Annotated in this window: 42 protein-coding genes (1 of these 42 cut by a window edge); 35 read left to right on the forward strand and 7 right to left on the reverse strand. The window is 73.3% G+C overall.

The window, feature by feature from the left end:
* Nucleotides 1-1,105, reverse strand: partial view of a hypothetical protein gene (locus ACFZBU_RS04585; protein ID WP_391581998.1) — the 5' portion only. Its footprint begins 782 nt before the window's first position; 1,105 of the gene's 1,887 nt are visible here — the first part of the coding sequence; its start codon is at nucleotides 1,103-1,105; the stop codon falls past the left edge of the window.
* 81 nt (nucleotides 1,106-1,186) lie between these two features.
* Between ACFZBU_RS04585 and ACFZBU_RS04590 the strand changes: the two genes are divergently transcribed.
* The gene (locus ACFZBU_RS04590; RefSeq protein ID WP_391581999.1) at nucleotides 1,187-1,861 is read left to right on the forward strand and encodes an SDR family oxidoreductase; all 675 of its coding nucleotides are present in this window, start codon (nucleotides 1,187-1,189) and stop codon (nucleotides 1,859-1,861) included.
* A gap of 40 nt (nucleotides 1,862-1,901) precedes the next feature.
* On the opposite strand, the gene ACFZBU_RS04595 is transcribed toward ACFZBU_RS04590, so the two are convergent.
* Nucleotides 1,902-3,758, reverse strand: a complete 1,857-nt coding sequence (locus tag ACFZBU_RS04595; protein ID WP_391582000.1) for a hypothetical protein — start codon at nucleotides 3,756-3,758, stop codon at nucleotides 1,902-1,904.
* 88 nt (nucleotides 3,759-3,846) lie between these two features.
* A complete protein-coding gene (locus ACFZBU_RS04600; protein WP_391582001.1) occupies nucleotides 3,847-5,724 on the reverse strand; it encodes a hypothetical protein in 1,878 nt (625 codons plus the stop codon).
* Nucleotides 5,725-5,981: 257 nt separating this feature from the next.
* On the opposite strand from ACFZBU_RS04600, the gene argC reads away from it, so the two are divergent.
* From argC to ACFZBU_RS04715, 23 genes are all read left to right on the forward strand, one after another.
* Nucleotides 5,982-7,010 carry an N-acetyl-gamma-glutamyl-phosphate reductase gene (argC, locus tag ACFZBU_RS04605; RefSeq protein ID WP_391582002.1) on the forward strand — a complete coding sequence of 343 codons (1,029 nt, stop codon included), beginning with the start codon at nucleotides 5,982-5,984 and terminating at the stop codon, nucleotides 7,008-7,010.
* A complete protein-coding gene (gene argJ, locus ACFZBU_RS04610; RefSeq protein WP_391582003.1) occupies nucleotides 7,007-8,161 on the forward strand; it encodes a bifunctional glutamate N-acetyltransferase/amino-acid acetyltransferase ArgJ in 1,155 nt (384 codons plus the stop codon). Before argC ends, argJ begins: the two co-directional genes overlap by 4 nt.
* A 32-nt stretch (nucleotides 8,162-8,193) precedes the next feature.
* Nucleotides 8,194-9,147 carry an acetylglutamate kinase gene (gene argB, locus ACFZBU_RS04615; protein ID WP_391582004.1) on the forward strand — a complete coding sequence of 318 codons (954 nt, stop codon included), beginning with the start codon at nucleotides 8,194-8,196 and terminating at the stop codon, nucleotides 9,145-9,147.
* A complete protein-coding gene (locus tag ACFZBU_RS04620) occupies nucleotides 9,144-10,352 on the forward strand; it encodes an acetylornithine transaminase (RefSeq protein WP_391582005.1) in 1,209 nt (402 codons plus the stop codon). Before argB ends, ACFZBU_RS04620 begins: the two co-directional genes overlap by 4 nt.
* A 42-nt stretch (nucleotides 10,353-10,394) precedes the next feature.
* On the forward strand, nucleotides 10,395-10,943 hold the full coding sequence (locus ACFZBU_RS04625) for an arginine repressor (protein ID WP_391582006.1): 549 nt from the start codon (nucleotides 10,395-10,397) through the stop codon (nucleotides 10,941-10,943).
* Nucleotides 10,944-11,048: 105 nt separating this feature from the next.
* Entirely contained in the window at nucleotides 11,049-12,248 is a 1,200-nt protein-coding gene (locus tag ACFZBU_RS04630; protein ID WP_391582007.1) for an argininosuccinate synthase, read from the forward strand.
* Nucleotides 12,245-13,663 (forward strand): argininosuccinate lyase, encoded by a 1,419-nt coding sequence (gene argH, locus ACFZBU_RS04635; protein ID WP_391582008.1) that lies wholly within the window; start codon nucleotides 12,245-12,247, stop codon nucleotides 13,661-13,663. Before ACFZBU_RS04630 ends, argH begins: the two co-directional genes overlap by 4 nt.
* A gap of 257 nt (nucleotides 13,664-13,920) precedes the next feature.
* Complete coding sequence (locus tag ACFZBU_RS04640) at nucleotides 13,921-15,159, forward strand: alpha/beta hydrolase family protein (RefSeq protein WP_391582009.1); 1,239 nt, start codon at nucleotides 13,921-13,923, stop codon at nucleotides 15,157-15,159.
* A complete protein-coding gene (locus tag ACFZBU_RS04645; RefSeq protein WP_391582010.1) occupies nucleotides 15,156-16,970 on the forward strand; it encodes a wax ester/triacylglycerol synthase family O-acyltransferase in 1,815 nt (604 codons plus the stop codon). The genes ACFZBU_RS04640 and ACFZBU_RS04645 overlap by 4 nt, the downstream gene beginning before the upstream one ends.
* Nucleotides 16,967-17,797 carry an SDR family NAD(P)-dependent oxidoreductase gene (locus ACFZBU_RS04650; protein ID WP_391582011.1) on the forward strand — a complete coding sequence of 277 codons (831 nt, stop codon included), beginning with the start codon at nucleotides 16,967-16,969 and terminating at the stop codon, nucleotides 17,795-17,797. The genes ACFZBU_RS04645 and ACFZBU_RS04650 overlap by 4 nt, the downstream gene beginning before the upstream one ends.
* Nucleotides 17,798-18,047: 250 nt before the next feature.
* Nucleotides 18,048-18,524, forward strand: a complete 477-nt coding sequence (locus ACFZBU_RS04655) for a GNAT family N-acetyltransferase (RefSeq protein ID WP_391582012.1) — start codon at nucleotides 18,048-18,050, stop codon at nucleotides 18,522-18,524.
* A 390-nt stretch (nucleotides 18,525-18,914) separates the two neighbouring features.
* Nucleotides 18,915-19,976: a methionine ABC transporter ATP-binding protein gene (locus ACFZBU_RS04660; RefSeq protein WP_391582013.1), complete on the forward strand. Its 1,062-nt coding sequence runs from the start codon at nucleotides 18,915-18,917 to the stop codon at nucleotides 19,974-19,976.
* Between the two features lie 2 nt (nucleotides 19,977-19,978).
* Entirely contained in the window at nucleotides 19,979-20,635 is a 657-nt protein-coding gene (locus ACFZBU_RS04665) for a methionine ABC transporter permease (protein WP_391582014.1), read from the forward strand.
* A gap of 77 nt (nucleotides 20,636-20,712) precedes the next feature.
* Nucleotides 20,713-21,534 (forward strand): MetQ/NlpA family ABC transporter substrate-binding protein, encoded by an 822-nt coding sequence (locus tag ACFZBU_RS04670; RefSeq protein ID WP_391582015.1) that lies wholly within the window; start codon nucleotides 20,713-20,715, stop codon nucleotides 21,532-21,534.
* A 409-nt stretch (nucleotides 21,535-21,943) separates the two neighbouring features.
* Nucleotides 21,944-24,025, forward strand: coding sequence for a putative cobaltochelatase (locus ACFZBU_RS04675; protein ID WP_391582016.1), 2,082 nt, complete (start codon nucleotides 21,944-21,946; stop codon nucleotides 24,023-24,025).
* A 188-nt stretch (nucleotides 24,026-24,213) separates the two neighbouring features.
* Nucleotides 24,214-24,828, forward strand: coding sequence for a cob(I)yrinic acid a,c-diamide adenosyltransferase (gene cobO, locus ACFZBU_RS04680; protein ID WP_391582017.1), 615 nt, complete (start codon nucleotides 24,214-24,216; stop codon nucleotides 24,826-24,828).
* A complete protein-coding gene (locus ACFZBU_RS04685) occupies nucleotides 24,825-26,297 on the forward strand; it encodes a cobyrinate a,c-diamide synthase (RefSeq protein WP_391582018.1) in 1,473 nt (490 codons plus the stop codon). The genes cobO and ACFZBU_RS04685 overlap by 4 nt, the downstream gene beginning before the upstream one ends.
* Before the next feature lie 120 nt (nucleotides 26,298-26,417).
* Nucleotides 26,418-27,632: a precorrin-6y C5,15-methyltransferase (decarboxylating) subunit CbiE gene (gene cbiE / locus ACFZBU_RS04690; protein WP_391582019.1), complete on the forward strand. Its 1,215-nt coding sequence runs from the start codon at nucleotides 26,418-26,420 to the stop codon at nucleotides 27,630-27,632.
* Complete coding sequence (locus ACFZBU_RS04695) at nucleotides 27,629-28,240, forward strand: cobalamin biosynthesis protein (protein ID WP_391582020.1); 612 nt, start codon at nucleotides 27,629-27,631, stop codon at nucleotides 28,238-28,240. The genes cbiE and ACFZBU_RS04695 overlap by 4 nt, the downstream gene beginning before the upstream one ends.
* Before the next feature lie 185 nt (nucleotides 28,241-28,425).
* Nucleotides 28,426-29,529, forward strand: coding sequence for an Rv2231c family pyridoxal phosphate-dependent protein CobC (cobC, locus tag ACFZBU_RS04700; protein WP_391582021.1), 1,104 nt, complete (start codon nucleotides 28,426-28,428; stop codon nucleotides 29,527-29,529).
* Entirely contained in the window at nucleotides 29,526-34,673 is a 5,148-nt protein-coding gene (cobT, locus tag ACFZBU_RS04705; protein WP_391582022.1) for a nicotinate-nucleotide--dimethylbenzimidazole phosphoribosyltransferase, read from the forward strand. The genes cobC and cobT overlap by 4 nt, the downstream gene beginning before the upstream one ends.
* 221 nt (nucleotides 34,674-34,894) lie before the next feature.
* Entirely contained in the window at nucleotides 34,895-36,118 is a 1,224-nt protein-coding gene (gene cobA, locus ACFZBU_RS04710; RefSeq protein WP_391582023.1) for a uroporphyrinogen-III C-methyltransferase, read from the forward strand.
* Nucleotides 36,119-36,324: 206 nt separating this feature from the next.
* Nucleotides 36,325-37,128, forward strand: coding sequence for a TrmH family RNA methyltransferase (locus ACFZBU_RS04715; RefSeq protein ID WP_391582024.1), 804 nt, complete (start codon nucleotides 36,325-36,327; stop codon nucleotides 37,126-37,128).
* A 42-nt stretch (nucleotides 37,129-37,170) separates the two neighbouring features.
* On the opposite strand, the gene ACFZBU_RS04720 is transcribed toward ACFZBU_RS04715, so the two are convergent.
* Nucleotides 37,171-38,064: a hypothetical protein gene (locus ACFZBU_RS04720; protein ID WP_391582025.1), complete on the reverse strand. Its 894-nt coding sequence runs from the start codon at nucleotides 38,062-38,064 to the stop codon at nucleotides 37,171-37,173.
* A gap of 412 nt (nucleotides 38,065-38,476) precedes the next feature.
* Here ACFZBU_RS04720 and ACFZBU_RS04725 point away from each other — a divergent pair, with 412 nt between their 5' ends.
* Complete coding sequence (locus ACFZBU_RS04725; RefSeq protein WP_391582026.1) at nucleotides 38,477-39,598, forward strand: DUF2637 domain-containing protein; 1,122 nt, start codon at nucleotides 38,477-38,479, stop codon at nucleotides 39,596-39,598.
* Between the two features lie 230 nt (nucleotides 39,599-39,828).
* Here ACFZBU_RS04725 and ACFZBU_RS04730 read toward each other — a convergent pair whose 3' ends face one another.
* Entirely contained in the window at nucleotides 39,829-41,916 is a 2,088-nt protein-coding gene (locus ACFZBU_RS04730; RefSeq protein WP_391582027.1) for a protein kinase, read from the reverse strand.
* A gap of 199 nt (nucleotides 41,917-42,115) precedes the next feature.
* Between ACFZBU_RS04730 and ACFZBU_RS04735 the strand changes: the two genes are divergently transcribed.
* A complete protein-coding gene (locus ACFZBU_RS04735; RefSeq protein WP_020548744.1) occupies nucleotides 42,116-42,343 on the forward strand; it encodes a hypothetical protein in 228 nt (75 codons plus the stop codon).
* A gap of 131 nt (nucleotides 42,344-42,474) precedes the next feature.
* Nucleotides 42,475-43,050: a phosphoribosyltransferase family protein gene (locus tag ACFZBU_RS04740; protein WP_391582028.1), complete on the forward strand. Its 576-nt coding sequence runs from the start codon at nucleotides 42,475-42,477 to the stop codon at nucleotides 43,048-43,050.
* A gap of 47 nt (nucleotides 43,051-43,097) precedes the next feature.
* Here the strand turns inward: ACFZBU_RS04740 and ACFZBU_RS04745 are convergent, their stop codons facing one another.
* Entirely contained in the window at nucleotides 43,098-43,472 is a 375-nt protein-coding gene (locus ACFZBU_RS04745; protein ID WP_391582029.1) for a WhiB family transcriptional regulator, read from the reverse strand.
* Nucleotides 43,473-43,735: 263 nt separating this feature from the next.
* On the opposite strand from ACFZBU_RS04745, the gene ACFZBU_RS04750 reads away from it, so the two are divergent.
* From ACFZBU_RS04750 to ACFZBU_RS04780, 7 genes are all read left to right on the forward strand, one after another.
* Nucleotides 43,736-45,625 carry a penicillin-binding transpeptidase domain-containing protein gene (locus tag ACFZBU_RS04750; RefSeq protein ID WP_391582030.1) on the forward strand — a complete coding sequence of 630 codons (1,890 nt, stop codon included), beginning with the start codon at nucleotides 43,736-43,738 and terminating at the stop codon, nucleotides 45,623-45,625.
* Between the two features lie 270 nt (nucleotides 45,626-45,895).
* Nucleotides 45,896-46,126 carry a hypothetical protein gene (locus tag ACFZBU_RS04755; RefSeq protein WP_391582031.1) on the forward strand — a complete coding sequence of 77 codons (231 nt, stop codon included), beginning with the start codon at nucleotides 45,896-45,898 and terminating at the stop codon, nucleotides 46,124-46,126.
* A 118-nt stretch (nucleotides 46,127-46,244) separates the two neighbouring features.
* Nucleotides 46,245-46,649: a hypothetical protein gene (locus tag ACFZBU_RS04760; protein ID WP_391582032.1), complete on the forward strand. Its 405-nt coding sequence runs from the start codon at nucleotides 46,245-46,247 to the stop codon at nucleotides 46,647-46,649.
* A 221-nt stretch (nucleotides 46,650-46,870) separates the two neighbouring features.
* Complete coding sequence (locus ACFZBU_RS04765) at nucleotides 46,871-48,283, forward strand: HEAT repeat domain-containing protein (RefSeq protein ID WP_391582033.1); 1,413 nt, start codon at nucleotides 46,871-46,873, stop codon at nucleotides 48,281-48,283.
* 90 nt (nucleotides 48,284-48,373) lie between these two features.
* The gene (locus tag ACFZBU_RS04770) at nucleotides 48,374-49,921 is read left to right on the forward strand and encodes a hypothetical protein (protein WP_391582034.1); all 1,548 of its coding nucleotides are present in this window, start codon (nucleotides 48,374-48,376) and stop codon (nucleotides 49,919-49,921) included.
* Nucleotides 49,918-50,769, forward strand: a complete 852-nt coding sequence (locus tag ACFZBU_RS04775; protein WP_391582035.1) for a hypothetical protein — start codon at nucleotides 49,918-49,920, stop codon at nucleotides 50,767-50,769. Before ACFZBU_RS04770 ends, ACFZBU_RS04775 begins: the two co-directional genes overlap by 4 nt.
* Nucleotides 50,770-50,967: 198 nt before the next feature.
* Nucleotides 50,968-55,518: a hypothetical protein gene (locus tag ACFZBU_RS04780; protein ID WP_391582036.1), complete on the forward strand. Its 4,551-nt coding sequence runs from the start codon at nucleotides 50,968-50,970 to the stop codon at nucleotides 55,516-55,518.
* Nucleotides 55,519-55,705: 187 nt separating this feature from the next.
* On the opposite strand, the gene ACFZBU_RS04785 is transcribed toward ACFZBU_RS04780, so the two are convergent.
* Nucleotides 55,706-56,275 (reverse strand): nuclear transport factor 2 family protein, encoded by a 570-nt coding sequence (locus ACFZBU_RS04785; protein ID WP_391582037.1) that lies wholly within the window; start codon nucleotides 56,273-56,275, stop codon nucleotides 55,706-55,708.
* 98 nt (nucleotides 56,276-56,373) lie between these two features.
* Here ACFZBU_RS04785 and ACFZBU_RS04790 point away from each other — a divergent pair, with 98 nt between their 5' ends.
* Nucleotides 56,374-57,501, forward strand: coding sequence for a serpin family protein (locus ACFZBU_RS04790; RefSeq protein ID WP_391582038.1), 1,128 nt, complete (start codon nucleotides 56,374-56,376; stop codon nucleotides 57,499-57,501).
* Nucleotides 57,502-57,671: the final 170 nt, after the last annotated feature.

Consider the following 57,671-nt stretch of genomic DNA (forward strand, 5'->3'; position numbering starts at 1 on the left):
GCCGGCTCGCCGGGACCAGCAGGATCGGCAGGAGCAGCAGGAACAGGCCGGGCAGCAACATTCGGGCGTGCATGAAGTCGCCGCCGACGCGGACCACGTAGAGCAGCATCACCAGGCCGGACAGCACCGGCGTGGCGTACAGGACGCGTCGGCTTCGGACGGCGGCCGCGGGTCGGTCGGGTCCGGCCGGGCGCAGTCGGCCGGCCGCGGCGCCCACGGCCGCCGTGGCCGCCACCAGGAGCGGCAGCCACAGGTGGTACGCGTCGGTCAGGTCGCGGGCGTAGGCCCAGCCCCGGGCCCAGTCGGCGGCGGAGGCCTCCTTGGTGATCGCGGGGAGCGGGAGCAACACGCCGTAGTAGCCCATCCGGAAGATCTCGTAGGCCAGCGGGAGGGCGCCGGCGGTGCCGAGCAGGGCGAGCGCGCGGCCCGGGCGGGGGCGGTGCGTCAGGGCCAGGGCGATCAGGAAGCCGAGGGCGGCGACGGCCAGGTCGGGGCGGACCAGCGGGCCCAGGCCGGCGAGCAGGGCCAGGGCGTACGCGGTGCGGGCGCGCGGGGTGTGCGGGAGGCGGACCAGCAGCCACCAGCAGCCGGCGGTCCACAGCGTGGTCAGGCCGGTTTCCAGGCCGGAGGTGGCGAAGTCCCACACCGGCGGCAGCGCGAGCAGGACCAGTGCGCCGCACGGGAGCAGGAACGCGCTGCCGGACCTGGTCACGTGCAGCCTGCGGCAGGCGTCGGCGGCCAGGAACCAGCCGATCACGCTGCACAGCAGGCCCAGGCGTACGGCCAGCGGCGCGGGGTCCTGGCCGGTGAGCCGGGTGCCGGCGACCAGCAGCCACTGCCACAGCGTGCTGGTCGCCGCCTCGGCGCGCTCGCCGGGGTTGAACACGGGGCCGCGGCCGGCCAGGATCTGCCGGACCGGTCGGATGAAGATCAGGCCGTCGTCGCAGAGCCAGCTGCGCCGGCCGCCCAGGACGGCGACGAACACGGCGGGCAGCAGCACCATCGCGACGTTCCAGCGCGCGGCCGGGCGTGGTGGCTCGGGGGGTGGGTCGGCCGGATCGGTGGGCGGGGGGCCCTGTCCGGGCAGCGTGGTGGTCGAGGTCATCGTCAGCGGGCTCCAGTCGGGCCGGGCGCGGCCGCACGAGATCGCCGGTCTCGGTGCTCGCGCACCTCGTAGGGTGGCGGGATGAGTACTTACGTGATCACCGGTGCGGGCAGCGGTATCGGTGCGGAGATTGCCCGCCGGCTGCGGGAGAGCGGCCACGACCTGGTCGCGATCGTGCGGTCGGAGCGGCGGGCCGCGGAGTTGACCGGGCCCGGGGTGCGGACCGTGGTGGCGGACCTGGAGCGTCCCGAGACGATCGCGGACGCGTTGGCGCCGCTTGCCGAGGAGACGTTCGCGGGCCTGGTGCACAGTGCGGGCATCGCGGAACTGGGCACGGTGGCGGAGACGGTCGAGGTGGTGTGGTCGCGCACACTGACCGTCAACGTGGTTGCGGTCGCGGAGGTTACGCGCGTGCTGTTGCCGGCGTTGCGGCGCGGCCGGGCCGACGTGGTCCTGCTCAACAGTGGGGCGGGGCTGCGGACCAATGCGGGCTGGACGGCGTACGCGGCGAGCAAGCACGCGCTGAAGGCGCTGGCCGACGGGCTGCGGGAGGAGGAGCCGGCGCTGCGGGTGACCAGCGTGTATCCGGGGCGCACGGCCACGGCGATGCAGCGTGGGGTGCGGGAGCAGGAGGGCGGGGAGTTCGAGCCCGAGCGCTACAGCGATCCCGCGACGGTGGCGGGGGTCGTGGTGTCGACGCTCACGCTGCCGGGCGATTCGCGGATCGATGACGTGACGGTGCGCTCACGGGGGTGATGCCGGGGGCGTGGGCGTGGCGAGTGGGCCGGGGTGGGGGTCAGCGGTTGGGGTTGTCCTCGGGGAGGACGCCTTTGGCGAGGACGTCGACGCCGCAGATCTCCTTGGCGGCGGTGACCGGGTCGACCGGGAAACGGAACGAGGTGCGCTCGAAGGCGCCGGTGAAGTTCTTCTTGAAGCGGCTCCAGGACATCGGTTCGTGGACCGAGTCCTGGAGCTCCTTGAGCTTGCCCCGGTTGGCGTCGCCGCAGGTGAGGGCGTAGCGGGCGGCCTTGACCCGGACCGGGTCGATGCCCGGCGGCAGGACGGCGTCGGGGGAGGCGTACTGGGCGAAGACCCAGGCGATGTCGATCGCCTTCTCGTGGCCGGGGCGACCGCGGGTGGTGAGTTCGACGTGGGCGGCGAGCGGATAGGCCAGGCCCAGGATGTCGACGGAGACGCCGTCGAGCGGGGTGTTGGCGCCGTTCATGCCCAGGTTGCTCCAGACGGTGGCGACCGGGGCGGGCAGGTCGGGGTCGAGCGCGGTGACGTAGAAGCCGTCGTACCAGGGGTAGACGATCACGTGCGTGTGGTCGGCGCGGGCGGCTTTCGCGGCGGCGGGGAAGCGTGGGTAGTTGGCCACGTAGGAGTACGCGGTGACCGGGTTGGCGACCTTGAGCGCGCCGATGTAGAAGGCGCGTTCGTCGGCGATGCCGCGCGGGCCGATGCCCTCGTAGGGCACCCGGAAGCTGATCGCGCAGACCGCGGCCCAGCCGATCAGGATCGTGGCCGCCGGGATCACGAGCCGGTTCGCGGGGACCAGCAGGATCGGCAGGAGCAGCATGAACAGCCCCGGCAGCAACATTCGGGCGTGCATGAAGTCGCCGCCGACGCGGATCACGTAGAGCAGCATCGCCAGGCCGCACAGGGCGGGCACCGCGAACACGGTGATCCGGGCCCGGCCGGCCCGGTCGATCGCGCGCAGGCGCGCACCCGCGCCGGCGGGGTCGCGCAGACGGGGTGCGGACAGGCCGATCAGGACGGCCAGGAGCACGACGAACGGGATCCACAGGTGGTACGGGTCGGTCAGGTCGCGGACGTAGTTCCAGCCTCGGGACCAGTCGGCGGCGGAGGCTTCCTTGGTGACGGCCGGCAGCGGGAGCAGGACGCCGTAGTAGCCCATCCGGAAGATCTCGTACAGCAGCGGCACGGTGAACGCGGTGCCGAGCAGGGCCAGGGCGTGCGGTAGGCGCGGACGGCGGATGAGCGCGAGCGCGATCAGGAAGCCGAGCGTGGCGATGGCCAGGTCGGGCCGCACCATCGGGCCCAGGCCCGCCAGGAAGGCCAGGCCGTAGGTGACCCGGGCGCGCGGGTCGTGCGGGAGGCGGACCAGCAGCCACCAGCAGCCGGCGGTCCACAGCGTGGTCAGGCCGGTTTCCAGGCCGGAGGTGGCGAAGTCCCACACCGGCGGCAGCGCGAGCATGGCGATCACGCCGAGGGGCACCAGCCGGATCGTTGTGGTGCTGCGGGTGTACAGCCGGCGGGTGGTGTGCAGGGCCAGCGCGTAGCCGGCCGTGGTGCACAGCAGGCCGAGGTGGACCGCGAGCCGGCCCACGTCCATCTGGGTGATCCACGAGGCCGGCACCAGGATCCACTGCCACAGTGTGCTCGTGGACGCCTCGGCGCGTTCGCCGACGTTGAACACCGGGCCGTGGCCGGCCAGGATCTGGCGCACCGTGCGGGTGAAGATCAGGCCGTCGTCGCTGATCCAGCGTCGATGCCAGCCCAGGACCAGCAGAATCAGCGTGGGCACCAGCACCATCGCGGTGTTCCAGCGGGTGATGCCGCGGGGCTGCGGGCCGTCCGTGCAGGGATGGGCCCGCCGCCCGGAGCGCGAGCGCCCGGAAAGCACACTCACGAGGCTCATGGTTCGTTGACTCCAGACGGGGCGGGCGGGCCGACCACACCATAACCACTGATGATCGCCTGCCGGGCCGATGGCGGGCTCAGGAGGGGGTGCAGAATTTCTTCTCGGCCTCGATCGGGTTGGCCGGGATCCGCAGGTCGGTGCGGCCCGCGGCGCCGGTCAGGTTCTTCCAAAAGCGTGACGCGGACATCGGCTCGGTGACCGAGTCGACGAGTTCCTTGAGGTCGCCGCACCGCAGCGCGGCCCGGGCGGCCCGGATCTCCGCGGCGGGCGCGGCGTCCTCGGGCACCAGTGCGTCGCCGGCCGGGTCCACGTACAGCGCGACGTTCCAGGCGAAGGGCAGCAGTTTCTTGTGGCCCGCCGCGGTGTGCTGGGTCTCGGTGATGTGCGCGCCGACCGTGTTGGACAGGCCCCACACGTCGACCACGATGCCGCCGGGCGGGGTGATCGAGCCGCCCACGCCCAGGCGGCCGATGACCAGGCCCTTGTCGAAGGGCAGATCACGGCGCAGCGGCAGCGGTGGGAGCTTCATGTAGTTCGGGTCCACGAACAACAAACGCTCGCCGGTGGCCTTTTCGTTGCGGAAAGCCTCTTTTATCGTCGGCAGCGTCCGGATGTGCGCTTCCTCGGTGGTGGGGTTGTCGGTCCGGGTCCAGGCGGCGTAGGTGTCGCGTTCGTTCCAGACCTGGTTGCCGTGGCCGTCGGGGGCGGGCGTGGTGATCACGCCGGAGCGCAGTGTGGTGCCGCAGACGACGGCCCAGACGGCGACGAGCACGATCGCCGGGGTGACCAGCCGGTCCAGCGGCGCGAGCAGGAGCGGGAGCAGTACCAGGAGCAGGATCGGCAGCCACATCCGGCCGTGCATGAAGTCGCCGCCGACCTTGAGCACGTAGACGGTCTGGCCCAGGGCGGCGACCAGGGGGGTGGCGATGACGATCCAGGTGCGTCGGTCGGCCGGGCGGCGCCGGGTGAGGGCGACCGCGGCGGCGACCAGGATCAGGATCATCGGGATCCACAGGTGGTACGGCCGCATGTAGTCGGTCAGGTAGTCCCAGCCGCGACCCCACAACGAGCCCGATGCCTCCTTGGTGAGCGCGGGCATCGGGAAGATCAGGCCGTAGTAGCCCATTCGGAAGATCTCGTACGCGGCGGGCAGGAAGCCGGCGCAGGCCAGCATCGCCAGGGCCTTGGGCCAGCGCGCGCGGATCAGCAGGAACTGGGCGACGAGCAGGACCACCATGGTCAGGCCCAGGTCGGGGCGGACCAGCGGGCCCAGGCCGAACCACAGGGAGAGCGCGAGGGTGCGGCGGGTGGTGTGGGTGTCGACCGGGCGCAGCCAGGTGCCGATCAGCAACCACCAGGACAGGCCGATCCAGAACAGGATCAGGCCGGTCTCCATGCCGGCGGTGGCGAAGTCCCACACCGAGGGGACGGCGATGAACACGAGCACGCCGGCGGGCAGCAGCAGTCGGGTGACGGCCATGCCGCGGAAGAGTCGGCGGGTGCCGTCCAGGGACAGCCACAGCCCGACCACGGCCAGGATCAGGCCGGTGTAGACGGCCGTGGGCGCGTAGTCGAACGGGGTGATCCACCCGAGCAGCGCGAGCAGCCACTGCCACAGCGTGCTGGTGGACGTCTCGACCCGTTCGCCGGAGCTGTACACCGGGCCGTTGCCGGCCAGGATCTCGCGGACCGCGCGGGTGAAGATCAGGCCGTCGTCGGTGATCCAGCGCTGATGCCAGCCCATGATCGCGAACACCAGTGTCGGCAGCCCCAGGGCGAGCAGGTCCGGCAACGGGACGCGCGGGTGCCGGCGCCGTGCCGAGGACGGATCCGTCGACGCGTCGGCGGGATCCGGCTCGGGAGCCGAGTGCGGCTCGCCGGTCGGGGACTGTAGGTCCGTGCCGGTGGCGCCCGAGGCGCCGGCGGGCCCGGAGGTGCCGGGGGGAGGGGTCACGTGGTCTCGTTCGTTTCCTGGGCGGGGGCGCCCGCCGTCTGCTGCGCGTCGCTGCCGTCCCGCCGGCGGTCGACTGCCCACTGGGGAGCGCGTATCGGAAGTCGGCTGATCCTAACGCACCGGCCATGCGCCCTACTGGGGTGGCGGCAACGGGCGGCAGGCTTGCCCCGAACGGGGGCCGGGCCCGGCGGTCACGCACCGTACTTGCATAGAGATTCGCATGTCCGTATAGTCATGCTCCTCACGAGGAGGCGGTAATGGGGGCCAAGGCGGCACTGGCCGGGGCGAGTGGTTACGCGGGCGGGGAAATCCTGCGCCTGCTGCTCGCGCACCCGGAGATCGAGATCGGCACGCTCACGGCGGGGTCCAACGCGGGCCGACGCCTGGGCGAGCTGCAGCCGCACCTGTTGCCGCTGGCCGACCGGGTGCTCGCCGAGACCACCGCCGAGAACCTCGCCGGTCACGACGTGGTCTTCCTGGCCCTGCCGCACGGACAGTCCGGTGCGCTGGCCGCGCAGCTGGGCGCGGACGTGCTCGTGGTGGACTGCGGTGCGGACTACCGCCTGCGGGAGGCGGCGGACTGGGAGGAGTTCTACGGATCCTCCCATGCCGGGACATGGCCGTACGGACTGCCCGAGCTGCCGGGCGGCCGGGCCGCGCTGACGGGCACCAGGCGGATCGCCGTGCCGGGCTGCTATCCGACCGTCTCGCTGCTGTGCACGGTGCCCGCGCTGGCCGCCGGCCTGGTCGAACCCGACTGGGTCGTGGTGGCCGCCTCCGGCACGTCCGGAGCGGGCAAGGCGCCCAAGACGCACCTGCTCGGCAGCGAGGTGATGGGCTCCGCGAGCGCGTACGGCGTGGGCGGGGTGCATCGGCACACGCCCGAGATCATCCAGGGCCTGCGCGCGGTCACCGACGCGGACGTCACGGTCTCCTTCACCCCGACCCTGGTGCCGATGTCGCGCGGCATCCTGGCCACCTGCACCGCCCGGCTGGCGCCCGGTGTCGGCGCCGAGACGGTGCGCGCGGCGTATGCCGCGGCCTACGCCGACGAGCCCTTCGTGCACCTGCTGGCCGAGGGACAGTGGCCGGCGACCGCGATGGTCTACGGCGCGAACACCGCCGTATTGCAGGTCGCCGTCGACGAGCGGGCCGGCCGAGTGGTCGTGGTCGGCGCGATAGACAACCTCGCCAAGGGCACCGCCGGCGGCGCCATCCAGAGCACCAACATCGCCCTCGGCCTGGCCGAGGACCTGGGACTGAGCAAGACAGGGGTAGCACCGTGAGCGTCACCGCAGCAAAGGGCTTCCGGGCCTCGGGCGTGGCCGCGGGCCTCAAGAGCACGGGCCTGCCGGACGTGGCCCTGGTCGTCAACGACGGCCCCTCGATCGCCGGCGCGGCCGTGTTCACCTCGAACCGGGTCAAGGCCGCACCGGTGGTGTGGTCGGAGCAGGTGGTCAAGGCCGGCCAGGTGCAGGCGGTGGTGCTCAACTCCGGCGGCGCCAACGCGTGCACCGGCAGCGAGGGCTTCGGCAACACGCACGCCACCGCCGAGCGGGTCGCCGAGCTGCTCGGGCTCAACGCGGGCGAGATCGTGGTGGCCTCCACCGGTCTGATCGGCCTGCAACTGCCGATGGACAAACTGCTGCCGGGCGTGGCCAAGGCCGCCGCGGCGCTGAGCGCGGACGGCGGCGAGGACGCGGCGATCGCGATCAAGACCACCGACACCGTGCACAAGCAGTCCGTCGTCACCGACCCCGCCGGGTGGACGGTCGGCGGGATGGCCAAGGGCGCGGGCATGCTGGCGCCGGGCCTGGCCACGATGCTCGTCGTGCTCACCACCGACGCCGCGGTCGACGCCGAGACGCTGGACGCGGTGCTGCGCGGCGCCACGCACACCACGTTCGACCGGATCGACTCCGACGGCTGCATGTCCACCAACGACACCGTGCTGCTGATGGCCTCCGGCGCCTCCGGCGTCGAGCCCGACCTCGCCGCGTTCGCCGAGGCGGTGCGCACCGTCGCCGGGGACCTGGCCCGGCAGCTGATCGGCGACGCCGAAGGCGCGAGCAAGGACATCCGGATCGACGTCGTGGGCGGTGCGACCGAGGCGGACGCCCTGGAGGTGGCCCGCTCGATCGCCCGGAACAACCTGTTCAAGTGCGCCGTGCACGGCGAGGACGCCAACTGGGGCCGGGTGCTGGCCGCGATCGGCACCACCGCCGCGGCGTTCGACCCGGATCGGCTCGACGTCGCGTTCAACGGCGTATGGGTGTGTCGCAACGGCTTCGTGGGCGAGGACCGCGAGCTGGTCGACATGACCCCGCGCGAGACGCACATCGTGGCCGACCTGAACGCGGGCGACGCCGCCGTGACCGTGTGGACCAACGACCTGACGGCCGAATACGTGCACGAGAACTCGGCCTACTCGTCATGACCGATACGGACAGCCAGACGAGGGGGAGCGGGATGCGGACGGAATCGGCCGGCAAACAGGGCCGCAACAATGCGGCACTGACCAAGGCGCGCACGCTGATCGAGGCGCTGCCGTGGTTGGAGCGCTTCTACGGCAAGACCGTGGTGATCAAGTTCGGCGGCAACGCCATGGTCGACGACGCCCTCAAGCGCGCCTTCGCCCAGGACCTGGTGTTCCTGCGCTTCGCCGGGCTGCGCCCGGTGATCGTGCACGGCGGCGGCCCGCAGATCAGCGCGCAGCTGGACCGGCTGGGCATCGAGTCCTCGTTCGCGGGCGGCCTGCGGGTGACCACGCCCGAGGCGATGGACGTGGTGCGCATGGTGCTCGCGGGCCAGGTGCAGCGCGAGATCGTCGGCCTGATCAACGCACACGGCCCGTTCGCCGTCGGGATGACCGGCGAGGACGCGCACACGATGACCGCCGAGAAGCGGCACGCGATCGTGGACGGCGAGGCGGTCGACATCGGCCTGGTCGGCGACATCGTCGAGGTCGACCCGGGCGCGATCAAGGCACTGCTGCACGACAACCGCATCCCGGTGATCTCCTCGATCGCACGCGGCGCCGACGGGCACGTCTACAACGTCAACGCGGACACCGCGGCATCCGCGCTGGCGGTCGCGCTGGGCGCGGAGAAACTGGTCGTGCTCACCGACGTCGAGGGGCTGTATGCGAACTGGCCCACCAGCGACGAGGTGATATCCAGCCTGGACGCCGACGAGTTGGCGACGCTGATGCCGACGCTCTCCAGCGGCATGCTCCCCAAGATGGAGGCGTGCCTGCGGGCGGTGCGGGCCGGGGTGCCGGCCGCGCACGTCCTGGACGGGCGGGTCGCGCACTCGTTGCTGCTGGAAGTGTTCACCGACGAGGGGATCGGGACCATGGTGGTCCCGGCCCGGCAGTCCGGCGCGTTCGCCGGACACGACGACGAGGCGGAGGGGGCGGCATGACGAACACCGGGACCGGTGCGCTGACACAGCGGTGGAACCGGTCGCTGATGAACAACTACGGCACGCCCTCGATCGAGCTGGTCAGCGGCTCCGGGGCGCGGGTCGTGGACAGCGCCGGCAACACCTACGTCGACTTCCTCGGCGGCATCGCGGTCAACTCGCTCGGCCACGCCCACCCTGCTATCGCCGCCGCGGTGAGCGAGCAGCTGGGCCGGCTGGGCCACGTGTCCAACCTCTACATCGCCGAGCCGCCGGTCGCGCTCGCCGAACGGCTGCTCGACCTGTTCGGCCGACCCGGCCGGGTCTACTTCGGCAACTCGGGCGCCGAGGCCAACGAGGCCGCGTTCAAGCTCGCCCGGCGCACCGGCCGGCCGCAGATCATCGCGGCCGAGGGCGGCTTCCACGGCCGCACCATGGGCGCGCTGGCGATGACCGGCCAGCCCGCCAAGCGCGAGCCGTTCGCCCCGCTGCCCGGCGGCGTCGACTTCGTGCCCTACGGCGACATCGAGGCGCTGCGCGCCGCGGTCGGACCGCAGACGGCCGCGGTGATCCTGGAGCCCATCCAGGGCGAGAACGGCGTGGTCATGCCCGGCGAGGGCTACCTGGTCGCGGCCCGGGAGATCACCGCCGCGCACGGCGCGCTGCTGATCCTGGACGAGATCCAGACCGGCATAGCCCGCACCGGCGCGTGGTTCGCACACCAGCCACTGGGCATCGAACCCGACGTGGTCACCCTGGCCAAGGGCCTGGGCGGCGGCCTGCCGATCGGCGCCTGTGTGGCGTTCGGCGCCGCGGCGCAGCTGTTGCAACCGGGCCAGCACGGCACCACGTTCGGCGGCAATCCGGTGTGCTGCGCCGCGGCGCTCGCGGTGCTGGACACCATCGAGAACCAGGACCTGTGCGGGCGCTCGGCGCGCCTGGGCGAGCAGCTTCGGGCGGGCATCGAAAAGATCGCCCATCCGCTGGTCGCACGGGTCAGCGGAGCAGGGCTGTTGATCGGTATCGTGCTCACCGCACCGGTGGCGCCGGCCGTGCAAAAGGCGGCGCAGGACGCGGGCTTCCTCGTCAACGCCGCAGTGCCCACCCGGGTCAGGCTCGCCCCGCCGCTCGTCGTCGACGACGCGGACGTGGACGCGCTGCTCGGGGCCCTGCCCGCCATCCTGGACGCCGGCCTCGCCGCCGCACCCGCCGGAGGAACACCGTGACCCACACCCGACGACGAGTCCGACGCTAGGCGAGGTCGTCCCATGAGCAGCGAGCACAGCAGCGAAGCGACCCCGGTCGAGGGCGTGTACGCGGTGCCCAGCACCCGGATCGCCCGGCACCGGCGGATCGTCGACATCCTGACCCGGCACCGGGTCCGGTCGCAGAACCAACTCGCCCGGCTGCTCGCCGAGGACGGCCTTGCCGTCACCCAGGCCACGCTCTCCCGGGACCTCGACGAGCTCGGCGCGGTCAAGATCCGCGACGGGGAGGGATCGCTCATCTACGCCGTACCGGCGGAAGGCGGCGACCGCACTCCCCGGGCGCCACTGGAGGACTCCGCGGTCGAGGGCCGGCTGTCGCGCCTGGCCGGCGAATTGCTGGTGTCGGCCGAGGCGTCGGGCAACCTCGTGGTGGTGCGCACACCACCCGGGGCGGCCCAGTTCCTGGCCTCGGCCATGGATCACGCCGAGTCCCGGCTGATCCTGGGCACCATCGCCGGCGACGACACCATCCTGATGGTCTCGCGCGACCCCGAGGGAGGCGCGGCGCTCGCCGCCCACCTCCTGGCGCTCGCCGAGAACAAGGCCTAGGCGACACGGGCCCGGCCACCCACACTTCCGCACCCCGCTAGAGCGCTCGGCTCCGGCGAAACACCGCACCAGATCCGCCCGATCACTCTTCGAAGGAGCACGCTCGTGACCGAGCGCGTCGTACTCGCCTACTCCGGAGGTCTCGACACCTCCGTCTGTATTCAGTGGATCGCCGAGGAAACCGGCGCCGAGGTCATCGCGGTGGCCGTCGACGTCGGCCAGAACGGCGAGGATCTGGACATCATCCGCAAGCGGGCGCTGGCCTGCGGCGCGGTCGAGGCCGAGGTCGCGGACGCCCGCGACGAGTTCGCCGACGGCTACTGCCTGCCGGCGATCCGGGCCAACGCGCTCTACATGGACCGCTACCCGCTGGTCTCCTCGCTCTCGCGCCCGGTGATCGTCAAGCACCTGGTCGCCGCCGCGAAGAAGCACGGCGCCGACACGGTCGCGCACGGCTGCACCGGCAAGGGCAACGACCAGGTCCGGTTCGAGGTCGGCATCGCCTCGCTGGCCCCCGAGCTCAAGTGCATCGCCCCGGTCCGCGACTACGCGATGACCCGGGACAAGGCGATCGCGTTCGCCGAGGCGAAGAACCTGCCGATCGCCACCACCAAGAAGTCGCCGTACTCGATCGACCAGAACGTCTTCGGGCGGGCCGTGGAGACCGGGTTCCTGGAGGACATCTGGAACGCGCCGATCGAGGACGTGTACGAGTACACCCAAAATCCGGCCACGCCGCGGGACGCGGACGAGGTCGTGATCACCTTCGAGCGCGGTGTACCGGTCGCCGTCGACGGCCGCGCGGTGAGCGTGCTCCAGGCGATCGAGGAGCTGAACCGGCGGGCCGGCACCCAGGGCATCGGCCGGATCGACATGGTCGAGGACCGGCTCGTGGGCATCAAGAGCCGCGAGGTGTACGAGGCCCCGGGCGCGATCGCGCTGATCACCGCGCACCAGGAGCTGGAGAACGTCACCGTCGAGCGCGAACTGGCCCGCTACAAGCGCACGGTCGAGCAGCGCTGGGCCGAACTGGTCTACGACGGCCTGTGGTTCTCCCCGCTCAAGCGGGCCCTGGACGGCTTCATCGCCGAGGCCAACGAGCACGTGTCCGGCGACATCCGGATGACCCTGCACGGCGGTCGGGCCGTGGTCACCGGTCGGCGCAGCGACGAGTCGCTCTACGACTTCGACCTGGCCACCTACGACACGGGCGACACGTTCGACCAGTCGCAGGCCAAGGGCTTCATCGAGCTGTTCGGCCTGTCCAGCAAGATTGCCGCACGGCGGGACAACGATCAGTCGTGACCAACAACCCCGATCGGGTGAGCCTGTGGGGCGGCCGCTTCTCCGGCGGTCCCTCCGAAGCCCTCGCCCTGCTCTCCGCCAGCGTGCACTTCGACTGGCGGCTCGCGCCGTACGACATCGCCGGCTCCCGGGCGCACGCGCGCGTGCTGCACGCAGCCGGGCTGCTCACCGACGACGAGCTGACCCGCATGCTCGCCGGCCTGGACACGCTGGAAGACAACGTCGAGTCCGGTGACCTGGTCGCCACCATCGCGGACGAGGACGTGCACACCGCGCTGGAGCGCGGACTGCTCGAGATCCTCGGCCCCGACCTGGGCGGCAAGCTGCGCGCGGGGCGCTCGCGCAACGACCAGATCGCCACCCTGGGTCGGATGTACCTGCGCGAGCACGCGCGGATCCTGGGCCGGCTGCTGGCCGACCTCCAGGAGGCGCTGGTCGAACAGGCCGCTGCGCACGCGGACGTGGTCATGCCGGGCCGCACCCACCTCCAGCACGCCCAGCCGGTGCTGCTCGCCCACCATCTGCTCGCGCACGTGCAGGCGTTCGCCCGCGACGCCGACCGGCTGCGGGACTGGGACCGGCGCGCGGACGTGTCCGCGTACGGATCCGGTGCGCTCGCGGGTTCCTCGCTCGGGCTCAGCCCCGAGTCGGTGGCCCGCGACCTCGGGTTCTCCGCATCCGCGGCGAACTCGATCGACGGCACCGCCTCGCGCGACTTCGCGGCCGAGTTCGCGTTCGTCACCGCGATGCTCGGGGTGAACCTGTCCCGGCTGGCCGAGGAGATCATCATCTGGAACACGAAGGAGTTCTCCTTCGTGACCCTGGACGACGCCTTCTCCACCGGGTCCTCGATCATGCCGCAGAAGAAGAACCCGGACATCGCCGAGCTGGCGCGCGGCAAGTCCGGCCGGCTGATCGGCAACCTGACCGGGCTGATGGCCACGCTCAAGGCGCTGCCGCTGGCCTACAACCGCGATCTCCAGGAGGACAAGGAGCCGGTCTTCGATTCGTGCGACACGCTCGAAGTACTGCTCCCGGCGTTCACCGGCATGATCGCCACGCTGACCTTCCACCGGGAGCGGTTGGCGGAGTTGGCCCCGGCCGGGTTCTCGCTCGCCACCGACATCGCCGAGTGGTTGGTGCGCCAGGGCACGCCGTTCCGGGTCGCGCACGACGTGGCGGGCGCGTGTGTGAAGTACTGCGAGCCGCGCGGCCTCGAACTGTGGGACCTGACGGATGATCAACTCGCGGAGATCTCGCCGGAGTTGACTCCACAGGTGCGCTCGGTGCTGACCGTGGCCGGTTCGGTGGCCTCGCGGGACGGGCGCGGCGGCACCGCCCCGGCCCGAGTCGCCGAGCAACTAGCGGAGATTCGACTGGACTTGGCCGCCCAGCGCAAGTGGGCCGGCGGATAACACCACACGGCACCGCGATCGAGCTGAGACGATGGGCCCGCATTCTCCGGGGGGAGGAAGCGGGCCCATCGGCGTGTCCGGGAGCAGTTTGTCGTGCCGGGGGTGGTCCGAGTCCGGTTTCGGGCCTGTTGCACGTGTGTGAGCGGAAGTCGAGGTTCCAGTCCCAAATGTGAAATCGCCGTTACCAAACGCGATTGACTGTGTTCGCTCCGTGCGTCGCGTACTAGGGTCGGCCCTGATCGAGGGGAGGGATCAGCATGCTCGATCGCCTGCGCCGCATACGTTCCGAGGGTGAGAAGTCCGCTTCCATGCTCTCGGACCTGCCGATTGCCGGGCTGCTGCGCAGCGTGCCCCAGTCCGTGGGCTTCGGTGTGCGCTCCTATGTGCGCTCGCTGCGCGCCGAACGCCGACGCCATCCGGAGATGCCGACCGTCTTTCCCACGCCGGGGCTGGTCTACGCAGCCTTCCTCGACGAGGTCGTGGTCGCGCTCTTGGCGAGCGGTCGGCTCTCGCCCGATCCCGAGGACGCCCTGCGCATCCGGGAGGAAATCTCCGACGCGGTGCACAAGTTCCGCGCCGAGACCTACCTGGACGACCCGACCCTGTTCCACCCCGAGCCGCCGGCGCTGATCGATCCGGTGATGCGGGGCAGGCTCTACGGCACGATCGGGTACGAACAGCTGGCGTTCGTCAGCGAGTACGTGCCCTGGGCGGGCGTTCCGGGCGCCACCCGGTGGCAGGCGGCGGGCGCGAACCAGCGGGTGTGGGCGTACGTGCTGCGCCACCCGGGCAAGCCGCGGCCGTGGCTGGTGAACCTGCACGGCTTCGGCATGGGGCGCCCCGGCGACCTGGCGGCGTTCCACTCCCAACGGCTGCACCGCGAACTGGGCATCAACGTGATCCACCCGGTGCTGCCGATGCACGGCCCGCGCAAGTCCGCGCGCGCCCAGGACACGCCGTTCATCTCGTTCGACTACCTCGGCAACGTGCACGGCCTGGGACAGGCCGTGTGGGACGTGCGCCGCTGCCTGGACTGGGTCCGCCGGCAGGGGGACACCCCGATCGCGGTGCACGGGCTCTCGCTGGGGGCCTACGTCGCCGCCCTGGTCGCGAGTCTGGAGGACCTCGACTGCGTGATCGTCGGTGTTCCCTCGGTCGACATGGCGTGGGTGATGTCGCACCACGCACCCGACGACATCAAGCGCGAGGTGCGCGCGGCGGGCCTGCTCGGCGAGGAGGCCGAGACGGTCCACCGGGTGGTCTCGCCGCTGGCGATGACGCCGCGGGTGCCGTTGGACCGCCGCTTCGTCTATGCCGGCCTGGCCGACCGCATGGCCACCCCGCAGCAGGCGTATCGGCTCTGGAAGCACTGGGAGGAACCATCCGTCTGCTGGTACCGCGGCTCGCACATCGGAGCCGTGTGGAACCGACAGGCGCGCCGCTTCATCGAGGATGCCCTGACCTCGTCGGGCATCGGGAGGAGGAACACCTGGTGAAGCTCTCCGGTCTGGATTCGGCTTTTCTGGCCCTGGAGTCGCAGGAGTGGCCGGCGCACGTGGTCTGCCTGACCATCGTCGACGCCTCCGACACCGGGGGCCGGGTCGACCGCGCGGCCTTCGAGCGCAGGTTGGCCGCGCGTCTGCCCCGGCTGCCGCTGCTCGGTCGCAAACTGGTGCAGGGCCCGTGGGGGCTGGCCCGGCCGCACTGGGTCGAGGACCCCGACTTCGAGCTTGCGAACCACCTGCACCGGGCCACCCTGGAGGCCCCGGGCGGACGGCGTGAACTCACCGCCATGGCCGAGGAGATCTACCGCCACCGGCTTCCGCGGGATCGGCCGCTGTGGGAGTGGTGGATCGTCGAGGGCCTGGAGCACGGGCGCGTCGCGCACCTGTGGAAGGTGCATCACGCGTGCATCGACGGACGCTCCGGCGCGGCCATGCAGGAGATCTTCTTCGACGCCGACCCCGAGGCGTCGCTCGCGTCCGAGGCGGTCCCGGTGGTGGCGCCGGTCGAGGGGATCGAACCGCCGCAGGGTTGGCAGGCGGTGCGCGAGGGCGCGCTCTCGCTGGCAGGTACCCCGGTCCGGGTGGGTCGGCAACTCGGCCGGCTGGGGCAGGGCGTCGTGCAGGCCGCGCTGACCGGGCGACTGGGGCGGGCGCTGCCGCTGAACGTGCCGAGGACCCGGTACAACGAGCCGATCGGCAAACGGCGTTCGTACGGGTTCTGCACCGTCTCGCTGTCCGACGTCAAGCTGGTCAAGAACGCGTTCGGGGTCAAGGTCAACGATGTCGTGCTCGCGATCGTGGCCGGTGCGCTGCGCGAACAGCTGGATGGGCTGGGCGAGTTGCCCGACCGGCAGTTGATCGCCACGGTGCCCGTGGACGCCACGCGCGGCGGTGAGCGCGCGGGCGGCAACATGATCACCGGCATGCTCGTGGGGTTGGCCACCGACGTCGCGGAGCCCGCCGAGCGCCTGTTGTGCATCCACGAGAACTCCAACGCCGCCAAGGCCGTACAGAGCGCGATGGGCGGCGAGTTGCTCACCGGCCTGGCCGAGACGCCGCCGCCGGCCCTGCTCGGCCTGCTGGGCGGGCTGTACCGGGACGCGCAGCTCGCCTCCGTGCTGCCCGCGTTGTGCAACGCCACCATCTCGAACGTGCCCGGTCCGCGCACGCCCCTGTATGCCCACGGGCAGAAGGTGGAGGCATTCCATTCGATGGGGATCATCGCCGACGGCTTCGGATTGTTCATCGGTGGCATGAGCTACCACGACCAGATCGACATCGGCGTGCTCGCGGACAAGGAGGCGCTGCCGGACCCGTTCGCGCTGGCCGACAGCATCGTCGAGCAGCTCAACCTGCTGCTGAAGGCGGCCGACGAGCTCGCGCCGGAGCAGAGCGTGCACGATCTCCCCGCCGATCGGGCGGGCGTTCCGGTCGGCGAGACCGAGGCCGAGGCGGTTGCCGACGCCGACGGGGCGCACGCGCCCGCGGCGCGGGACGGGGCCCGGTTCGAGGCCGAGGTCGAGTCCGAGTCCGTGCCGAGGGCCGGGTCCGGGTCCGGGCCCGAGTCCGTGTCGGGGGCCGAGGCCGCTGCCGCGTCGGCGCCCGCGATCAAGGTGCCCGCTCCCCGGCGCGGTCAGGCGGCCGGCACGTCCGGCGCGGGCGCGGGTGGGGGCTCGGGCTCGGGTGAGCGGTCCGGCAAGGGTGCGACGATGAGCGCCGCGGCCAAGCCGGCCGGGAGCGCCGCGGCGCGCCGCGGACGGCCGAAGTCCCGTGCCGCGGGTGTCGAGGCGGGTCGCGCGTGAGCAGAACGGCACTGGTCACCGGGGCCAACTCCGGCCTGGGGCTGGCCACCGTGCTGGCGTTCGCCGCGGCGGGCGTCCGCACGGTGGGCACGGTGCGCTCGGCGGCGAAGGCGGAGGCGGTCGCCGCGGCGGCGGCCGACGCCGGTGTCGAGGTGCGCACCGTGATTCTGGACATCACCGACGCGGCCGGCGGCAAGGACGTGATCGAGGACGTGCGCCCCGACATCCTGGTCAACAACGCCGGCGGCACGTCCTTCGCGCCGGTGCTGGACGTGTCCGAGGAGGACGCCCGGCACCAGATGGAGACCGCGCTGTTCGGCCCGATGCGGCTGGCCCGCCTGGCCATCCCGCACATGCGCGGGCGCGGGTGGGGTCGAGTGATCCAGATCTCCTCGCTCGCCGGGCAGATCAGCTACCCGCTGCTGGGCTGGTACCAGGCCGGGAAGCACGCGATGGAGGCCGTCTCCGACGCGCTGCGCGTGGAGGTGGCCGGCGTCGGGGTCGACGTCGTGGTCGTCTCGCCCGGCGGGTTCCGCAGCGGCGTCACCGACGAGATGGCCGAGGCCGTCGAGCGGCATCGCGGCGGGCCCTTCGCGACCGCGTTCCAACGGATGGACCTGGGCTTTTCGATCATGAAGCCGCTGTGGAGCGACCCGGAGACGGTGGCCGCCACGATCGTCGAGGCGGCCACCGTCAAGTCGCCCAGATCGCGGTACGTGGTGGGCGCCGACGCGCACCTGACCCTGCTGGTGCATCGGGTCACCGAGCCGTTCTCGACGGTGCGGGCGATCAAGGAGGGGGTCGTGCGCCGGGTCACCGGCCTGTAGTGGGCCGACCGGCCGACGCGGAAATCACTCGATCGGGGGCACTTGGCCCGAGCGGTTGCCTGAACAGCGGATTGCGCGTAGGTGAGGACCGGGTAGAAGTCCGGGAAAAGCCGTGTGGAACAGTGACGAATGCAGTGTTCAAGCTCGTGTTCGAGAAGGGGACAACCCTCCCCCTTCGCGGAGGCACTGTGGCATGACGCTGCGGCACACACATCCGCACGGTGATCAGGGCGATCAGGGGAGCAATCCGATGGGGCAGAACGTAGGCATCGGCACGGCGGACGTATCCGACGCCGAGCAGATCCTCAAGCTTCAGTACCTCTGTTACCAGGGCGAGGCGGCCCTGTACAACGACTACGGCATCGAGCCGCTGACGCAGAGCCTGGAGAGCCTGCGCGCCGAGTTCGACACGCACACCGTCCTGGTGGCGCGCCTGGGCGACGAGGTCGTCGGTTCGGTGCGCGGCACCATCGAGGACGGCGTGGCCCGGATCGGCAAACTGGTCGTGCACCCCCGGCTGCAGCGGCACATGCTCGGCACCCGACTGCTGCGCGCGATCGAGGAGAAGCTCGCGGACGCGGCCGAGTACGAGTTGTTCACCGGTCACCGCAGCGAGAACAACCTGCGACTGTACGAGCGGCTCGGGTACGTCTCCGGCCGGATCGAGAAGGTCAGCCCTCGGCTGAGCCTGGTCTACCTGCGCAAGACGGCCGTCCTCGCGGCCTGACCGACCCCGCGCCCGACGAAGCGGCGCCCGAAGCCCCGAAGCCCCGGCGGCCATGGATTCCATGGTCGCCGGGGCTTCGTCGGATCCGGTCGCAGGCGTCCCGGCGCAATGACATTTCCATTGCGGGATGGGTGTCTGCTTTAATCGGATCATGTTCACGACGGCTCACACATCCGGCACCGCGGCTACCGCCACGGGTTGTCGTCGCATGTGCCGTTCGTGTCAGACCTGTCGAATGTGTGGCTGTTGAGGATTTGAGGGCCTGACCCCTCACCCGGGCCGAGCGCTTCGCGCCCCCGGTGTCATCCCCGCCACGCCCCCTGTGTGACCAAATCGCGCGGCCCCTCGCCGGGCCCGATTCGGCACGCGCATCCAACCGAGGACATCACGGTGATCCGTACCACTGCCCTGAGCAAGGTCTATCGCAGCCGAGAACGGCAGGTGACCGCGCTCGACAACGTCGACCTGCACGTGCGCGAAGGCGAGATCTTCGGCGTGCTCGGCCGCAGCGGCGCCGGCAAGAGCACGTTGATCCGCTGCCTGAACCTGCTGGAGCGCCCCACGTCGGGCACCGTCGAGGTGGGCGGGCACGAGTTGACCGCGCTGTCCGCGAGCGCGCTGCGTGCCGAGCGGCGCCGCATCGGGATGATCTTCCAGCACTTCAACCTGCTCTCCAGCCGCACCGTCGCCGGGAACGTCGCGGTGCCGCTGGAGATCGCCGGCATCCCGCGCCGGGACCGGGCCCGCCGAGTCGCCGAACTGCTCGAACTGGTCGGGCTGAGCGAGCACGCCAAGGCGTACCCCGCGCAACTGTCCGGCGGGCAGAAGCAGCGGGTGGGCATCGCCCGTGCTCTGGCCGCCGAGCCGCGCGTGCTGCTGTCCGACGAGGCCACCTCGGCGCTCGACCCGGAGACCACCCGCTCGATCCTGGCGCTGCTGCGCGACCTGCGCGACCGGCTCGGCCTGACCATCCTGCTGATCACCCACGAGATGGACGTGGTCAAGAACATCTGCGACTCGGCGGCCCTGATGGAGGGCGGCCGGATCGTCGAGTCCGGGACGGTGGGCGAACTGCTCGGCCGCTCCGACTCGCGGCTGGCCCGGGAGATGTTCCCGCTGGGCACGCCGGGCCTGCTGGAGGGCCGCACCGTGGTCGACATCACCTTCCGCGGCGAGGAGACGGCGCAGCCGTTCATCTCCACGCTCGCACGCACCTACAACGTGGACGTCAACGTGCTGGGCGCGGCGGTGGAGAGCGTCGGCGGTCGGCAGATCGGCCGGATGCGGATCTCGCTGGACGGCACGTTCGAGCACAACGTGGTGCCCATCGGCTACCTGCGCGAGCAGGGCCTTCAGGTCGACGTGGTCGACGAGGGCCCGGCGACCCCCACCGAGTCGGACGCCGACGTCGCCGCCGCCGACGGCGTGGCGCTCGCGGGCAAGGAGATCTGACGATGACCTGGTCCGAAATGCGGCCACTGCTGGAGACCGCGACCCAGGAGACGTTGTACATGGTCGGCGTCTCGACGCTGATCACCGTACTGATCGGGTTGCCGATCGGGTTGTTGCTCGTGCTCACCGACCGGGGCGGCCCGCTCGCGTTCGCACCGGCGAACAAGCTGCTCGGCCTGGTGGTCAACGTGGGCCGCTCGGTCCCGTTCCTGATCCTGCTGGTCGCGCTGATCCCGTTCACCCGCTGGGTGGTGGGGACCACGATCGGCACCGACGCGGCGATCGTGCCGCTCACCGTGGGCGCCATCCCGTTCTTCGCGCGCCTGGTGGAGACCGCCGTGCGCGAGGTGGACCGGGGACTGATCGAGGCCGCGCAGTCGATGGGCGCGAGCACGACCACCATCGTGCGCAAGGTGCTCGTGCGCGAGGCGGTGCCCTCGATCATCTCCGCGATCACGGTGACCGTCGTGGCGATCGTCGGCTACTCCGCGATGGCGGGCGTGGTCGGCGGCGGCGGGCTGGGCGATCTGGCCATCCGCTACGGCTACCAACGCTTCGAGACGAACCTGATGCTCGTTACCATCGCGGTGCTCGTCGTCCTGGTTCAACTCGTGCAATTCGTCGGCGATCTGCTCTCCCGCAGGCTCGCCCACCGCTAGGGACTTTCGCGCCCGGCCCCCGTACGACGCGAGGCATCCCGCCCGCGTACACCGCACCACCAGGAAAGGCACTCTTCGTGCGTATCAACAAGTTCGTCGCCCTCACCGCCGTCGCCGCCCTCGGACTCGGTCTCGCCGCCTGCGGCAGCGACGACGACAAGGGCTCGTCCGCTTCCGACCCGCTCAAGGTCGCCGCCTCCGCCGTCCCGCACGCGCAGATCCTGAAGTACATCAAGGACAACCTCGCGGCGAAGGAGGGCCTGAAGCTGGACGTCAAGGAATTCGCCGACTACACCCAGCAGAACCCGGCCCTGGACGAGGGCAACGTCGACGCCAACTTCTTCCAGCACAAGCCGTATCTTGACGAGTTCAACAAGGAGAAGAAGACCAGCCTGGTCCCGGTCGTGCCGGTGCACCTGGAGCCGCTGGCGCTCTACTCCAAGAAGGTCAAGTCGCTCGCCGACCTGAAGGAGGGCGCGACCGTCGCGTTCCCCAACGACGCCACCAACGGCGGTCGCGCGCTCAAGCTGCTCGCCGACAACGGAGTGATCAAGCTCAAGGACGGCGCGGGCACCACGGCGACCGAGAAGGACGTCGTGGACAACCCGAAGAAGCTCAAGTTCAAGGCGATCGAGGCGGCCCAGCTGCCCCGCGCGCTGGACGACGTGGACGGCGCGGTGATCAACGGCAACTACGCGCTGGAGGCCAAGCTGACCCCGGGCAAGGACGGCATCGCGGTGGAGAAGGCGGAGAACAACCCGTACGCGAACGTCCTGGTGGTCAAGAAGGGCAAGGAGAACGACCCGCGTGTGCAGAAGCTGGCCAAGCTGCTGAACTCGCCCGAGGTGAAGAAGTACATCGCCGACGAGTACAAGGGCAATGTGCTCGCCGCGTTCTGATCCGCGCGCAGCACACCCCACCACGGCCCCCGCCACCTCATGTGGCGGGGGCCGTGGCGCGTTTTCGGGCGTATGAGAGGCTGTCGCCGACAGCAGGGAAGGAATCCGGCGTATCGCGCGGAGCACCTTCGGGCCCGGTGTCGAGGTATGCGCGTGCTCCGCGAGGGTTCGGGCACACCTCGACACCGGTACATCCGAGGGAGGCGGCGCGGTACGGCAACCCGGAGCGGTCCCGCCACTGTGAACGCGCGCCCTCGGGCGGGCGTGAGCCAGAGACTTGCCGCTGTCCGGGGCCCGGGTCGCGGGTCCTGCAACCGACCAGGGCGTGGACACCCGAGGGAGGCCGACGGCGCATGCCTGCGTGCTTTGTGACAACCGACCGCATATCCAGTGGCGCGGGGCGACGCCGATGAGCGCCGCCTACCCGTTCTCCGCGATCGTCGGCCTGGCCGATCTGCGGCTGGCGCTCGTGCTCAACGCGGTCTCGCCCGCGGTCGGCGGAGTGCTCGTGCGCGGCGAGAAGGGCACCGCCAAGTCGACCATGGTGCGCGCGCTCGCCGGCCAACTGCCCGAGGTCGCGGTGGTGCCCGGTTGCCGCTTCTCGTGCGATCCGGCCGCCCCGGATGCCCGATGCCCGGACGGCCCGCACGACCCGGGGATCGCCGGCACCACCCGCGCCGCGCGCCTGGTCGAACTGCCGGTCGGCGCCAGCGAGGACCGACTGGCCGGCTCGCTGGACATCGAACGCGCGCTGACCGAGGGCGTCAAGGCGTACGAGCCCGGCCTGCTGGCCGCCGCGCACCGGGGCGTGTTGTACGTCGACGAGGTCAACCTGCTGCACGACCACCTGGTGGACCTGCTCCTGGACGCGGCCGCGATGGGCACCTCGCACGTCGAACGCGAGGGGGTGTCCGTGCGGCACGCCGCGCGGTTCCTGCTCGTGGGCACGATGAACCCGGAAGAGGGCGAGCTGCGACCGCAGTTGCTCGACCGGTTCGGGCTGACGGTGGAGGTCGCGGCCAGCCGCGAGCCGCGCGAGCGGGCCGAGGTGGTGCGCCGACGGTTGGCCTACGAGGCCGACCCCGACGCGTTCGCGGCCCGCTGGGCGGGCGAGGACGCCGAGTTGGCCGAGCGCATCCTGCGCGCCCGTCGGGTTTTGGCGGATGTGGTGCTTCCGGACGCCGAGTTGGAGCGGATCGCACGCGTGTGCGCGTCGTTCGAGGTGGACGGGATGCGTGCGGACCTGGTCACGGCGCGCACCTCGATCGCACTGGCCGCCTGGCACGGGCGGACCGAGGTGACGGCGCAGGACGTGCGCGCGGCGGCGCTGCTGGCGCTGCCGCATCGACGCCGGCGCAACCCCTTCGACGCGCCGGGGCTGGACGAGGAACACCTCGACGAGGCACTGCGCGACCCGGACGAGCCGGAACCCGAACCCGAGCCCGAACCGGAGGGGGACGGGCCGGACGGCGGTGGGTCGCCGCCGCCGGACGCGCACGGGTCGGACGGGTCCGAGGGTTCGGGCCGGTCCGATGGGCCGGACGCGGCCGACGGGTCGGGGGCGGCCGAGGCGCCGGGGCGGACCGAGGCGGCGCCGAGTTCGGCGCCGGGCACCGAGGACGCGCCCGTGGAGGGCGCGCCCACCGCCTCGGGCGGCGGGCGCGAGCAGGCCGCCGTCGCGGCTGCCGAGCCGTACCGCACCCGGCTGTTCTCGGTGCCCGGGGTGGGTCAGGGCGCGGCCGGGCGGCGCTCGCGGGCGCGGACCGCGAGCGGGCGCACCACCGGCTCGCAGGTCGCGGCCGGCCGGGTGACCCGGCTGCACGTCGCGGCCACGGTGCGGGCGGCGGCGCTGCACCAGAAGGCGCGGGGCCGCACCGGCGCGGGGCTGCTGCTGCGGCGTGCGGATCTGCGCGAGGCGGTCCGCGAGGGCCGGGAGGGCAACCTGGTGCTGTTCGTGGTGGACGCGTCCGGGTCGATGGCGGCGCGCAAGCGCATGCGCGCGGTCAAGGGCGCGGTGCTCTCCCTGCTCCTGGACGCCTACCAGCGGCGGGACAAGGTCGGCCTGGTCACCTTCCGCGGCGCCCACGCCGCGCTGGTGTTGCCGCCGACCTCCTCGGTCGAGATCGGCGCGGCCCGACTGGCCGCGCTGCCCACCGGCGGGCGCACCCCGGTGGGGGCCGGACTGCTGCGCGCACACGAGGCGTTGCGGGTGGAACGGCTGCGTGATCCGCTGCGCCGGCCGCTGCTGGTCGTGGTCACCGACGGGCGGGCCACGGGCGGCGGGGACGCCCTGGGCGAGAGCCGGCGGGCGGCGCGGTTGTTGGCCGCGACGGGGGTCGCCTCGTTGGTGGTGGACTGCGAGAGCGGGCCGGTACGGCTCGGGTTGGCGGCGCGGCTCGCCGGCGACCTGGGCGGGCCGGTGGTCACACTGGACGAATTGGCGGCGGACGGCCTGGCGGGCCTGGTTCGGGACGTGCGTTCGGTCGCGTGACCCGCGGCCCGGCCGCCCGTCGGATCCGCCACCGGCCGCCGGTGGGCGGTGGCGCGATCCGCCGGCCCCGAACACCCGACGGGTCGGGTGTTCGGTCCGGTCGGGGACGGGTGCCGGTCGGTGTTGCGCTCGTGCCTTCGTCGACGCTCGTACCCGGTCGACATTCCTCTGGACAAAGGGAGATCACCATGCCGCAGGGCGTTCCCACGCACGTGCCCGCCGACGGGCTGACCACGCGTCAGCGCCGGAATCGGGCCCTGGTCGTCGTGCACACCGGGCCCGGCAAGGGCAAGTCCACCGCCGCGTTCGGGTTGGCGCTGCGTGGCTGGAATCAGGGTTGGCCGATCGGGGTGTTCCAGTTCGTGAAGTCGGCGAAGTGGAAGGTGGGCGAGGAGACCGTGCTGCGCACCCTCGGCCGCGTGCACACCGAGACCGGTGAGGGTGGCCCGGTCACGTGGCACAAGATGGGCGAGGGCTGGTCCTGGATCCAGCGCGAGGGCACCCAGGAGGACCACGCCGAGGCGGCCCGACAGGGCTGGGAGCAGATCAAGCGCGACCTGGCCGCGCAGACCTACCGGGTGTACGTGCTCGACGAGTTCACCTACCCGATGAAATGGGGCTGGGTGGACGTGGACGAGGTGGTCGCGGTGCTGCGCGATCGTCCCGGCAGCCAACACGTGGTGATCACCGGCCGCGACGCGGACCCGCGGCTGATCGAGGCGGCCGACCTGGTCACCGAGATGACCAAGATCAAGCACCCGATGGACGCGGGCCAAAAGGGCCAGCGAGGCATCGAGTGGTGAGTGCCCCGGCGCCGCCGCGCGTGGTGATCGCCGCCCCCGCCTCCGGGCACGGCAAGACCACCGTCGCCACCGGATTGATCGCGGCGTTCACCCGGCGCGGCGACGTGGTGTCGCCGCACAAGGTGGGGCCGGACTACATCGATCCGGGCTATCACGCGCTCGCGGCCGGCCGGCCCGGGCGCAACCTGGATCCCTTCCTGGTCGGCGAGGACCGGATCGCGCCGCTGTTCGCGCACGGCGCGCGCGGTGCCGATCTGGCCGTGGTCGAGGGCGTGATGGGCATGTTCGACGGTGCGGCCGGGCGGGGTGGGTACGCCTCCACCGCGCACGTCGCGCGGCTGCTCGCGGCGCCGGTGATCCTGGTCGTGGACGCGCGGGCGCAGAGCCGCTCGGTGGCCGCGCTCGTGCGCGGGTTCGACGCGTTCGATCCGGACGTGGGCGTGGCCGGGGTGATCCTGAACCGGGTCGGCTCGGATCGGCACGAGAGCATGCTGCGCGAGGCGCTGGACGAGATCGGCATGCCGGTCCTGGGTGTGCTGCGCCGGCACGACGCGATCGCCAAACCCGCGCGGCACCTGGGCCTGGTCCCGGTCGCCGAACGGCACGCCGACGCGGTGCGCACGGTGGACGCGCTCGGCGAACTGCTCGCGCGCAGCGTGGACCTGGCTGCCGTGCGGCGGATCGCGGCGGGCGCGGGGCCGCTGCCGGACGCGCCGTGGGACCCGGTGCAGGAGGTGGCCGGCCCGATTCCGGGGCGGCCCGTCGTCGCGCTGGCGGGCGGTTCGGCGTTCACCTTCGCGTACGCGGAGACCGCCGAACTGCTCGGCGCGGCCGGGGCCGAGGTGGTCACCGTCGACCCGCTGCGGGACGAACGGCTGCCCGCGGGCACGACGGGGCTCGTGCTGGGCGGCGGTTTTCCCGAGGTGTACGCGGCGGAGTTGTCGGCCAATGCGACGCTGCGGGCGGACGTGGTGGCGCTGGCCGCGCGCGGCGGCCCGATCGCGGCCGAGTGCGCGGGTCTGCTCTACCTGGCCCGGACCCTGGACGGTGCGCCGATGTGCGGGGTGCTGGACGCCGACGCGCGGATGACCGAGCGGCTGACCCTGGGCTATCGGGAGGCGACGGCCGCGCACGACTCGGTGCTCGCCGCGACCGGTCGGGTGGTGCGCGGGCACGAGTTCCACCGCACGACGCTCACGCCGCGGGCCGGGCGCCGGGCGGCGTGGAGCCTGGGCGACTCCGGCCTGGAAGGGCACGTCGCGGGATCGGTGCACGCGTCGTATCTGCACGCGCACTGGGCCGGCGCGCCCGATCTGGCCCGGCGCTTCGCCCGGTCCTGTGCGCTCGCGGCCGATCCGGCGGGCGCGGGAGCGGCGGGTGCGGGTGCGACGGTGGGCGCGGGTGCGCGGGACGGCGCGCAGGCGTGGCCGATTACCGACCGCGGCGACGGGAGCACGCTCGGGCGGTGAGCGGCGCAACCTCGAAGGGGGGAGCCGACGTCGTGTCGGATACGGGCTCCTCTTCGTGGGCGCCGCCGCATGACCACGCGCGGGACCTCCCCCGGGGTTCGGCGCGGTGAGGGGATGGCCATGGCTGATCGGGTGACCGTGATCGGGTACGACGGCGCGCCGCTGTCGGCACCGGCGGTGCAGGCGCTGCGGACGGCGACCCTGGTGGCGGGCCCGGAACGGCTGTTGGCCGCCGTCGCGGTGCCCGAGGGTGCCGAGCGGGTGGTGCTGGGCAACGTGCACGTGGCCGCGCAGCGGATCGGCGCGCATCGCGGCATAGCCGTCGTCCTGGCCGTCGGCGATCCCGGGTTCTTCGGGATCGTGCGGTTGTTGCGCCGGGCCGAATACGGCCTGGAGTTGGAGATCGTGCCCGCGGTGTCCTCGGTGGCGTTGGCGTTCGCCCGGGCCTCGATGCCGTGGGACGACGCGCGGGTGGTCAGCGCGCTGGGCCGGGACGTACGGCGTGCGGCGAACGTGTGCCGGGCGTTCGGCAAGGTCGCGGTGCTCACCGGCCCGGGGGCGGGTCCGGCCGAACTCGCCGCGCTGCTCCCGGATGTGCCGCGCACCTTCGTGGTGTGCGAGCACCTGGGCACCGACCGGGAGGAGATCTCGATGGTCTCCGCCGAGCACGCGATCGAGCACGAGTGGTCCGATGTGGACGTGGTGATCGTGATCGGGCCGGCCCCGCGCGCGGGCGCGGCGGCGGGCTGGCTGGCGGGGGAGCGCCCGGGCTTTCCCGGTCCGGTGCGCGGCTGGGCGGCGGCGGAGGACGTGTACGCGCATCGGGCGGGCGCGATCACCCGGGCCGAGGTGCGCGCGCTGGCGGTGGCCCGGCTCGGGCCGCGGCTGGGCGACCTGGTCTGGGACATCGGCGCGGGCAGCGGTTCGGTGGGTATCGAGTGCGCGCGGCACGGCGCGGCGGTGGTCGCGGTCGAGCAGGACGCGTTCGGGTGCGACCTGATCACCGAGAACGCGGGCCGGTTCGGGGTCGAGGTGCAGGTGGTGCACGGCAAGGCGCCGGAGGTGTTGTCCCGATTGCCGTTGCCGGACGTGGTGTTCGTCGGCGGCGGCGGACCCTCGACGGTGGCCGCGTGCGCGGCGCGCCGGCCGGAGCGGATCGTGGCCGCGATGTCGGAGGTGGATCGGGTGGCCGAGGCGCGCGCGGTGCTGGAGCGCTCGGGATACACCGTGGAGGGTTGTCTGTTGCAGGCCTCGCGGCTTTCGCCGGTCACCGGTGGCGCCCAACGCCTGGAACCGGCGCATCCGGTGTTCGTGGTGTGGGGGGACCGGGCTTGACCGGGGATCGGGTGTCGGGCGGGCGGGTGATCGCCGCCTCGGCGGCGGGAGTTCTCGCGCCGGGTGCTGCGCCGGCGGCCGGCGTACCGGGGACGCAGGGGCTGGATTCGGCCACGTCCGGCCCGGCGTCGCCCGGGCCGGATTTGGTGGTCGGGGTCGGGGCGGCGCGCGGGGTGGGCGCGGAGGAGGTGCGCGCGAGCGTGTGCGCCGTGCTCGCGCGGGCCGGCCTGGCGCGCTCGGCGGTGCTGGCGCTGGTGACCGTGACGGCCCGGGCGAACGAGCCGGGTCTGGTCGCGGGAGCGGCGCTGCTGGGACTGCCGCTGTTCGCGCGCGCGGCGGAGGAACTCGCCGCGGTGCCGGTGCCGCATCCCAGCGAGCGGGTCAGGGCTGCGGTCGGCACGCCGGGCGTGGCCGAGGCCGCCGCGCGGCTGGGGCCGGTACCGGGCCCGTGGTTGGGCGAGTTGCTGGTGGCCAAGACGCGCGGCGTGGGCGCGCGCCCACGCTGTACGGTCGCGGTGGCCCGCCATCGGCCGGCGGGCGGGGGATCGGCCGGCCCGGGACCGGCGGGTGCGGCGGCGAACACGGGGGCGGAACAGGAAACGCCGTGATCGGTCCGGAAATGGGCGGACTCGGCGATGAGGCAGTCGATTTCGCACGGCAAACCGGTCGGGAAGTGCCGGCTCGCGGTCAACGCCGGGACCCCGGCCGTCGGACCGGGCACCATCACCACCATCATGGACACGAACGACACGGGCGGGCAGGGGCACCGGGCAGGGGTACGGGAACCACGGACATGGGCAGTGACGCGATGACGGAACTCGACGGGCCCATTCCCGACGAACGGGACGGCACGCCGGGCGCGGGCGTCGCGCCGGACGTGGACCTGCGCCACCACGGCGACGCGGAGATCGGGCCGGGGCTGGTGGACCTCGCGGTCAACGTCCGGCTCGCGGCCCCGCCGGCGTGGCTCGTGCACCGCCTCACCGCGAGCCTGGGCGACCTGGCCGCCTATCCCGACACGGGCCGGGCCCGGGCCGCCATCGCGGCCCGACACCGGCGCCCGATCGCCGAGGTGTTGCCCACGGCGGGCGCCGCCGAGGCGTTCGTGCTGCTCGCCCGGACCCTGGCCCCGCGACACGCGGTGGTCGTACACCCGCAGTTCACCGAGCCCGAGGCCGCGTTGCGGGCCGCCGGACACACCGTGCACCGGGTACTGCTGGACGAGCGGGACGGCTTCGCCCTCGATCCGGCCCGGATTCCGAACGAGGCCGACCTGGTCGTCCTGGGCAATCCCACCAACCCCACCTCGGTCCTGCACCCGGCGGCCACGATCGCCGCCCTCGCCCGCCCCGGCCGGATCCTGGTGGTCGACGAGGCGTTCGCCGACACCATCCCCGGCGAACCCGAAAGCGTGGCCGACCGGCGCGACCTGCCCGGGCTCGTGGTTGTGCGAAGTCTCACGAAAACCTGGGCGTTGGCCGGACTTCGCATCGGTTACGTCCTGGCTTCCCCGGATCTGGTGCGCATCCTCACGGACGCTCAGCCGTTGTGGTCGGTGTCGACACCGGCGCTGATCGCCGCCGAGGCGTGCTGCACGCCGGAGGCGCTCGCGCAGGCGGAGGCGTTGGCCGTTACGCTCGCGGCTGACCGTTCGTACCTCGTGGAGAGGCTGCGCACGGTTTCGGGGATGCGGCTACCGGTCGTTCCCCGTTCCTCGTTCGTGCTCGCGCGGATCGAGGGGGGCCCAGAGATCCGCGAGCAGCTGAGGGAGCGAGGCTACGCGGTTCGGCGGGCCGACACCTTTCCGGGCCTCGGCCCGGATTGGCTTCGGATCGCGGTGCGGGATCGTGCCACGACGCTGGCCTTCGCGGCTGCCCTGGAAGGAGTAGTTACATGAGCGAAGCCGACGAGCGCCGACCTGCCGGGGAGGGCGTGGGCCCTGCCCCCGCCAGGCACGCCGCCGGCACCGGCCCGGTTGGGGAACCGGCCGGTCCATACCCGTACGACGATCTGGACGACGAGGACTCGCTGTTGATGCCGGGGCCGCAGGCAGGCTGGGCCGACCCGAACGTGCCGGTACCGGCCGCGCCCGGGATGTCCCTGGCCGACCGCATGGCCGCGGCCGGCGACGACGCTTCGGGACAGGTTCCGGTACCGCCGGTCGAGCAGGCGTACGACGCCGTGCCCGGCCCGCAGTCCGGCATGTTCGCCGCGATGATCATCGACGAGCCGGAGCAGCCGGAGACCTATGTCGCGCCGATGACGGCCGGCCAGATCCCGTATCCGCCCGGCCCCATGACGCCGCATCAGGAAGTCCCGCAGCCGGTCCAGGGGTTCGGCCCCGGGGAGTACGGCGCGCCGCAGGGCGTGGCCGAGCCGTATCCGGCACCGGCCCAGGCGGTACCCGCGCAGGGCGGGCCGGCCCAGGCTGCGCCCGCCGCGCCGCCCGTGCAGGCGGTGCCCGTCGTACCGCCGCCCGCCGCGCCGCAGTTCGTGCAGCCGGTCGCCGTGCAGCCGGGCGCCGGGTACGGCTCGGACGTGCCGCAGGGCGCGGCCGGGGGCGAGGTGCCCTCGGGTGCGGCGCCGCATACGGCACCCGGCCCGCAGGCCGGTGCGTTCGTCGAGCAGCCGGGCGTCACCGGCGGTCGGCTGCGCCAGCGTGTGCGCGCGGCGCAGAGCGTGGAGCAGCCGCAGGCCCCGCAGTCGGCGGCCCCGCAGCCGCCGGCCCCCCCGCAGCCGGCCCAGCCGGTCGGCGGGAACCCGGCGGACACCCCGCCGTTCCCGGTCGCCGCCGCCGTGCCGCAGCGCACCACCCTGCCGCCACGGCGGCAGCGACGCGTCGGCCGCGGCCCCGTGCCGCAGCAGACCGGCCCGCACAGTGGCGCACACCCGGTGGGCGACGCGGTGAACACCGGTATTCCGGCCCAGGCGACGCCGATGCAGGCGGTGCCGGTGGTACCGCCGCCGACCGCGCCGCAGCCGGTCGAGCCGGCGCCTGCCGAGCCCGTCGCGGCTGCCGCCCCGGTCGAGCCGGTCGCACCCGCCGCGCCGGTCGCGGAGCAGTCGCCGTCGCCGGTCGCGCCGGTGGCCGAGCCCGAGCGGGGGGTCACCGCGCCGGCCATACCGCAACCGTTGCCGGGTGTGCCGCCGCAGCCCGCGCATCCCAGATTCGTCCAGGCCACGCCGGACGCGGTCGTCGATGCGCTGACCGGGCCGAACGCGGCGGCGCCGAGCACGCCGCCGACCACCGCACCCCCGCCCGCCGCGGGCCCGATCGGCAGCGCGGAGGCGGCCGTTTCGGTGCCGCCGGGCGTGGCCGCAGTGGGTGGGGCCGACCCGGCGGCACAGGCGGTCGCGCCTGCGGCCGCGCCGGGAGCCCAAGCGCCCGTCGACGCCGCGTCGGCGCCGGTTCCGGTCGAGCCCGGTCCGGTCGTGGCCGAGGCCGTGGTCGAACCCGGGCCGCCCGTCGCGGCACAGCAGGACGCCGCCGCATCGTCGGTGCCGGCGGGGCAGGTGCCGCCGGCCGCGACCGCGGTGCCGGAAGGCACCGGAAGCCGGCGACGCAAGCCCGAGAACGGCTCGGCGCCGGCCGATTCGGGTGAGCACGGGGCGATTCCCGCGCAGACGCCGATCGGCCCGGTGCCCCCGCCGGAGCCGGACGCCGCGCAGGTCGCCGAGCCGGCGGCCGAGCCGGTCGCGCCCGTTGCCGAGGTGATCGCGGCGCCGGACGTGCCGCAGGCGAACGCGGGTCCGGCGGTGCCGGATGCGCCGGCGGAGGGTACGCCGGTCGCACCGCCCGTACCGGCGGAGCCCGTTGCGGCCGATGGGCCGTCCAAGGGCTCGAACGCGGCGCCGACCGTGGCCGACGCACCGCCCGTCGGTCCGGCAACCGGGCCGCGGGCCGAGCCCGTTGCGGCCGTGGCGGTCGCGCCGGAGGCCGGCGCCGGCCAGTCGGCCGCCGACAGCGCGGCGGCGGAGCCGGTGGTTCCGGCACAGGGCGTGGTGCCGGCGGTGCCGAGTGCGGCCACCGGAGCGACGGAGTCGAGCGCAACCGCGGCGTCCGTCGAGCCGCCCGCAACCGCGGTGTCCGCCGAGCCGGTTGCCCCGTCGGGGCAGGCTGCTTCGGTCGCGCCTCCGCAGTCGGCCGGGCAGGCCGAGTCGGTCGCGCAGCCCGTCTTGGCGGCGCAACCCGTGCCGCCGGTGGCGAGCGGCCCGACCGCGCCCGCCGCGCAGCCCGGGCCGGTGGCCCAGACCGCGGCCGCGCCGGTCACGACGACCGGGCAGCCCGCATCGGCCGCGCCCGACGAGCAGCCCGCATCGGTCGCGCCGGACGGGGTCGTTCCGACCTCGGGCGAGCAGCCCGTGCCGGCGGCCGAGCAGGTGGGTGCGCCACCCGCCGCGGAGGTTGCCCCCCAGGCGCCTGCGGAGCAGCCCGCCGCAGGCGGCCCCGGCCCGGAGCCCGTCGCCGACGGTGCGCCGGTCGTGGTCGAAGCGGTCGATGCGTCCGTCGCGGCGGCACCCGTCGCCGCCGCGGACGACGCGTCGGCCGAGGCCGCCCCGGCCCCGCTCGAGAACGCGGCGCCCGCCGTCGCCGTCCCGGCCGGAGCGACCACCCGGTCCATCGCGGCGGAACTCCTCGCCGAGGAGATCCCCGCACCGCCGAGCGCCGAGCACCCGGCGCCCGCGACGGCCCCCGAGTCCGTCGCGGTATCCACCGCGACCGGAACCGCGCCGCCTGCCGGCCCGGTCGAGGCCGGATCGGCCGCCGCCGGCCCGGCGGGTCCCCGTACGTCCGAGGAAAGCACCGCCATGCACGGCCCCCAGAGCACGCCCGGCGCCGAGCCCGATCGGCAGCCGCAGCCCGCGGTCGTCGCCGGGAGCGGCGAGATCCCCAGGATTCCGCCGCCGCCGGCCGAGCCGGTCGGCACCGCTTCGGCCGACCCGGCCCAGGGCGGGCAGGCCGACCCGGTCGCGCCCGAGACGCCCGCGCCGGCAGAGCCCGCAGGCGATGCGCCGGCGGACGCGCCGACCGACGGCGACGCGGCGGCCGAGTCCGCCTCGGCGACCGCGGTCACCGTGGTGCTGCCCGCCGCCGAGCGGCCGGTCGCGGTCGAGCCGGCAGCGGCGGCGGCCGATTCCGGGCCGGTGGCCGAGGATTCGACGCCGGAGGCGGTTGCCGCCGCATCCGCCGACGAGCCTCGGGACCCGGCCGCGCCGGAGCCGGGGCAGCGGTCGGAGGCGCAACAACAGTCGGAGTCGGAGCCGGACGCGCAGTCGGAGCCCGAGCCCGAGGTCGAGCGCGGCCCCGCCGCTCCCGGCTACGACGATGCGGCGCGCGAGGCGGTGCATCGGGTGATGCGCGAGCGCCGGGACGTCCGGGCCGGGTTCCGGCCCGACCCGGTGCCGGACGACGTCCTGGTCCGGGTGCTGGAGGCCGCGCACGCGGCGCCCAGCGTCGGCTATTCGCAGCCGTGGGACTTCGTGGTGATCCGCTCCGAGGAGACCCGGGTCACCGTCCAGGAACTGGCCCAGCGGCAGCGTGAGGCGTACGCCACCTCGCTGCCCAAGGCCCGGGCCAAGCAGTTCCTGGAGATCAAGGTCGAGGCGATCCTGGAGACCCCGGTCAACATCGTGGTCACCGTGGACTCCACGCGCGGCGGTCGGCACACCCTGGGCCGGCACACCCAGCCGCAGATGGGCCCCTACTCCAGCGCGCTCGCGGTGGAGAACCTGTGGCTCGCCGCCCGGGCCGAGGGCCTGGGGGTCGGCTGGGTGAGCTTCTTCGACGAGCGCGAGTTGGCCACGGCGCTGGGTCTGCCCGACCACATCGACGTGGTCGCCTACCTGTGCGTCGGCTACGTGGACGCGTTCCCGGACGAGCCGGAGCTGGCCACCTCGGGATGGGCCAGGGCCCGGCCGCTGTCGTGGGTGGTGCACGAGGAGACCTACGGTCGGCGCGGCCTGCCCGGCGAGGAGCCGGTCAGCCTGCTCGACGAGACGCTCCGGTCGGTGCGTCCGCTCGACGCCAAGGCGCTGGGCGCGGCGTGGGAGCACCAGCGCAACATGACCAAGCCGCCCGGCTCGCTGGGCATCCTGGAGACGATCGGCGCGCAGTTGTCCGGCCTGGCCCGGACCTTCCCGCCGCCCGTCCCCGAGCCCGCCGCGGTCGCGGTGTTCGCCGCCGACCACGGGGTGCACGCGCAGGGCGTGTCGCCGTGGCCGCAGGAGGTCACCGCGCAGATGGTGGGCAACTTCCTCGCCGGCGGCGCCGTGGTCAACGCGTTCGCCAAGCAGATCGGCGTCGAGGTGTGCGTCGTGGACGTCGGCGTCGCGACCGAGTTGCCGAACGCGACCGGACTGCTGCCACGTCGGATCCGGCCGGGCACCGCGGACATGACCCAGGGCCCCGCGATGACCCGCGAGGAGGCCATCGCGGCGATCGAGGTCGGCATCGAGACCGCCCGCGACCTGGTCACGGCCGGCAACCGAGGGCTGCTCACCGGCGACATGGGGATCGCGAACACGACCGCGTCCGCCGCGCTGATCTCGGTGTTCACCGGGGTGGAGGTCGCCGAGGTGACCGGTCGCGGGACCGGCATCGACGATGCCACGCACCGGCGCAAGATCGAGGTGGTCAAGGCGGCGCTGGCGCGGCACGAACCCGATCCCGGTGACCCGATCGGCGTACTGGCCGCGATCGGCGGCCTGGAGCACGCGGCGCTCGCCGGGTTCATCATCGGCGCGGCGGCGTTGCGCGTACCGGTCGTGCTCGACGGGGTGATCGCCGGTGCGGCGGCCCTGGTCGCGCAGGCGATCGCGCCGGAGGCCATCCACGCGTGCGTCGCGGGCCACCGTTCGGCCGAACCCGGCCATGCGGCGGCCCTGGCGAAGTTGTCGCTGCGTCCGCTGGTCGAGTTGGAGATGCGGCTCGGCGAGGGCACCGGCGCGGTACTCGCGCTGCCGCTGGTGCAGAGCGCGGTCCGCGTACTGCACGATGTGGCGACGTTCGACTCGGCGGGAGTCAGCGGCAAAACCGACTGATTTCGACCCCCGCCCGCAGCAGCCGAAGGGCACCTCCGCCACGATGGAGTGGCAGAGGTGCCCTTTCCGCGCGGGAAAACCGCCGAGGCGACGGCCGGAGCGACCCCGAAGCGACACCGGGGCCGCGAGCGACCGAGGCCGAAGCGGTATCGATCCGTGCACCGGAAGACCGAGAAACACCGTACGCAGCGCACCCCGCCCCACCCGGAAAAGTGAGAACGATGTCCCGACTCCCTGGTCCTCCCGCCTATCCCGCCGGCCTGCGTCTGGAAGGACGCCGGGTCGTCGTGGTCGGCGCCGGTACGGTCGCCCAGCGCCGACTGCCCGCCCTGCTCGACGCGGGCGCGGACGTGCTCGTGGTCGCCCCCGAGGCGACCCCGGCGGTCGAGGGCATGGCGACCGCCGGCGAGCTGCGGTGGGCGCCGCGCGCCTACGCGCCCGGTGACCTGGACGGCGCGTGGTACGCGCTGGCCGCAACCGACGTGGCCGAGGTCAACGAGGCGGTGGCCGCCGACGCCGAGGCGCTGCGGGTGTTCTGCGTGCGCTGTGACGACGCGTCGCACGCCAGCGCATGGACGCCGGCGAGCGGCCGGCACGACGGCCTGACCGTGGCGGTGCTGGCGGGCGGTGACCCGCGGCGGGCGGCGGGCGTGCGCGATCGCATCGTCGAGGGCCTGCACGACGGCTCACTGGCCGCCCGGGGGGAGCGCCCGGTCGGCGCGCTGCCCGGAGTGGCCCTGGTCGGCGGCGGCCCCGGCGACCCGGACCTGATCACCGTGCGCGGGCGGCGACTGCTCGCCGAGGCCGACGTGGTGATCGCCGACCGGCTGGGCCCGCGCGCGCTGCTGGGCGAGCTGCCGCCGCACGTCGAGGTGATCGACGCGGCGAAGATCCCGTACGGGCGGGCGATGGCCCAGGAGGCGATCAACGACGCGATGATCGAGCACGCCAAGGCGGGCCGGTTCGTGGTCCGGCTCAAGGGCGGCGACAACTACGTCTTCGGCCGCGGCTTCGAGGAGGCGCTCGCATGCGCCGAGGCGGGCGTGCCGTGCCAGGTGGTGCCCGGCATCACGAGCGCGATCTCGGTGCCCGCGATAGCCGGCATCCCGGTGACCCACCGGGGTGTGGCGCACGAGTTCGCCGTGGTGTCCGGGCATGTCGCGCCCGAGGACCCGCGCTCGCTCGTGGACTGGGCGGCGCTGGCCCGCTTGCGCGGGACGCTGGTGTTGCTGATGGCCGTGGAGCGGCTCGGGCCGATCACCTCGGCGCTGCTGGCGCACGGGCGCGTGGGGACGACTCCGGTGGCGGTGATCCAGGAGGGCACGATGGCCACCCAGCGGGTGCTTCGTACTTCGTTGTCCGCGGCGGCACAGGACGTGGTCGCGGCGGGGATCAGGCCGCCGGCGATCGTCGTGATCGGCGACGTGGTGGCGCTCACCGACTGACGCACACGGGTTGCCGCCCCGAGCCGGGACCGGGTCGGCTGCCTCGCGTGCCCTCGGACTCCGGGCCGACTGCCGGAACGCATCCGGCGGTCGGCCCGGTGGTCCGCAAGTGTCGGACGGGTTGTCGGGAGGCCGGCTCCGGGTGAGTTCCGCGTCCCTTGGATGCCCACGCCGATGCGACCCGACCCGGCTGGGACACTGGGGCCGTGCCCGTGATCACGCTCGACGACCCCGCCGACCCGCGCCTCGTCGACTACACCGACCTGACCGACGTGGAACTGCGCCGCCGCCGCGAACCGGCCGAGGGGCTGTTCATGGCGGAGGGCGAGAAGGTGATCCGCCGCGCGCTCGCGGCGGGCTACCCGATGCGCTCCATGCTGCTGTCCCAGCGCTGGATCGAGACCATGACGGATGTGATCGAGGCCGCCGCCGCGCCGGTGTACGTGGGCAGCCCCGAGGTGGTCGAGCGGGTGACCGGCTATCAGGTCCATCGCGGGGCGCTCGCCTCGATGGGCCGCAAGCCGTTGCCGGCGGCTGCGGACGTGGTGGCCGGCGCGCGCCGGGTCGCGGTCCTGGAGGGGGTGAACGACCACACCAACGTGGGCGCGATCTTCCGCGGCGCGGCTGCCCTGGGCATGGACGCCGTGCTGTTGTCGCCGGATTGTGCGGATCCGCTGTACCGGCGTTCGGTCAAGGTCTCGATGGGTGCCGTGTTCTCGGTGCCCTACGCCCGGCTGGAGCCGTGGCCGGGCGGGCTGGACGTGCTGCGCGGCGCCGGTCTGACACTGCTCGCGATGACTCCCGCCGAGGGATCGGTGGCGCTGCACGAACTGCCGCCGGCGGACCTGGACCGGTGTGCGCTGATGCTCGGCGCCGAGGGGCCCGGCCTGACCGCGAAGGCGCTCGCCGCGGCCGATCGACTCGTGCGGATCCCGATGTCGCACGGGGTCGACTCGCTGAATGTGGGCGCCGCGGCGGCGGTCGCCTTCTACGCGGTGAGCTACGGCTGAGCCGCGGCCCCGGACGGGTCGGCCGGCGCGCCGGGCGCGGCTTCATTCGTCGGCGGGGATGTTCGCCAGGCGCTCGAACGAGGACGCGCCGGAGCGCTCGATCTCGTTGATCGAACGGGTCTGGTAGAGCGCCGGCCGACGCCGGACGCGCCGCCCGCGCATGCGCCGTTCGCGGATCTCGGTGCCCCGGACCCAGATGTGCCGGCGGATGAGGTCGCCCTCGTGGGGGCCCGGGCCGGTGCCTCGGTCCGGCGGTACCGGCAGCGCCTGGATCTCGCGGCGCGCGGTGCGCGCGGCGCTGACCCGGCGCCGGTAGTCGTGGAAGACCTGGAACTCGTAGTGGTGCAGGTACTCGTAGGCCATCGGCGCCTCGACGGACACCGCCAGGCTCGCGATCGACACCGCGTCGCGCAGCAGCGCCCCGGTGGTTCCGGGCAGTACCAACAGGCCGTCGTGCACCGCGTGGTACGGCTTCCGCTTGTGCCGGCGCTCGCGTTCCCAGTCCCAGGGCGGCTCCGGATGCTCGCGCTGCCAGGTCGCGCGGTCGGCGAGCGCGGTGGTCAGCCCGTGGGTCTGCCAACGGACGGTGCCGTCCGGCGGGCCCAGTGCGGGCAACAACCGGCGCAACCCGCGTGCGGCACGGCCGCCGAACGGGGTGCGCTCGGTCGCGAACAGCACGATCGGCAGCGAGGGTTCGGCCTCGAAGGGGGTCGGGTCCAGGAACCGCCGGTCGATCACCACGAGGGTGTTCTCGTGCCGGTCGTAGGCCAGGCCCCACAGGAGTCGGGCGAACAGGCGTGCCCCGGCCTGGTCGGACAACACGTGCCAGCAGTCGTGGAAGTGGTTGACGGCGAACCGGGTCGTGGTGGACGGTCGCAATGTGATCAGCGTGTAGGGCCGTTCGTCCAGGTAGGCAACGGTCCGATGCAGTTTCATCCGATCACTCGCGTCCGGATTCACACCTGAACGTGAGCGTTTGCGCGGTTGGTTGGTAGTGATCCGCTTCCCTCTTTCTTGCGTTTCTTGGGACATTTCTTCCGATCTCTCGGAATTGAGCGGTAGGACCTTCCCTGATTTCTCCCACGACATGCCGATCGTGTCATGCCAATTTCGATCGAATGTGATCTTGGACTAGCGTGTGCGCGGAAGTGCAGTACGGTCGAGCGTCGCCCTAATTGGCGCAGTGGCCTGTTGGGGTCGCACAGGCGGCCGAAAAAGTGGTTGTGCAGGGGAATGTCCTGTCACCCACACGCGGGATATTCGGTGGATTCGACCCGCACCAGGCGAAATTCCGCCAGTATGGGGCGCCGCGCAATCGGATCAGGAACGGGAAGCGAGGCAAAGCTCGTTGGAGATCATGGGTGTACCCCTGGCCTGGGCCCTCGTCGGCTTGGCGGAACTGGTCGCCCTTATGGCGCTTGTGGCGTATCTGGTCGTCCGACGCCGCAAGGTCGACGCGACGGATACCGGGGAAGGATCCGACAGCTGGGAGCGTGAGCAGGACCGCCGGCGGCGCAAGGAACTGATGTACGGCGTCGCCTCGTACACCCTGCTGTTCGTCTGTGCCGGTGTCGCGGCCGCGCTGTCGTTCCACGGCCTGGTCGGCTTCGGCCGGGAGAACCTCGGGTTGGGCAACGGCTGGGAATACCTGGTGCCGTTCGGGCTCGACGGGGCGGCGATGTTCTGCTCCGTGCTCGCGGTGCGCGAGGCCAGCCACGGTGACGCGGCGCTCGGTTCGCGGATACTGGTCTGGACGTTCGCGGGTGCCTCGGCCTGGTTCAACTGGGTGCACGCGCCGCGCGGCGACATGCACGCCGGTGCGCCGCAGTTCTTCGCCGGCATGTCGCTCTCCGCGGCCGTCCTGTTCGACCGCGCGCTCAAGCAGACCCGTCGGGCCGCGTTGCGCGAACAGGGCCTGGTTCCCCGTCCGTTGCCGCAGATTCGGATCGTGCGATGGCTGCGTGCCCCGCACGAGACGTTCAACGCGTGGTCGCTCATGCTGCTCGAAGGCGTGCGCACCCTCGACGAGGCCGTCGAGGAGGTCCGCGAGGACAAGCGGGCCAAGCAGGACGATCGCGAGCGTCGACGGATCGACGGCAAGCGGGAGCGGGCGCAGCTCAAGGCGCTCAGTCGCGGTGAGGGCGGTGGCGGACACTTCGGCCGCCGCGGCGCCGCGCGTCAGGAAATGGCTGCTCTGCCGGGAGGTGGCGGCTCCGAAGCACTCTCGGAGCCTGCTATAGCCGGAAACGACGTTTCCGGCCACGGCGGCCCAGCCGACTCGAACAACCCTTCCGGCCGTCCGGCTCTTGCCCCCTCCGCGCGAGCGAGCGAACTCCCGGCGGCGACTGCCGGCACCGGTGGCGAGCGGCGTGACGTCATCGACCTCACCGCCGAGGACGACACCATGACGCTGCCCCGGCTCGACTCGCTGGAGCGCAAACTGAAGGACCTGGAGCGCCAGTTCGGCTGAGCCCGGACAGCGCGACCCGACGAGATGTGATCCGATACGAGAGGGGGCACCCGGCTTCGGCCGGGTGCCCCCTCTCGTTTCTGGTGTGCGTCGTGCGTGCGGGTCGCCTCCTCGCGCGGCGGCCTCGGGTGGTGCCCGGTGCGAACGTGGGCGTCGGTCCGGCCGGCGACACCGTGTGTGCGGCGCTGCCCGTTCGGACCCGGACACCGTGTGTGCGGGGTCTGCCCGGCTCAGACCCCGGCCGGGACCAGGACGCCGTCGGGGCCGACCACGTAGCGGGTGCTCACGTCGGCGATGTCCACATAGGACTGGATGCGCACGATCGCGCCCTCGGCCACCGTCCACCGGGTGGCCACCGCCTGCGGGTCGGCGGCTGCGGCCAGCGCCGCCACCGCGATCGGCGTGCCGTCGGCGAACCGGTAGAGCTCGACCAGGTGGGTCGGCGGCCCGCCCGCACCGGGGGAGCGGGTGAGCACCACGACCGCGGCCGGTGCGCCGTCCAGGCTTGCCGGGAGCACGTCGCCGAGGGTGATCCGGTCGCTGCCGACCACCGCCGAGCCGTCGGCGAGGGTGACGGTGGCGCCGCCGGCGGAGGGGTCCGCGTAGGTGCGGTCGGACCAGTCGGCGATCGGGATCGAGCCGTGCGCCGGACCGATCCGGAACGCGCCGGGGCCCGGCGGCTGCGGAGCGGGCTGGGCGACGGTCGAGGTCTTGGCGTCGTCTCCGTCGTCCCCGCCGTCGTTCTGGAACGCGGCGATGGCGAAGGCGGCGATGGCGGTCACCACGACGAAGACGATCAACTGCTGGATCAGCAAACGCCGTCGGTCCTCGGGCCGGCGTCGGCGGGGCGTGCCGCCGGCGACGGCCCCGGCGCGCGAACGCGGCCCGTGATCGACCCGGCCGGCCCGCTTGGGGTCCGGGCGATCGGCGCGGTCCGCACGCTCCTGCCGGTCCGGCACGGCGCCGCGCGCCGGTTCGTTGCGCTCGGCACGCTCGTTGCGTTCACCTCGTTCGCCGCGTTCACCGCGGGGGAGGTCGTGCCGCCCGGAGTCGTGCCGTCCCCCGTCGTGGCGTGCGTCGTGCCGCCCGGCCTCGGTCCGGCCGGGCTCGTGCCGCACCGGTTCCGCCCGCCCGGCCTCCACCGCCCGCCCGTCGTGCCCGCGCCCCTCGTGCGCCCGCGCGTCCGGCCGCCCGCCGTCGGGCCGGGTCGACTCGTGCCGGCTCGACTCGGGTCGGCTCGTCGAACGCCCCTCGACCGGCACCCGACCCGACTCCGCCCGGCCGGACTCGGCCCGGCTCACCGAGGATCGGTCGGCGCGGGTGTCCTCGCCCCGGCGCGCGCCGTCCCGGCGGGCCGCTTCACGCCTGGCCCGGTCCCGCTCGCGCGTCGGGGACGCGGCCGTCGGGCCGCCGTCGGGCCGGCCCGCGGCCGAGGTCGAACCCGCGACGGCCGCGGCCGGTGTCGCCGCCGACCCGCGGCCCGATGTACCGCGTTCCGCCTCGCGTTGGCGGGCGATCGCGGCCAGCCGTTCGCGTACCTGTTCGGCGGACGGTCGCATCCGGGGGTCCTTGGACAGGCAGGCCGAGATCAACGGCACCACCTGCTCGGGCACACCCTCCAGATCCGGCTCCTCGTGCACGACGCGGTACAGCAGCGCATCCACCGGCCCGGACCCGAACGGCGGTGCTCCGCGGCCCGCGTAGGCCAGCGTGACGCCGAGCGCGAATATGTCGGTGGCCGGCGTCACGGTCTGCCCGCGGACCTGCTCGGGGGCCAGAAATCCCGGTGAGCCGACCGCGGTTCCGGTCACGGTCAGGGTGCCGGCGCCGTCCGCGTAGGCGATGCCGAAGTCGATGATCTGCGGCCCGTCGGGGGACAGCAGGATGTTGGACGGCTTCACGTCGCGGTGCACGACGCCGACCGCGTGCACGGACACCAGACCGTCGGCCACCGCCGAGCCGACCCGGGCCAGGTCCAGACAGCCCAGCGGGCCGCGCTCGCCGACTCGGCGCTGCAGCGAGGGGCCGGGCACGTAGACCGTGGCCAGCCACGGGCGGTCGGCGCTCGCGTCGGCGTCCACCAGCGCGGCGGTGCGATTGCCGCGGACCATCCGGGCGGCGTCCACCTCGCGGGCGAACCGCGAGCGGAACTCCGGGTTTCCGGCCAGCTCTTGGCGGATCAGCTTGAGCGCGACGCGGTTTCCGTGCCGGTCCACGCCGAGGTAGACCACACCCATGCCGCCGGCGCCGAGACGACGCAGCAACCGATAGGAACCGACGATGCGCGGATCCTGCCGTCGCAGCCGCACCATCGTCATGTGTGCCCGATCCCCTCGCGTGGTGCCGTCGTCCGGGTGTCGTGTGCCCGAATCCCCTGTGTGCGACACACGTTAGAGGAACCCCGGTGCCCGACGCGGTAAGGCGCCCCGGAGTCGGGGCCGGACCACCCCCATCGGGGAGACGGTCGATGTCGGACCTGTGGGAGAAGATGGGGGTAATCGGTCGAAGGGGGCGCAGATGAAGGGCGATCGGGTCGAGATAGTGGTCGACGCGGGCGACAGCACCAAGACCTACGAGATGACCGCGACGCGTGCGGGACGCCGGCTGGATGTCGCGGTTCGGCGCGGTGTCGTCGAGGTGAGCGAACTGACCCGGACGGGCACCGTGGTGCGCACCGCGCGCTTCATGGCCAGTCGGGTACTCGCGCTGGTCGAACAGCCGTTGGACCGTCCCGGCGCGGACTGACCGCGGGCCCGGGGGGCCGGTCGAGTGCGGGCCGCCCGGGGCGGGTTCGCGGATCGTGCCCGCCCGCACCGGTAGCGTGTCCGGTCGAGATCCGGACGTGCCGGTGCGGGAACGAAACGGGGTGCACCGAGGTGACGAGTCGTCAGGGCAGCGTGGAGGCCATCGCGCGGCGACTCGCGGACGCGTTCACCTGGCAGGAGACCCCGTGGGGCACCTTCGCCGACGTCTCCGGCTGGTGGCACGATCCCGAGGTGCTCGCCATGCTCGGTCCCGGCCTCGGCGCGCTGCACGCGGATGCGCGGCCCACGCTGATCGTCGGCATCGAGACGCGCGGTCTGGTCCTGGGGCCGATCACGGCGCTGCACCTGGGCGTCGGCTTCGTCGAGATCCGCAAGGATCGGCGCATCGTCGGCGACGGCCGACGGCCCGGCGACGACCCCATGCTGCGCGCCGCCACCCCGCCCGAATACCAGGACGGCGGCCTCACGTTGGCGGTCCCGAGCCGGCTGTTCCGACCGGGCGATCGAGTGCTCCTGGTCGACGAGTGGATCGAGACCGGTGCGCAGGCCGGCGCCGTGCGGCGGATGGTCACCGAGGCCGGCGCCGAATGGATCGGCGCGGCGGTCGTGGTGGACGCGTGCGCGCCGCACGTGCGAGCCCGACTGGGCGTGCGCGGGCTGCTCGGCGAGGACGACCTGCCGGCCTGACCCCGGATCCGGCCGCACCGGCGCGGGCCTCGCGCCCCCCGGTGCGGTCAGGCGGCCGTCGTGGTTTTCTCCCGCTCGTGTTCGTGCTCGTGCCGGTGCTCGTGTTCCTGTTCCTGTTCGCGCAGCAGTGCGGCGCGTTCGGTCTCGCCCAGACCCGCCCACACACCTCGGCGTTCCGGGACCGACATCGCGTGCTCGTGGCAGCGCCGCCGCACCGGGCAGGAGATGCAGACCTTCTTGGCGACCCGCTCGCGCGCCCGGCGCTCGCCGGGCCGCTCCTGGTCGTCACCGAAGAAGAGCCCGGCGTCCAGGCCCCTGCATGCCGCGTCCTCCTGCCACCCGTAACGCGGTGGTGTCGGTATGGCGATCCGTGTGGTCCCCATCGCCCCGTTCTCCTCCTGCTCGACGGTGCCAACGGTCAACTCGGGGTCCCCGACCCGGCAGACCCTCATGCTCCTACCGACGCACCGCATGGGGGACCGGTTTCCTCCGACCGCGAATTCGGCTCCCGTTCGCCCAGGGTTGAGGGCGATCCCTCACCCGAGGCGTTACGGGCACCTCAACAACCAGGTCACAAGTCGGTCGTACGGCTGCCCGATGGCCGACGCCCGCCGGCGGTCCGGGTAGCGTGACCGAAGACCTCCGGCGGGCTGCCGGGGGTTCGTGGACGTTCGGGAGGAATCTGGTGGGCAGCAAGATGCGGCGGATCCCGTCGGCCGTACCGTTGGCGTTGTCCGTTGTCGTGGTGGCCGCGCTGACGTCGTGCAGCGGCGGCGACGAGAAGAAGGACACGTCCGAGACGACGGCCAGGAGCTTCCTGACCGCGTGGCAGAACGGCGATCTGCCCAAGGCCGCGTCCCTCACGGACAACCCCACCACGGCACAGCAGGGCCTGGACACGACGGGCAAGCAGCTGGGCATCGTCAAGGCCGAGTACAAGCCCGGTACGTACACCAAGGGCAAGGACAAGGCCCCCGCGACGCTCACCTACAACGCGACGCTGACCCTCAAGGGCGTGACCGACCCGGTCAAGATCGAGTCGACCGTCCCGGTGGTCACCACGAACGGCAAGACCGTCGTGCACTGGACCCAGACCATCGTGCACCCCCAACTCGCCGACACCGGCAAGATCAAGCGTGATCGCACGCTGCCCAAGCGCGGCGACATCCTGGACCGCTCGGGCAAGTCGCTGGCCACCGCGACGCCGGTGGTGGCGCTGTCCCTGTGGCCGGCCAAGATCACCAACCCGGACGCGCTGTACGCCGCGCTCGCCGATCCGCTGTTCGACCTGGACATTCCCAAGCTCAAGTCCCGGGTCGCGGCGGCGGATCCGAACCAGTCGCTGGCGCTGGTGACCCTGCGCAAGGACAAGTGGGACGGCAACGGTCAGCTCAAGCTGGCCGGCCTGGGCGGCATACAGATCAAGGAGAGCACGCAGCAGACCAGCGACGTGGCGAAGCAGATCGTCGGCACGGTCGGCTCCGGCGACAACGCGGACCTGCTCAAGAACGCCGATCCGAGCGCGTCCTCCGCGGACCCGGTGGGCGCCTCCGGCCTGCAGTACCGCTACGAGAAGAAGTTGGCCGGCACCGCAGCCCTGAAGATCAGCATCGTGGACGCCGCCGGCGCGGAGAAGACGACCCTGGTCGACATCAAGGGCAAGCCGTCCGAGCCGCTGAAGACCACCCTGGACCCGAGCACCCAGAAGCGGGCCGAGGAGGCGCTCAAGGCGGTCAGCGGCGGCAACAACGCCTCGATCGTGGTGCTCGACGCCAAGACCGGCGGCATCCTGGGCGCCGCGAACACCCCCGCGAACGGCGACAACCGCGCCTTCACCGGTCGGTACCCACCGGGCTCGACCTTCAAGACGGTCTCCTCCGGGGCGCTGCTGCGGGCCGGCCTCAAGCCGACCGACAAGGTGCCGTGCGAGAACACGCTCGTGGTCAACGGACAGACGTTCAAGAACTACGACGGTCTCCAGCCGATGCCCAACGCGCTCTTCCAGGAGGACTTCGCGCAGTCCTGCAACACGGCGTTCATCGGCAACCGTTCGAAGATCGAGAACGACACGCTGAACAAGCTGGCGGGCGAGCAGTTCGGGATCGGCGCCAAGTGGGACGTGGGCACGGTGACCTTCGACGGTTCGGTGCCCCCGGCCAACAGCGAGAACGACAAGGCCGCGTCGATGATCGGCCAGGGCCGGGTGCTGGCCAGTCCGCTGGTGATGGCCTCGGTCGCCGCGACGATCGCCTCCGGCAAGTTCAACCAGCCCGTGCTCGCGCCGGACGACGTGCCCGGTCGGGTGCCCTCGCACGACCTGGACCCGGCGATCGCCGGTCAGCTGAAGTCGCTGATGCAGGGCGTGGTGGCCAACGGCTCCGGCAAGATGCTCCAGGGCATCCCGGGCACCGTGGGCGCCAAGACCGGTACCGCCGAGTTCGACGAGAAGGGCGAGACCCTCACGCACGGCTGGATGATCGCGTTCAAGGACGACGTCGCGATCGCGGTTCTGGTGGAGAAGGGCAAGTCCGGCGGCTCGGCGGCGGGACCGGTGGTGAAGGCCTTCTTCGGCTGACCCACCCGTGACCGCGGGCGGTGTCGAGCCGTTCGCCCCACCGGGGCGGCGACCGCACCGACCCGCCGGGGGAGTTCCCCCACACGATCGACGACACGGCCCCGGCGCGCGATCCGCCCCGGGGCCGTGTCGTGTGTTCGGGGCGCGCCTCGTGCGCTCCCCTACGCCTCCACAGACACCTGGACACGGTCCGTAGGCGATGCGAGCGTGAGTGGTGACCGGCAATGACAACGGCGATCGTTTTCGCTCTCTTCGAAGGGAGTCGACGTCATGTCGAACAATGTCACCCTGGTGGCCCGGGTTCCGGTGCTGCCCTCCGCCGACGCGGATCGTCCGATCGAGTTGAGATTCGGTCCGCACACCGACGCCGAAGGCCGCCCCACCGACGAGTGGACGGTCGAACGACTGACCGCGGAACAAGCGGTGAACCTGGTCGAGGACCTGGCCGCGATGCTCGGCCTGAGCGTGGTCGCCCCGGCCGAGCTTCGGGTGGTGTCCTGACGCATCGCACCCCCAGCCCGTCCCACTCGCGTGGCGCCCGTGCGCCGTACGGGTGGGACGCGTGCGTGCACGGGCGCTTTCGGGCCGGCGGGCCGTCGCCGCGCCGCACAATGGCCGCGTGAGCAGCAAGACCGCAGCACTACCGACATCGACCGCCGGTGGCGAGTCGCCCACCCGCGCGCCGGAATCCGCCGGCCGTCGTGAGCCGCCCTTCGGCCCGGTCGGCGAGCGACGCAAGGAGGCGGACCCGCACCCGAGCGGTCCGCGAGTACGGATGCTCCTCCCGGACGGACAACACCTGGAGGTCACCCTGGTGAGCTGGCACCAGTACCGGGACGGCAGTTGGCGCGCCCGCGTGCGCTGGCCCGTCTGGGGGGCGTACGGCTTCGCCGCCGACGTGCAGACCAGGGCCTGGGCGATGGAGTCCTTCGTGCCGGCGAGCATGCTGGGCCCGGTCGACGGCCAGGACTACGGCACCGTGCGACGCGATCGACCACGCGTGCAGGTGCCCAAACAGCAGTGAGCCGGGCCGGGGCGAGCACCCGGGGGCGTGCGCCGGTCGCGGGAGCCCGCGGGGCGGGCCGCGACCGGGCACACCCGCGCGGCGTCCGGGCGAACGCGGACGGTACAGTTCATAGCTTCCGGTGACGAAACAGCAACACGGTTTCCCCGAAACAACGGGCAACGGGTACATGTGTCCTAAATCCTGTTGCTCCAGGGTTGCCGGCCACCGATGCTTGCGGCATGTTCGATCCGGTCATCACCTCGCATGACGCCCTCCTTGGCCTGCTTCGCAGCGGCCACGGTCAGGGCGCCCGGCGGGCCCTCGTCGCCGACCGCGTCGCTGTGCTCGACGCGCTCGACGGCTGTGTGGTCCGCGATCCCCGTGCCGTTCCGGCCACCGAGTCGCGGTCGCTGTACTACGCACGCCTGTACGCGGACCTCGACGCCGGTCTCGACGGCCTCGCCCGACATCTCCTGTGCGACGACGACTGGACGGACGAGGACGCGGACCGCACCGCGCTCCCGCTCGCCGTCCTGGGCACCCTCGCCCGACTCGGCCGCGCCGACGCGATCGCGCTGCTGCGCGAGTACGTCGAGGAGGGCCGCGACTGGCCGGAGGCGCTGGACCGGCTCGCCGCGATCGGCCACGACGCGGCCCTGGCCGGTCTGCTGGAGGTGGTCCTGGACCGCGGCGAGGACGACGAACTCTACGACTGCGTCAAGCGCTCCACCGGGATGCGCCCATGGCGGGTCTGGGCAGCCGAGGACGAGCGGGTGCGCGCGGTCGTCGAACAGGTCGACCTGGACTGGTGGCGCTGGGAGCTGACCCGCTCGGTCAAGACGCCGACCGGGCCGACCGCGCCCGCGCAGACCGTCGACCAGGTGCTCGCCGAGGCCGCCGAAGGCCCCCGACAATCGCTCGCGTGCGGACGACGGCTGAGCGCGGTCGCCGGGCCCGAGCACCGCGGCGCGATCCTGGCCGCCGCCTGGGCCGGGCCGGACGGCGCCAGAGCCGCCGCGCTGAGATACCTCGGCGAACAGGGCGACGGCGCACTCCTGGACCTGGCCGAGGGGGCGCTCGCGCCGGACGCGCCGGCCGTGGTGCGGCTTGCCGCCGCGCAGGCCGTCGGCGGGCTGCGCAGCCCGGCCGCGGTCGCCCGGGCCCGCGGCTGGGCCGCCCGCGAGGACCTGCTCGGCGAGGTCGCGGTGCGGATACTTGCCGGCGCCGGGGAAACCGTCGACGGACCGATTCTGCTGGACGCGCTGCGCACCCGGGTGGCCGCGTCGACGCGCGCCGGCGACCCGATCGTCGACCAGGCCGAGCACTTCCGCCTGTGCGACCTGGTCACCGGGATAGGGCGGCTGGCCCTGGTCGACGCGCTCGACCTGGTCAAGGGCGTCTACCAGGAGGCCGCCTCCGCCGGCCTGCGCGCCTGCGCGGTGCAGACCCTGGCCCGGATAGAGCCCTCGTTCGCCGCCGAAACGGCCGTGGAAGCCCTGTGGGACTGCCAGGCCGACACCCGATTGATCGCCGCGCGCCACGTGGACGCGCGCCGCCCCGAGGCCGTGACGCGACTGCGCCGACTCGCGGGCGACCCGGCCGAGCACGACGACGTGCGCACCGCCGCCCTGGCCAGACTGAGCGAGATGTAGCCGCTCGCCCGCCGACCCGCGCCCCGTTCGGCTTCCTCGCCGCCGGGCGGGCGCCGAACCTGTCGGCCGAACGTCCTAGGCTCTACTCCCATGACCGTTCCCGCCCGAGCCGGCCTGCCCGGGGAAGTGCCGCCGACTCCCGGCCCGGCGCTGCCCCCGGGCGCGGCACACCCGCGCTCCGGGGTGACCGAGGAGGGGCTCGCCCGCCGCCTCAAGGCCCTCGCCTGTACCGCGCCGCTGCACGACCTGGAGGCGCGCAAGGCGAACCTGGCGGGCGAGTACACCGTCTATGCGATGGCCGAACTCGGTCTGGCCGCGATCGACCTGGTCACCATCACGATGGACTTCGACACCGGAGCCGACCACGACGAGATCGTGTCCCGGCTCCGCCCCCGGGTGGCCGCGCAGGCCCCCGGGCGCGACCCCGCCGAGTACGAACGGGTCGCGCGCTGGGTGCTGGAGAACCTGATCAACGTCGGCAGCGTGGACCGCGGCTTTCGCGCGGTCTACGGGATGTGGACCCGCGAGGGTGAATACATCCGGCGCGACTACGACTTCAAGCTGCTCGAAGAGGTCCCGGGACCGGACGGGCACATCTTCCTGCGCGCCACCGACGAGGCGATCAACGTCCTGGTCGGCGCGCTGGACACCGATGTCACCAGCGCCCAGATCGCCGCCGACGTCAAGCTCGAACACCTGATCCGGCGCGGCAGACTGGCCGAGGCCAGGTTCGCCGCCGAACAGGCCCGCTACCGCACCGTGCAGTACGCCGAATCGCTGCGCCGCGCCCTCGACGCGACCCGGCGCAACGTGCGCGCGGTGGACTGGCTGCGGTCCGTGCCGGACCTGATCGACGAGGCGTTCGAACACGTCGCCGACCGCTACCGGCACGAGAACGCGATCCTGATCAACATCCGGCGGGCCCGGGACGAGGCCGAGGAGAGCGAGCGCAAACGCGGCGCGGCCGAACTGGTCGACATCGTGCAGGACTGCATCCGCCGGCACACCCAGTTGCAGACCCGGTTGATGGAGGCCGGGCCGCTGTTCCGGGCCGAGCAGGACCGGCAGGCGTTCGCCGCGCCGAGCACCCGCACCGGGCTCGACCTGTACGGGCAACTGCTGCGCCCGCTCCTGGAGTTGCCGGTCGGCGACGCCCGCCGGGTGACCGACCGGTTCTTCGCCGCGGGTATCGGCCTGCGCACGCCGGTCGCGGTGCGGCTGCACGACCTGACGGAGATGTTGCTCACCCCGCCCGCGCCACGCGACCACCTCGGCGCCGAACTGCCCGAGCCGGACGTGTCGCTCACCCCCGACGACAGCCGCTACACCGAGAGCCAGCACGATGCGGCCGCGCTGCTCCTGGACATCCCACCGGAGACCCCGCGCCGGCTCTCCGGGCTGCTCGCCGAGGCCCGCGAGGCGGATCCCGACCTCGGCTACCTGGTGGCGCTGCTCGCCTTCCACGCGGCCTCCCCGCCGGTGGGCACCGCGCTGCGACAGGGCGACCGCACCCTCCTGGTGGCCGTGGACGACGGCACCGAACTCGACGACCACGAGGTCGGCGGCGCCGACCTGATCATCGGCACGGCGGTCCTGACCGGCGCGCGACCCGAGCCGGAAGGGCCCACCCCCGGATGAACCACGACACGGTCACCGAAGCCGCACCGATCACCTCGGCCGACGTGGGCGACGCCGCGCGGCTGGTCGCCTACGGCCTCCAGCCCAAGCTGCTGCCCGCCCGCGACGCCGAGTACGCCGACCTGATCCGCAGACACCGCGAGGACCCGCGCTTCGCCGCGCTGGCTGCGGCGGTCGCGGCCGGCCTGGGGCTGGTGGTCCTGGAGGTGTCGCCGCGCGCCGGGATGGCGGTGACTGCCGGCGAGGACTCGGTGTTCGCGGTCCGGATGGGCGACTACGCGCGCCGGGCCGGCACCGAGTCGGCCGACCGGTTCCTGCACGGCCTCGCCCACCTCGCGGTCGCCGCGATGGCCTTCCCACGCCCCGAGGACCTCGCGGACGACGCCTATGTGGGCCGGCTCAGCGTGCACGGCGTGGACGCCTTCGTCCGCCAGGCCTGCCTGCGCCTGGAGGAACGCGCCGAGCAGCGCGGCGAGATCAGCGACCCCGAGGTGGACGGGCCCGGCCTGGAGGCGGCCTGGCGGGTGTACGCCCGACGCAGCGCCACCGGCGCGACCAAGGACGCCCGCAGGCTGGCCGCGTCCACCATCGGGATCGTGGCCAAGGCGGTCGCGTTCCTGGTCGACTCGGGCTTCCTGCAGCGGGTCTCCGACGACGCGGGCGGCACCTACCGCACCACCGCCCGCTATCAGCTCCAGGTGCGCGACACGGCCGGTTCGGCGGCCATGTCCGAGCTGTTGGAGCTGGGCGTGGTGGCGGTCACCGACGGCAGCCCGAGTCTGCTGGCCGCCGCGACCGACGGCGGCGAGTTGGCGCCCGGCGCCGGATTGCCCTTCCACGGGGTCTGACCCGGTCCGGGGTCCGACTCGCGCCTGGGGCCTCCTTCGGGCCCGACCCGCTTGGTCCCGGCCTGTGCGCGGGGCCGAGCCGGGAGGCGGGTGCCGCTCCACCCGCCGAGTGCTGCTTCGCCGGAGATCGTCCGCCGGATGATCGTCCGCTGTGTGATGGTTTTGTCCTGTGCTTCGACCAGAGAGATTTGACCGCCGATGTACGAGCTGTCCCGGGTCCGGCTGTTTTCCATCGGGCCCGCCGGTGCGCGTTACGCCGACACCGTGCTCGACCTGCGCGGCGTCGGTGCGCCCGTGCCCGACCCGGCGCCCAGGCAGGCGCAGCTGTTCGAGGGCGAGCCGGTCGGGCCGCCGCGCCGACCCGCGCCGGCGGGTGTGCTGTTCCTGGAGAACGGCGGCGGCAAGTCGGTCCTGCTCAAGCTGATCTTCTCGGTGATGCTGCCCGGACACCGCAACACGCTCGGCGGCGCCAGCTCCGGCGTGCTGCGCAAGTTCCTGCTCGCCGACGACTGCGGGCACGTCGCGCTGGAATGGCAACACGTGCTCACCGGCGAGACGGTCGTGGTCGGCAAGGTCAGCGAGTGGCGCGGGCGCCAGGTCTCCTCCGACCCGCGCAGGTTCGCCGAGAGCTGGTACTCCTTCCGACCCGGCCCCGGGCTCACCCTGGAGGGGCTGCCGGTCCAGGTCGGCGGGCGGCGGCGCACCATGCGCGGCTTCCGCGACGCGATGACCGAACTGCACAAGGTCTACCCGGACGTGGACGTGGTGTGGGAGGAGATCCACGACCGCTGGATCGAGCACCTGAACGCACTCGGCCTGGACCCGGAACTGTTCCGCTACCAGCGCGAGATGAACGCCGACGAGGGCGAGGCGGCGGGCCTGTTCGCGGTCAAGAACGACGCGGATTTCGTCGACCTGCTGCTGCGCGCGGTCTCCGATCCGGCGGACACCGACGGGCTGGCCGACCTGGTCGACGGGTTCGCGGTCAAGCTCGCCCAGCGGGCCGAACTGACCGCCGAGCGGGACTTCGTCGAGGGCGCGGTCGAATTGCTGGACGCGGTGGGCGAGGCGGCCGGTCGGCGCACCAGGGTGCGGGCGGCGCACCGCGGCGCCGAGGACACCGCGCGCGGGCTGGGCCGCGAACTGGGCGCCCGGGCCGAGCGCGAGCGCGAACGGGCCGCCGAACTGGCCCGCCGGGTGGCCGAATCCAGTGCCGCGGTGGACGCCGCCGAGCAGGCCCGGGCGCATGCCGCGCTGGTCACCGCCGAGATCACCCACCGGCACGCCGGGATGCGGCTGACCGCCGCGGAGAAGGACGCCGCGCGGCTCAAGCGCGAACTGGGCGATGCCCGCGGGCTGCACTCGGCCTGGTTGGCCACCGAGGCGGTGCTGCGCCACCGGGCGGCGGTGGATCGCTCGGAGCGGGTGGACGTGGCGATCCGAGCGGCCGAGCGGGATGCCGCGCCCGCGCTGGCCGCCCGCCAGGAGGCCGCCGGCGCGCTGGTGCGCGCGCTGCACGCGGCCGCCGCCGGGGCCGAGGGCCGGGCGGACACCGAGGAACGCCGGGCCGCCGAGCTCCAGGAGCGCGGCGAGCGGGCCCAGCGGGCCGCGACCACCGCGGCCACCGAGGCACAGCGCACCCGCAGCGAGGCCGCGCACCTGCGCGGCCGGCTCGCCGAGGTGGGCGCCGAACTCGACCTGGCGGTCCAGGCGGGCTGGATCGAGGACGACGGCGATCCGGCCGAATCCGCCGCCCGCGCCGCGGACGAGGAGAAGGCCGCCTCCGCCGCGTGGGCCGAGGCCCGGGCGAGCGCCGAACAGCTCGCCGCCGGCGTGCGCGAGGCCGAGTCGGCGCGCGGGCGGGCCGAGTTGGCCGCGGCCCGGGCGGCGGACCGCCTCGGCGTGGCCGAGGCCGACCTGGCCGCCGTGCACGCGAACGCGGCGGCCCTCGCGGCCGATCCGCGCGTGCGCGAACTGCTCGGTCCCGATGCCGAGGAGGCGGTCGGCGAGCAGGCCGCACGGGCCTTCGACCGGGCCGCCGACGTGCTGCGCGAACTGCTCGCCGAGGCGGTCACCGACGGCGAGCGCACGCTGTTCCAACTGCGCACCGGCGCCGCGGACGACTCGCGGATCCTGGGGGCGCTCGGCGACGGCGGTCTGCTGCCCGCCGGACCGGACGTGCTGGCCGCGGTCGAACTCCTGGGCGAGCACGGCATTCCGGCCCTGCCGGGGTGGCGCTACCTGGCCCAGTCGGTGCCCGCCGAGCGGCACTCCGCGGTGCTCGCGGCCCGCCCCGAACTGGTCGACGGCGTGATCGTGACCATGCACAACGCGATGGACCGCGCCCGGGACGTGCTCGCCGAGGCGGCGCTGCTGCCGCGCTCGGCGGTCGCGGTGGGCACGCCGCAGGCGCTGCTCGAACCCGGCCGGGACCGCCCGGACACGTTCCTGGTGCCGCCGAACCCGGCGATGCACGACGAACGCGCCGCGGACACCGAGCGGGACGCGCTGCGCCGTCGGGCGGCCGAGCGGCAGGAGGCGATCCGGGTGCGGGCCGCGCGCCTGGAGGGCGACCGGGCGCTGGCCGGGCGGCTGGCGACCTGGCGGGCCGCGTGCCCGGCGGGCCGGCTCGACGCGCTGTTCGAGGCGGTCACCGACGCGCAGCTGGAACTGGCCGCCGCACAGGCCGCGGGAGAGGCCGCGGAGATCGCCGCGGTGAGCGCCGAGCAGGCCCGGGCGCAGGCCGTGGACCGGCGGGATCGGCGGATGGACGCCGCGCAGACCGCCCGCCGTCGGGCGGACGCGCTGGCCGGGCTGGCCTTCCGGCTGCGCGAACGGGCCGGGTGGGCGCGCCGGATCCGCGAGTTGGAACAGGAGACCGGCGAACACGAGGCGGGCGTCGAGGCGGACCGTACGCTGGCCCGGACCGCGGACGAGGACCGCCGGCAGGCGCAGCGCTCCGCCGACGATGCCCGGCGCACCGCTCGTGCGCTGCGCGAGGAGCGGGCCGAGATCACCGGTGCGCTGGAGGAGCAGGTCGCCGATGCGCCGGCCGACGAGGCCGCCGCGCGTGCGTCGTTGCCCTCGTTGCGCGAGGCGTACCGCACGGCCCGTGCGCTCTACGAGAAGGTCGGCGTGGGTGCGGACCTGCGTGCCGAGCAGGCCCGTGCGGAGAGCGAGGAGTCCGCCGCGCAGAGCACGTTGGACCGGCTCAGCGCGAAGGTGCGCCGACAGGCGGCCGAGCTGCTGGACGGATTCGACGGCTCCGACGGTCCGTCCCGGTTGGCCGCGGCAGCTCGCGCCGAGGACCACGTCCGCACCCTGGAGGGTCGGGCCGACGCGGCCAGCGAACTGCTGGGCCGACTGCGCGGCGAGGTCGAGCGGCACGCGCCGGCCGAGGGCCGCGAACACCACCTGGACCTGCCCGAGGAGCGGCGGCCCCGGGACGGCGCGCACGCGCTGGAATTGTTGCGCGCCGCCGGCGCCGAACACGCCGCCTGCAGCGAGGCGCTGACCGCGGCCCGCGAGACGCACGGCCGGCTGGCCCGCGAGCACACCGACGCCGACCACGCGGCGGGCGCCTTCGGCGAGGTGGCGGCCTCGCTCACGGACACGCTGCCGGCCGTGCCGGTGGATCCCGAGCAGCCGCCCGCCACGCCGTTCGCGGGCCCGGTGGCGGACGCGCGGGACGCGGCGACCACGTGTCGGCGTGCGCTGCGGGCCGCCGCGGCGGACCTGTCCGCCGCCGAGGCGCAGGTCCGGGAGCGGACCGAGACGCTCGTGCGGCACGCGGGCGCGGCCCGGTTCGAGCAGGTCCGGATGCCCGCCCGGCAGCAGATCCGGGAACTGCCGCCGGCCGCGCTGGCCGAGCACGCGCCCGCCTGGTCGGCCGCGTTCGCGCCGCGGCTGCGGGTGCTCACCGACGAGCTGCGCCAGATCGAGCGCAACCGGGACAGCATCGTGGACCGGATGCGCGGCATGGTCGAGGCCGCCCTGACCACGCTGCGTGCGGCGCAGCGGTTGTCCCGACTGCCGGAGGAACTCGGCGAGTGGTCCGGCCAGGAGTTCCTGCGGATCCGGTTCGACGAACCGGATGCGGCGGGCCTGGTGGAGGCGCTGGGCGAGGTGGTCGACGAGGCGACCCGCACGATCAAGCGCGGTCGCGACGGCACGGTCGGCGGCGTGCGGCGGGACGGGATGACGCTGCTCCTGCGCGGGGTGCATGCGGCGCTGCGTCCGCGCGGGGTGCAGGTGGAGATCCTCAAGCCGGACTCGGTGTTGCGCGCCGAGCGGGTGCCGGTGGGGCAGATGGGCGACGTGTTCTCCGGCGGGCAGTTGCTCACCGCGGCCATCGCGCTGTACTGCACGATGGCGGCGCTGCGCAGCAACGATCGGGGTCGGGCCCGGCATCGGCACGCCGGGACGTTGTTCCTGGACAACCCGATCGGGCGGGCCAACGCGTCCTATCTGCTGGAGCTGCAACGCGCGGTCGCGGACGCGCTCGGGGTGCAACTGGTGTACACGACGGGGCTGTTCGATACCACGGCGCTGGCCGAGTTCCCGCTGGTGGTGCGGCTGCGCAACGACGCGGACCTGCGCGCCGGGCTCAAGTACATCTCGGTCGAGGAGCACCTGCGGCCCGGATTGCCGGTGCCGCAGGAGCCGGACGAGCCGCAGATCGTCGGCGAGATCCACGCGACGCGGGTCTTTCGCCGGCCGACCGAGACCGCGGCGGAGCCGATCGGCTAGGCCGTGTCCGGTGGATCCTGGTGGATGAGGTCGCGTCGTCCGGTGCCGTGGCTCGGCGTGCCGGAGAAGCAGCCGCACAGTGGTTCCATGCGGCTGTTTCTCCGGTGCGGCGAGACGAGCGCAGCGAGGAGCCCGCGAAGGGCGGATGCCAGGCGGCGCGGCCCCACCAGGATCCGCCGGACACGGCCTAGGGCCGGGGCCGGTCGAGCGGGTCGGGCGAGCCGGGCGGGTCGGTGGGGAAGGGCGCGTAGACCGCGTCCGTGCGGTCCCGTCGGCCCGTGCGCATGCCCTCGGGCACCGGCCACTGCCCGGCCGCGTCGTCGACCCGGACCCACTCGGTGGTGGCCACCCGGCGGGCGATTCGCCACACGCCGTCGCGTCGGGCGAAGTCGTCGATGTAGCGAAAGCCGGTGATCAGGTTGCCGCGCGGGGCCGGGTCGGCGCTGCGGTGGAAGGCCATTCCGTACGTCTCCGAACGGGCGAGATCGGGCGTGTCGTCGCGGAATTCCACCAGGTGGTTGCCGACGAGATGCATGGTCGAGGTGTACCGGGGGAGCAATCGCCCGATCCACGCGAGGTATTCGTCCACCGTCCCGGTGAAGCTGCCGTGCTCGTCGGTGGCATCGGGGTGGTAGCACGCGCGGACGGCGTCGAGATCCATCCGGTCGATCCCCCGGCAGTACCGCAGGACGACGTCGTGGATGGCCTGACGGTCGATCAGCCTGCGCAGCTCCAGGTCCCCGCCGAATTCGTTCATGACCCACGACACTACGGTCGGGAGGCATACATCCCCTCGGCCGGGGGACACCGAACAACTCCGGGCAGCGACGACGCGGCGACGACGAAGGTGATCAGATGGAACCGGCTTTGCGCGAACACGCAGGCACCGTAAGGGAACTGGCTTCGCGCTGGCTCGACTCGATGCTGAGCGACCCCGGGGTGCGGGCGGCCGGCGGCGACGTGGTGTGTTCGCCGACCGGTCTGTGGCTCGCGCTCGCGGCGGCGGCCACCGGAGCGGAGGGCGACACCGCGGAGGAGCTCGCCGATCTGGTCGGCCTCGCGTGGCGCGAGTCGGCGCCGGTGGTGACCGCGGTGGCGCGCGATCTGGCCGGCACCGAGGCGCTTGCGGTGGCGACCGGGGTGTGGAGCGTGTCGCCGCTGCGCGAGGCCTTCCGGGCGGCGCTGCCGGACATCGGGTTCGGCGCGTTGCGGGCGCAGGACGAGCTGGACGCATGGGTCGCGCGCGCCACCGACGGGCTGATCGCGGGCATACCCGTCGAGTCGGGCGCGGCGACCCGGATGGTCCTGGTCAACGCGCTCGCGCTGCGGGCCCGCTGGCGCGAGGAGTTCGACCCGGCCAGGACGCACGACCTGCGGTTCCACGCCGCCGACGGCACGCACACCCGGGTGCCGATGATGCGGCGCGAGGTGCCGGCCGCGGACGTGTGGGCGATCTCCGGTCGGGACGGCGAGGTCACCGTGGTCGAATTGGTGTGCGCGGGGGAGCAGCCCGCCCGGGTGCGGTTCGCGCTCGGCCCGGAGCATGCGCCGCCGGCGTCGGTGATCACCGCCGCGTGGGCGCCGCGCGACACGGGAAAGGCGTACGAGGGCGAGGACGTCGAGCTGCGGCTGCCGCGCTTCGAGCTGCGCACCCGGATGGACGTGGTGCCGCACCTGATCGATCTGGGGCTGGAGACCGCGTTGACCGACGACGCGGACTTCGGAGGGATGACGGACGAGCCGGTGCGGATCGACCAGGTGCTCCAGGAATCGCTGCTGCGGATCGCCGAGGAGGGCGTCGAGGCCACCGCGGTGACCACGATCACGCTGGACTGGATGAGCAACGAGCCGGAGCCGGTCCGGCGGCAGGTGGCCTTCGACCGGCCGTTCGCGTGCGTGGTGATGGACGCGTCCGGCTACGTGCCGCTGTTCGCGGCGTTCCAGGCCACGGCGCCGCGGGACGCGCCCGATCAGGGGTTGTGAGGCCGACCGGGCGCGCTGTACGCGGTCGACACCGTGTTCGGGGTGCCCGGTCACGGTCGCCGGCCTGCTCCGCGAGGGCCGCCGGCTGACGGGTGTCGGCCGTGATCCTCCCCGCCGCGGGGGCATCGGCAGCGTGCCGGGGTCCGCCCACCCGGCGAGCCGGCGGCCGC

It is taken from the genome of Embleya sp. NPDC008237, from assembly GCF_042956465.1.
Lineage (GTDB): Bacteria > Actinomycetota > Actinomycetes > Streptomycetales > Streptomycetaceae > Embleya.

Bases quoted from the DNA above. Each gene is read 5' to 3' on its own strand.
- cobC (WP_391582021.1), top strand. From the start codon at position 28,426: ATGGGCAGTGACGCGATGACGGAACTCGACGGGCCCATTCCCGACGAA.
- ACFZBU_RS04720 (WP_391582025.1), bottom strand. From the start codon at position 38,064: ATGAAACTGCATCGGACCGTTGCCTACCTGGACGAACGGCCCTACACG.
- argB (WP_391582004.1), top strand. From the start codon at position 8,194: ATGCGGACGGAATCGGCCGGCAAACAGGGCCGCAACAATGCGGCACTG.
- ACFZBU_RS04755 (WP_391582031.1), top strand. From the start codon at position 45,896: ATGTCGAACAATGTCACCCTGGTGGCCCGGGTTCCGGTGCTGCCCTCC.
- cobA (WP_391582023.1), top strand. From the start codon at position 34,895: ATGTCCCGACTCCCTGGTCCTCCCGCCTATCCCGCCGGCCTGCGTCTG.
- ACFZBU_RS04765 (WP_391582033.1), top strand. From the start codon at position 46,871: ATGTTCGATCCGGTCATCACCTCGCATGACGCCCTCCTTGGCCTGCTT.
- cobO (WP_391582017.1), top strand. From the start codon at position 24,214: ATGCCGCAGGGCGTTCCCACGCACGTGCCCGCCGACGGGCTGACCACG.
- ACFZBU_RS04665 (WP_391582014.1), top strand. From the start codon at position 19,979: ATGACCTGGTCCGAAATGCGGCCACTGCTGGAGACCGCGACCCAGGAG.
- ACFZBU_RS04775 (WP_391582035.1), top strand. From the start codon at position 49,918: ATGAACCACGACACGGTCACCGAAGCCGCACCGATCACCTCGGCCGAC.
- ACFZBU_RS04675 (WP_391582016.1), top strand. From the start codon at position 21,944: ATGAGCGCCGCCTACCCGTTCTCCGCGATCGTCGGCCTGGCCGATCTG.
- ACFZBU_RS04780 (WP_391582036.1), top strand. From the start codon at position 50,968: ATGTACGAGCTGTCCCGGGTCCGGCTGTTTTCCATCGGGCCCGCCGGT.
- cobT (WP_391582022.1), top strand. From the start codon at position 29,526: ATGAGCGAAGCCGACGAGCGCCGACCTGCCGGGGAGGGCGTGGGCCCT.
- ACFZBU_RS04730 (WP_391582027.1), bottom strand. From the start codon at position 41,916: ATGACGATGGTGCGGCTGCGACGGCAGGATCCGCGCATCGTCGGTTCC.
- ACFZBU_RS04590 (WP_391581999.1), top strand. From the start codon at position 1,187: ATGAGTACTTACGTGATCACCGGTGCGGGCAGCGGTATCGGTGCGGAG.
- ACFZBU_RS04790 (WP_391582038.1), top strand. From the start codon at position 56,374: ATGGAACCGGCTTTGCGCGAACACGCAGGCACCGTAAGGGAACTGGCT.
- ACFZBU_RS04620 (WP_391582005.1), top strand. From the start codon at position 9,144: ATGACGAACACCGGGACCGGTGCGCTGACACAGCGGTGGAACCGGTCG.
- argC (WP_391582002.1), top strand. From the start codon at position 5,982: ATGGGGGCCAAGGCGGCACTGGCCGGGGCGAGTGGTTACGCGGGCGGG.
- ACFZBU_RS04625 (WP_391582006.1), top strand. From the start codon at position 10,395: ATGAGCAGCGAGCACAGCAGCGAAGCGACCCCGGTCGAGGGCGTGTAC.
- ACFZBU_RS04770 (WP_391582034.1), top strand. From the start codon at position 48,374: ATGACCGTTCCCGCCCGAGCCGGCCTGCCCGGGGAAGTGCCGCCGACT.
- ACFZBU_RS04735 (WP_020548744.1), top strand. From the start codon at position 42,116: ATGAAGGGCGATCGGGTCGAGATAGTGGTCGACGCGGGCGACAGCACC.
- ACFZBU_RS04640 (WP_391582009.1), top strand. From the start codon at position 13,921: ATGCTCGATCGCCTGCGCCGCATACGTTCCGAGGGTGAGAAGTCCGCT.
- ACFZBU_RS04655 (WP_391582012.1), top strand. From the start codon at position 18,048: ATGGGGCAGAACGTAGGCATCGGCACGGCGGACGTATCCGACGCCGAG.
- ACFZBU_RS04785 (WP_391582037.1), bottom strand. From the start codon at position 56,275: ATGAACGAATTCGGCGGGGACCTGGAGCTGCGCAGGCTGATCGACCGT.
- cbiE (WP_391582019.1), top strand. From the start codon at position 26,418: ATGGCTGATCGGGTGACCGTGATCGGGTACGACGGCGCGCCGCTGTCG.